General features: G+C 41.0%; 37 protein-coding genes and 2 tRNA genes (2 of these 39 only partly in view). 24 read left to right on the top strand and 15 right to left on the bottom strand.

Translation table 11 applies throughout. The features are described from left to right. Both G626_RS14995 and G626_RS0101690 read left to right on the top strand, forming a co-directional pair. Nucleotides 1–92: the 3' end of a peptide ABC transporter substrate-binding protein gene (locus G626_RS14995; protein WP_033421516.1), read on the top strand. 1,564 nt of this gene lie to the left of the window's left edge; 92 of the gene's 1,656 nt are visible here — the last part of the coding sequence; the start codon falls outside the window, past its left edge; it ends in the stop codon at nucleotides 90–92. A 21-nt stretch (nucleotides 93–113) separates the two neighbouring features. Beyond that, nucleotides 114–2,210, top strand: coding sequence for a methyl-accepting chemotaxis protein (locus tag G626_RS0101690; RefSeq protein ID WP_022931061.1), 2,097 nt, complete (start codon nucleotides 114–116; stop codon nucleotides 2,208–2,210). A 56-nt stretch (nucleotides 2,211–2,266) separates the two neighbouring features. Here the strand turns inward: G626_RS0101690 and rpsU are convergent, their stop codons facing one another. Beyond that, nucleotides 2,267–2,473 carry a 30S ribosomal protein S21 gene (gene rpsU, locus G626_RS0101685; RefSeq protein ID WP_022931060.1) on the bottom strand — a complete coding sequence of 69 codons (207 nt, stop codon included), beginning with the start codon at nucleotides 2,471–2,473 and terminating at the stop codon, nucleotides 2,267–2,269. Nucleotides 2,474–2,647: 174 nt separating this feature from the next. Beyond that, the gene (locus tag G626_RS0101680; protein ID WP_022931059.1) at nucleotides 2,648–3,181 is read right to left on the bottom strand and encodes a hypothetical protein; all 534 of its coding nucleotides are present in this window, start codon (nucleotides 3,179–3,181) and stop codon (nucleotides 2,648–2,650) included. A 61-nt stretch (nucleotides 3,182–3,242) separates the two neighbouring features. Between G626_RS0101680 and G626_RS17115 the strand changes: the two genes are divergently transcribed. After that, nucleotides 3,243–4,490 carry an HD-GYP domain-containing protein gene (locus G626_RS17115; protein ID WP_022931058.1) on the top strand — a complete coding sequence of 416 codons (1,248 nt, stop codon included), beginning with the start codon at nucleotides 3,243–3,245 and terminating at the stop codon, nucleotides 4,488–4,490. Between the two features lie 3 nt (nucleotides 4,491–4,493). On the opposite strand, the gene G626_RS0101670 is transcribed toward G626_RS17115, so the two are convergent. The 3 genes from G626_RS0101670 to G626_RS0101660 form a co-directional block, all read right to left on the bottom strand. Then, nucleotides 4,494–4,566 (bottom strand) — tRNA-Pro (locus tag G626_RS0101670). A gap of 54 nt (nucleotides 4,567–4,620) precedes the next feature. Then, a tRNA-Asp gene (locus G626_RS0101665) sits at nucleotides 4,621–4,694 on the bottom strand. Nucleotides 4,695–4,802: 108 nt separating this feature from the next. Further along, the gene (locus G626_RS0101660) at nucleotides 4,803–5,477 is read right to left on the bottom strand and encodes a GntR family transcriptional regulator (RefSeq protein WP_022931057.1); all 675 of its coding nucleotides are present in this window, start codon (nucleotides 5,475–5,477) and stop codon (nucleotides 4,803–4,805) included. A gap of 181 nt (nucleotides 5,478–5,658) precedes the next feature. Here G626_RS0101660 and G626_RS0101655 point away from each other — a divergent pair, with 181 nt between their 5' ends. The 3 genes from G626_RS0101655 to G626_RS0101645 are packed head-to-tail and all read left to right on the top strand — an operon-like array spanning nucleotide 5,659 to nucleotide 9,280. Next, a complete protein-coding gene (locus tag G626_RS0101655) occupies nucleotides 5,659–6,621 on the top strand; it encodes an ABC transporter permease (RefSeq protein WP_022931056.1) in 963 nt (320 codons plus the stop codon). 14 nt (nucleotides 6,622–6,635) lie between these two features. Further along, nucleotides 6,636–7,529: a carbohydrate ABC transporter permease gene (locus G626_RS0101650; protein WP_022931055.1), complete on the top strand. Its 894-nt coding sequence runs from the start codon at nucleotides 6,636–6,638 to the stop codon at nucleotides 7,527–7,529. A 50-nt stretch (nucleotides 7,530–7,579) separates the two neighbouring features. After that, nucleotides 7,580–9,280, top strand: a complete 1,701-nt coding sequence (locus tag G626_RS0101645; RefSeq protein WP_022931054.1) for an extracellular solute-binding protein — start codon at nucleotides 7,580–7,582, stop codon at nucleotides 9,278–9,280. 161 nt (nucleotides 9,281–9,441) lie between these two features. Here G626_RS0101645 and G626_RS0101640 read toward each other — a convergent pair whose 3' ends face one another. After that, complete coding sequence (locus G626_RS0101640; RefSeq protein WP_022931053.1) at nucleotides 9,442–10,314, bottom strand: AraC family transcriptional regulator; 873 nt, start codon at nucleotides 10,312–10,314, stop codon at nucleotides 9,442–9,444. A gap of 129 nt (nucleotides 10,315–10,443) precedes the next feature. Between G626_RS0101640 and G626_RS0101635 the strand changes: the two genes are divergently transcribed. The 11 genes from G626_RS0101635 to G626_RS0101585 all read left to right on the top strand — a co-directional run bounded on the left by G626_RS0101635 (nucleotide 10,444) and on the right by G626_RS0101585 (nucleotide 39,165). Beyond that, a complete protein-coding gene (locus G626_RS0101635; RefSeq protein ID WP_022931052.1) occupies nucleotides 10,444–12,210 on the top strand; it encodes an ABC transporter ATP-binding protein in 1,767 nt (588 codons plus the stop codon). 95 nt (nucleotides 12,211–12,305) lie between these two features. Further along, nucleotides 12,306–14,072, top strand: a complete 1,767-nt coding sequence (locus G626_RS0101630; protein WP_022931051.1) for an ABC transporter ATP-binding protein — start codon at nucleotides 12,306–12,308, stop codon at nucleotides 14,070–14,072. Between the two features lie 48 nt (nucleotides 14,073–14,120). Further along, on the top strand, nucleotides 14,121–16,595 hold the full coding sequence (locus tag G626_RS0101625; protein ID WP_231365058.1) for an adenylate/guanylate cyclase domain-containing protein: 2,475 nt from the start codon (nucleotides 14,121–14,123) through the stop codon (nucleotides 16,593–16,595). After that, the gene (locus G626_RS0101620; RefSeq protein ID WP_022931050.1) at nucleotides 16,558–19,425 is read left to right on the top strand and encodes a FecR domain-containing protein; all 2,868 of its coding nucleotides are present in this window, start codon (nucleotides 16,558–16,560) and stop codon (nucleotides 19,423–19,425) included. The genes G626_RS0101625 and G626_RS0101620 overlap by 38 nt, the downstream gene beginning before the upstream one ends. Then, on the top strand, nucleotides 19,415–20,992 hold the full coding sequence (locus tag G626_RS0101615; RefSeq protein ID WP_156003134.1) for a hypothetical protein: 1,578 nt from the start codon (nucleotides 19,415–19,417) through the stop codon (nucleotides 20,990–20,992). Before G626_RS0101620 ends, G626_RS0101615 begins: the two co-directional genes overlap by 11 nt. Continuing rightward, complete coding sequence (locus tag G626_RS0101610) at nucleotides 20,992–22,176, top strand: InlB B-repeat-containing protein (RefSeq protein WP_022931048.1); 1,185 nt, start codon at nucleotides 20,992–20,994, stop codon at nucleotides 22,174–22,176. The genes G626_RS0101615 and G626_RS0101610 overlap by 1 nt, the downstream gene beginning before the upstream one ends. A gap of 13 nt (nucleotides 22,177–22,189) precedes the next feature. Next, nucleotides 22,190–26,473, top strand: a complete 4,284-nt coding sequence (locus tag G626_RS17110; RefSeq protein WP_022931047.1) for an SUMF1/EgtB/PvdO family nonheme iron enzyme — start codon at nucleotides 22,190–22,192, stop codon at nucleotides 26,471–26,473. Nucleotides 26,474–26,544: 71 nt separating this feature from the next. Next, nucleotides 26,545–27,243, top strand: a complete 699-nt coding sequence (locus G626_RS0101600; protein WP_022931046.1) for a hypothetical protein — start codon at nucleotides 26,545–26,547, stop codon at nucleotides 27,241–27,243. Between the two features lie 334 nt (nucleotides 27,244–27,577). Then, a complete protein-coding gene (locus tag G626_RS0101595; RefSeq protein WP_022931045.1) occupies nucleotides 27,578–31,054 on the top strand; it encodes a DUF1566 domain-containing protein in 3,477 nt (1,158 codons plus the stop codon). A gap of 43 nt (nucleotides 31,055–31,097) precedes the next feature. Beyond that, complete coding sequence (locus G626_RS0101590) at nucleotides 31,098–36,080, top strand: DUF6273 domain-containing protein (RefSeq protein WP_022931044.1); 4,983 nt, start codon at nucleotides 31,098–31,100, stop codon at nucleotides 36,078–36,080. A gap of 19 nt (nucleotides 36,081–36,099) precedes the next feature. Next, a complete protein-coding gene (locus tag G626_RS0101585) occupies nucleotides 36,100–39,165 on the top strand; it encodes an autotransporter outer membrane beta-barrel domain-containing protein (RefSeq protein WP_196800449.1) in 3,066 nt (1,021 codons plus the stop codon). A gap of 38 nt (nucleotides 39,166–39,203) precedes the next feature. Here the strand turns inward: G626_RS0101585 and G626_RS0101580 are convergent, their stop codons facing one another. Next, the gene (locus tag G626_RS0101580; protein ID WP_022931042.1) at nucleotides 39,204–40,217 is read right to left on the bottom strand and encodes an ORF6N domain-containing protein; all 1,014 of its coding nucleotides are present in this window, start codon (nucleotides 40,215–40,217) and stop codon (nucleotides 39,204–39,206) included. Between the two features lie 132 nt (nucleotides 40,218–40,349). On the opposite strand from G626_RS0101580, the gene G626_RS0101575 reads away from it, so the two are divergent. The 5 genes from G626_RS0101575 (at nucleotide 40,350) to G626_RS0101555 (ending at nucleotide 46,478) form a co-directional block, all read left to right on the top strand. Further along, entirely contained in the window at nucleotides 40,350–40,571 is a 222-nt protein-coding gene (locus tag G626_RS0101575; protein ID WP_022931041.1) for a hypothetical protein, read from the top strand. 9 nt (nucleotides 40,572–40,580) lie between these two features. Beyond that, nucleotides 40,581–41,786: a flagellar motor switch protein FliG gene (locus G626_RS0101570; RefSeq protein ID WP_022931040.1), complete on the top strand. Its 1,206-nt coding sequence runs from the start codon at nucleotides 40,581–40,583 to the stop codon at nucleotides 41,784–41,786. Then, complete coding sequence (locus G626_RS0101565) at nucleotides 41,779–44,841, top strand: insulinase family protein (protein ID WP_022931039.1); 3,063 nt, start codon at nucleotides 41,779–41,781, stop codon at nucleotides 44,839–44,841. Before G626_RS0101570 ends, G626_RS0101565 begins: the two co-directional genes overlap by 8 nt. Nucleotides 44,842–44,877: 36 nt before the next feature. Continuing rightward, nucleotides 44,878–45,096: a hypothetical protein gene (locus G626_RS0101560; RefSeq protein ID WP_022931038.1), complete on the top strand. Its 219-nt coding sequence runs from the start codon at nucleotides 44,878–44,880 to the stop codon at nucleotides 45,094–45,096. 206 nt (nucleotides 45,097–45,302) lie between these two features. Next, nucleotides 45,303–46,478, top strand: coding sequence for a hypothetical protein (locus G626_RS0101555; protein WP_022931037.1), 1,176 nt, complete (start codon nucleotides 45,303–45,305; stop codon nucleotides 46,476–46,478). A gap of 91 nt (nucleotides 46,479–46,569) precedes the next feature. Here the strand turns inward: G626_RS0101555 and clpB are convergent, their stop codons facing one another. After that, nucleotides 46,570–49,155: an ATP-dependent chaperone ClpB gene (gene clpB / locus G626_RS0101550; RefSeq protein ID WP_022931036.1), complete on the bottom strand. Its 2,586-nt coding sequence runs from the start codon at nucleotides 49,153–49,155 to the stop codon at nucleotides 46,570–46,572. Nucleotides 49,156–49,306: 151 nt separating this feature from the next. Here clpB and G626_RS14980 point away from each other — a divergent pair, with 151 nt between their 5' ends. Next, the gene (locus G626_RS14980; RefSeq protein ID WP_022931035.1) at nucleotides 49,307–50,173 is read left to right on the top strand and encodes a 23S rRNA (adenine(2030)-N(6))-methyltransferase RlmJ; all 867 of its coding nucleotides are present in this window, start codon (nucleotides 49,307–49,309) and stop codon (nucleotides 50,171–50,173) included. Here the strand turns inward: G626_RS14980 and G626_RS0101540 are convergent. The 6 genes from G626_RS0101540 to G626_RS0101515 form a co-directional block, all read right to left on the bottom strand. Continuing rightward, entirely contained in the window at nucleotides 50,157–50,672 is a 516-nt protein-coding gene (locus G626_RS0101540; RefSeq protein ID WP_022931034.1) for a hypothetical protein, read from the bottom strand. The two genes, G626_RS14980 and G626_RS0101540, sit on opposite strands and share 17 nt — an antisense overlap. 17 nt (nucleotides 50,673–50,689) lie before the next feature. Continuing rightward, on the bottom strand, nucleotides 50,690–51,088 hold the full coding sequence (locus G626_RS0101535; protein ID WP_022931033.1) for a ParB N-terminal domain-containing protein: 399 nt from the start codon (nucleotides 51,086–51,088) through the stop codon (nucleotides 50,690–50,692). A 9-nt stretch (nucleotides 51,089–51,097) separates the two neighbouring features. Further along, nucleotides 51,098–53,638 (bottom strand): penicillin-binding protein 1A, encoded by a 2,541-nt coding sequence (locus G626_RS14975; RefSeq protein WP_022931032.1) that lies wholly within the window; start codon nucleotides 53,636–53,638, stop codon nucleotides 51,098–51,100. Nucleotides 53,639–54,074: 436 nt separating this feature from the next. Beyond that, nucleotides 54,075–55,070, bottom strand: a complete 996-nt coding sequence (locus G626_RS0101525) for a hypothetical protein (RefSeq protein ID WP_022931031.1) — start codon at nucleotides 55,068–55,070, stop codon at nucleotides 54,075–54,077. Beyond that, entirely contained in the window at nucleotides 55,070–56,107 is a 1,038-nt protein-coding gene (locus tag G626_RS14970) for a M23 family metallopeptidase (RefSeq protein WP_196800448.1), read from the bottom strand. The genes G626_RS0101525 and G626_RS14970 overlap by 1 nt, the downstream gene beginning before the upstream one ends. After that, nucleotides 56,094–56,264, bottom strand: coding sequence for a DUF362 domain-containing protein (locus G626_RS0101515; protein WP_022931029.1), 171 nt, complete (start codon nucleotides 56,262–56,264; stop codon nucleotides 56,094–56,096). The genes G626_RS14970 and G626_RS0101515 overlap by 14 nt, the downstream gene beginning before the upstream one ends. Nucleotides 56,265–56,368: 104 nt before the next feature. Between G626_RS0101515 and deoC the strand changes: the two genes are divergently transcribed. Then, nucleotides 56,369–57,106, top strand: a complete 738-nt coding sequence (gene deoC / locus G626_RS0101510; RefSeq protein ID WP_022931028.1) for a deoxyribose-phosphate aldolase — start codon at nucleotides 56,369–56,371, stop codon at nucleotides 57,104–57,106. Between the two features lie 100 nt (nucleotides 57,107–57,206). Here deoC and G626_RS0101505 read toward each other — a convergent pair whose 3' ends face one another. Then, nucleotides 57,207–57,671 carry the 3' end of an MBL fold metallo-hydrolase gene (locus tag G626_RS0101505; RefSeq protein ID WP_022931027.1) on the bottom strand. Its footprint extends 516 nt past the window's final position, so the window shows 465 of its 981 coding nt (coding positions 517–981); its start codon lies off the right edge, out of view — the gene reads right to left on this strand; it ends in the stop codon at nucleotides 57,207–57,209.

Here is a 57,671-nt window from a genome sequence, read left to right as displayed (position 1 = left end):
AATGTAATGCAAATCTTATTAAGAGCAATGTTAAGGGCGTTGCCTTCCATGCTGTAGCTATCAATAAGATATACAAAAACACAACAAAATAAAGCGAAAGAGAGGAATTATTTATGGAAGAAACTAAGAAAAGAAAATATGCTCATCTGGCTATGCAGTTCTCGCTTTATATTCTTGCGATTCTGGTTGTGTCATTTGTGCTTCAGAATATCTTTATTGTAAAGAGTGTAAAAGCCTATTCTCAGAGAGATTATTCAGACTTCAGTGAGAAGGTAATTACCGAGGATGCAGGAAAAATTCAGAACTGGAATGAGGTTCTTGTAAATGATCTTCGTATCTATTCTGATAATGATGTTACGAAGGCAGGTAATGCAGACCGTATTATTGCATGGCTTTTATCACATGAAAATATCAGAAATCCTTTGTTTAATTATGTTATGTTCTGTACTCCGGATGGGGTTGGTTATGCAAGTGACGGAAGAATTCTGACTGTAATTTCCAAGCCTTTTTTCCGTTCTATCATGAATGATAAAAAAGAGCTTTATGTTTCGGATATTGATTTTCAGGTCGATGGAAGTGTCTGCTATTACATTGCAAGACCAGCCTATAATGCGGCAGGTAGTCTGATTGGTGTTTTTGCCGGCGCGGTTAAGCTTAATGAAATTGATAAGATGGTCAGTGAGCTTTCTATGGGGCAGGAAGGAAAGGCGATTCTTGTCGGTTCTAACGGAGTTCTTATTTCTCATATCCGTGGTATGAGTAAATATATGGACCTTTCTTACAGTGATAAGGCGGGCTTTTCCGGGCTTGATACAATTGCAGTAAAAGCCTGTGCCGGAGAGTCGGGAGAAGGTTATTACAGGGATCCGAATGGTGTACTTACCTTTGCTTCTTATGCCCCGGTTCAGGGAACACCTTGGTCTGCAATTCTGACAATTCCTCAAAAGCAGATTGAAGCGGTTGGTAATAAAATGAGAACCATCATTCTCATTATCAGTATTCTTGTAGGAATAATAGTTTCTGTCGCATGTTCATTGATGATGATTGCTGCAGTAAAACCTCTTAAGATAGTGCAGGAATCTATTCATGATATTGCTTCGGGAGAGGCTGACCTTACACAACAGATTGTTGTAAAAAGCAATAATGAAATTGGTGCTCTTGGGGACGGCTTTAATGCCTTTATGGAAAAACTTCGTACAATTATCGGCGGGGTTAAGGATTCAAAGGAAATCCTTGGAGACGTAAACTTAGGACTTCAGCAGCGTATTGGAGAAAATGGTCAGTCTATAGAGGCAATCATTGGAGACTTGAATGATATTGGATCTCAGGTTGAAAATCAGGCAAACAGCGTATCTCAGACAGTAAGTGCTGTAGAAGAGATTGCCCAGAACATTCAGTCTCTTGAGAATATGATTGAAACTCAGTCGAGTGGTGTAGTAGAAGCAAGTGCTGCCGTAGAAGAGATGATTGGAAATATCAGCAGTGTAAACAATTCTGTCGGATATATGGCCCAGTCTTTTGATGCTCTTATTCAGAATACAGAAGCCGGTATTCAGCGCCAGAATGATGTAAACCAGCGAATCCGTAATATTGAAGAACAGTCTAAAGCCCTGCAGACTGCCAATAAGACAATCAGTGATATTGCCGGCCAGACAAACCTTCTTGCTATGAACGCAGCTATTGAGGCGGCTCATGCGGGTGAGGCCGGAAAGGGCTTCTCTGTTGTTGCCGATGAAATTCGTAAGCTTTCTGAAACTTCAAGTGCTCAGTCTAAGACAATCCGCGAGGAGCTTTTGAAGATTGAAGGTTCTATTAATGATGTAGTAAGTGCTTCTCAGGCTTCTACAGATATGTTCGTGGAAGTAAGTAATTCCATTACCCAGACCCAGCAGCTGGTGCTTCAGATTAAGGGTGCTATGGAAGAACAGCAGGAAGGTTCCAAGCAGATTGGTGATGCACTTAAGCTTATGAATGACAATACAAGTGAGGTTAGGGCTGCTTCTCACGAAATGGCCGAAGGTAATAAATCTATTCTTGTTGAAATTGATCAGCTGCGAAATACTACCGGAGTAATCCGGGATAGTATGGATAAGATTTCTTCGAGTGCCGGTGATATTAAGGAAACAAGTAATGCGCTTTCTGAAATTGCAAACAGTGTTGAGGCTGCGGTTGGTCAGATTGGCGGTCAGATAGATTTGTTTAAGGTATAGGATGGTTAAATGATAAAGCCCGGTGTTAAGCCGGGCTTTGTTATTAGAGAACTAAACTAGTAGTCCTTCTTCTCTGTCTTACGTCTCTTGTTAAGAAGCTTTCTCTCGAGAGTAGTCTTCTTCTGGTGGAGGGTAGCAGAAGGTTTTTCGAAGTATTCGCGCTTTTTGTATTCGCGGATAATGCCTTCTTTTTCAACCATGCGCTTAAAGCGTTTGATTGCTTTTTCAAGGTTTTCTGAATCATCAACCATGATTGTTGCCATACTGTATTCACCTCCTTTTTCCGGTGGTTCCGTCGTTAAAAAAATAATGTGAGAGATAATATAATATAAAAAGAAAAATTAATCAATATAAGAAGTGTGCTGATATAAAATTAATCACCACACGGATTTGATTTTGCTAACGCAAAATCTTATATAATTTAATATGGAATTACGTTAGTAATTCCCAATCAGTGTGGTAATCTCTTTCTCTAGACTGTTTGGAGTCCAAAGTTCTTTGTCTGTAAATTCAAGGTAAAAGAGTCCGTTTTCGTCTCGTATAAACTCCGGTACAACATTTGCATCCGGATTTGTCTGCAAAAACCAGAGTCTCAAAAATGCCATATTCTCGCTGAGAGTGTAATCATCACGTTTGCAGAGGGGGCTTTCAATTTTAAGGGAGTGAAGTCGTGCAGTGGACTTTTCTTGTTTAGTGGCCTCACATAGGTCCTGGAGTTTGCAGAAAAGCTGGTAAGCCTGTAAAAGATTTTCCTCGTCCTGTTCAATGTCCTGAGTGCGAGGCTCCATAAAATCAGAAAAACGACGACGCAAGCTCTCTTCTCTTTCTGCTTCACGGAGCTTTATTTCTTCCTGGAGAATTTTGTCTTTAGATAGGGGAGTCTGTTGCAGCTCTTTATCTTCATCATTAAGCTTTGAAAACTTTTTTGTAAATGCAGCTACAGATTGTGCAAGATTTCTTTTTTCCGACATAAAAATAAATATATCGTTATTGTTTGAATTGTCAAGTTTTATCGTTTATAATTAAATCAATATGCCAGATACTAAAGAGATTTCTACAACAGACGAATTAAAAAAAAAATTTTTATCTGATGACAAAATGACACTGCTGCTTGCTAAGGTTGTTTCGGCTACTATGTTTGTGCTGGGCGTTATTATGGCCATAACCACTCATATTGAGGGCAATCATGCAATGGTTATTGTCAGTCTGACTTATGGCCCTCTTTTTCTTATTTCTTTTATTGTAACTCTGATAAGCAAAAAGCCTCACTTCTTTCTTGTATTAGGATACATTCTTAGTATTGTAATGGAAATTGTTTTTCTGCTTACCGGTGGGCAGGAAGGTTTTGGTATTTTCTGGATGTGTATAATTTCACTTTTTACTTTTTTTGCTAATCAAAAAAGGGTGTTTTATATAGTAAACTCTGTTTATATTCTTCTGGTAATATTAGGCTTCTGGACACCCCTTTATCATTTCTGTTATCAGTTTTCAGATACAATGCGGGTTCGTTTTCCTCTGCTTTATATGATTGAGTTTATTTTCGCGATAATCATAAAGCTTCGCCTGTCAAAGGTTGAAAGCAATAGAAATATACTTTTTAATAATCTGATTGAATTACAGAACAGTCTGCAGCAGCAAGTAGAAGAGCGGACAAAGGAACTGAAGGAAGAAAAAAATAATTCTGAAAAACTGCTTATTGAACTTACCCAGGCCCTTGCTACAACTATTGATGCTAAAGATAAATATACAAGCGGACATTCCAGAAGGGTAGCGGAGTATTCAAAAATGCTGGCAGCTGCTCTTGGAAAGGATGAGAAAGAACAGCAGAAAATTTATCTTTTTGCCCTGCTTCATGATATTGGTAAGATTGGTATTCCAGACTGGATTATCAATAAACAGGATAAACTGACTGATGAAGAATATGCAGAAATTAAAAAGCATCCCCAGATTGGATATGAGATTTTGAAAAGTATTTCGATTCTTCCCAATCTTAAAAACGGTGTCCGCTGGCATCATGAACGGATTGACGGCACAGGATATCCGGATGGACTTACTGCCGCAGCTATTCCCGAATATGCAAAAATTATCAGCGTAGCAGATGCCTACGATGCAATGACCTCAAACCGAAGTTACCGAAGTTCTTTGCCACAGGCTCAGGTTCGTGCAGAAATTAAAAATCAGAAGGGAAGTCAATTCGACCCGGCAGTAGCAGACAAGATGCTGGAAATCATTGATGCAGATGTGGATTATCTGCTGAGAGAAAAAACAGAAGAAGAATAATAATCGGGTATACTGGATTCGAACCAGCGACCTCAACGTCCCGAACGTCGCGCGCTACCAGCTGCGCTAATACCCGAAAAAAAATACAAAAGATGATAAAAAAAAGCCTTCCGATGAATGGAAGGCTTAGCGCGAGCGGCGGGGCTCGAACCCGCGATCTCCGGCGTGACAGGCCAGCGCGATAACCAGCTTCGCTACGCCCGCGTGATGTTTGTTATATTACACGAATCGAGGATTTGTGTCAATAATCTGAGATAGAAAAAATAAAAAAAATCCCGATTTTTTTCGGGATTTTTCATGTTTCTAAATCTTTTATGCAAAGTACTGAGGGTACTTTTTCTTAATTTCATCTTCCTGAATATGCTTTCGTGAAAGATGTTTATCCAAAGCTTTTCTTGCAGCTGCAGCATCCTTAGCTTTGAAAGCTTCCAGAATTTCTTCGTGTTCCTTGATAATCCTTTCAGCATTAAAAGAGTGAAGTGTGAGTTCTCGGATTCTGTCATAGTGAATACTCATAAGTCTTACCATATAATGACACTGCATTTTATTGGTAATCCTATACATCTTTTCGTGGAAGGCATTATCCAGTTCCATAATCTTGTCCAGATTATTCTTTTCGTAATAGAACTGCTGAAGAGTTACATTTTCTTCCAGCTCCTGAATATCCTTTTCATTTGCCTGCTGACATGCCATTTCTGTAATTGCAGATTCAATTGTTGCACGAACGAAAACGGCTTCATCAACATGAGCCATATCAATAAGGCTTACATGGCTGCCTCTCTGAGGGAGAATTTCAATAATTTTAGTAGAAGAAAGCTCCTGCATTGCTTCGTGCACAGGTGTTCGTGAAAGGTTCAGTTCGTTTGCAATATCCTGCTCACTAATCATGCTGCCCGGAGCAAGTTCAAGGTTAATGATGTTTGCCCTTATAACACGGAGGGCATATTCACGGTTTGTTTCTTTTTCAAGTTTTTCTGTGTTTTTCATAACAATCCTAATATTTTATTCAGTCTTATCCATATCGTCAATAATGCTTTTTTCTTATCGAAGAACACTTTTTTCTTGACTTTTTTGTATTATGCTTTATCATACTAATTATACAAGCGTACTAGTATGCAAGTTGCGCTTGTTTAGATTATAACACATATTCTGAAAAACGGGTAATAAAATGTTTAAGAAAAAAGAAAAGCTTGCAGGTACTGAATTAACTGCTGCCGCTAAAAAAGGCGAGTTCAAAAAGTACATGCGCAAATACTGGCAGTTCTATGCACTGCTTTTGATTCCGGTTCTCTACTACATCATCTTCCGCTATATTCCTATGGCCGGAAACGTTATTGCTTTCCGCCGTTACCGTGCAGGAGGAAGCCTCTTTGGTCAGAAGTGGAGTGGACTTAAATACTTTAAGCAGTTCATTGGTGATAAGACCTTCTGGCGTGCATTCCGAAACACTCTTGTACTTAATGTTTCGTATCTGGCTGTGCGCTTCCCTCTGACTTTGATTTTTGCTCTTCTTTTGAACGAAATTAAAGCGCTCTGGTGGAAAAAGTTTGTTCAGACTGTTTCTTATCTTCCACACTTTATTTCTATGGTAATCGTTACCGGTATGATTCGCGAGCTTGTTTCTACAAGTGGACCTCTTAATCAGCTGGTTGCACATTTTGGCGGTGAAAAGATTTCTTTCATTGCCTTCCCTCAGTATTTTAATCCGATATTTGTAATTTCCGGTGTATGGCAGGCTTTGGGATGGGGTACAATTTTGTATCTTGCGGCTATTGCGGGAATCAATCCTTCTCTTTATGAAGCAGCAGAGGTTGATGGTGCTAATCACTTCCAGCGTGTATGGCACGTAACAATTCCTTGTATCCTTCCTACAATTACTACCTTGCTTATTCTTGATATCGGAGGCCTTGTTGGTTCGGGTGGTGCCTTTGAAAAGGTATTCCTTTTGTATAACCCTATGACTTATGAGACGGCAGATATTATTTCTACCTTCGTATTCCGAATGGGTCTTGGTTCTGGTAACTACAGTTACGCTACTGCTGTAGGTTTGTTTGAAGCTTTGTTGAATCTTACCCTGCTTACAATAGCTAACAAGATTTCTAAGAAAGTATCAGGATCGGGATTGTGGTAAGGAGGAATTGAAAAATGTCTGAAAAAACTGGTGTAAAAGTAAAGGAATCTTCAGGATACATCGTATTCAAATGGTTCAATACAATTATAATGATTCTGGTGTGTGCTGCAACTCTTTATCCATTTTTGTATCTTGTGGCACAGTCTTTTTCTTCGGAAGAAGCTATTACACTTGGAAAAGTAAATCTGATTCCAATTGGATTTAATATTGAAACTTATAAATCGGTTCTTGCAAAGGGTGAGTTCATGCATTCTTATAAGAACACTCTGGTTTATTCTGTTTTAGGAACAATCCTTTCTCTTGTCTTCAGCTGTTGTATGGCTTATCCGCTTTCTAAGAAAGAACTCAAGGGGTATAAGGTACTTACAAAGTTTGTAATCTTTACAATGTACTTTGGTGGTGGTTTGATTCCTAACTACGTTTTGATGATGAAGCTGCATCTTATCAATCATACTGCAGGCTTTATTATTCCATCGCTTTTGAGTACCTATTATATCATTTTGATGAAGTCTTTCTTTGCAGATTGCCCTCACGAGCTCGAGGAAGCCGGAGAACTGGACGGACTTAGTCCTATTGGAATTTTTGTACGTATTGTTCTTCCTCTTTCTATGCCTATTATTGCAACAATGATTTTGTTCAATGCTGTTGGTTACTGGAACAACTGGTATAACGCCTTCCTTTACCTTGATAAAAAGGAAATGTGGCCGGTTGCTTATTATCTTAAGACTGTTATTTCCGGTGCTTCTACTTCTGCTGATCCTGGAGAGGCTACTGCAGAAAAGATGCAGATTGCCGCAAATATCAAGTCTTGTTCTATGGTTCTCATGGCTCTGCCGATTATCTGTGTTTACCCATTCATCTCGAAGTACTACGTAGAGGGTATGATGCTCGGTGGTGTTAAGGAATAAGCCACAATGGCTCATAAATAAAAGTTTTTATCAAATAGGAGGATAAAACTATGAAAAGAGTTGTGACAACTGTTGTTGCAATTATGTGTGTTGCTGCAATGTTTGCTGCTCCTTGGTCAAAGAAAGCAAAGGGCAAGAATGCTGCAGCTTCGGGTTATACTTTCGGTGAGGAAGTTACATTCCACTCTGAAAAGCCGGTAACTTACTCAATTTCTTTCAGTGATGCTTCATGGTATGCTATGCAGGATACCTGGAAAACTGAAGGTATATTCAAGGATATCGAAAATGTAACAAATGTTCACCTTGACATTACATCTTATGATAGCGGCGATTATGGTCAGAAGGTAAACCTCGCAATCAACTCTGGTAAACCTACTTACATCATTCCAAAGATTTACGATGAAAACCAGTATGTTTCTGGAGGCGGTGTAGTTGCTGTTTCTGATTATGTTCAGTACATGCCTAACTTCCTCGCTTTCGTAAAGAACTATAAGATGGAGCCGGATCTGGCTACTATTACACAGAGTGACGGAAAATTCTACCGCTTGCCAGGTATGCACCAGGCTGCTCTTCAGGACTACACAATCATGGTTCGTGATGATATTTTCACAGCTGCCGGTTACAATGTTCGTGAACTCGAAAAGAACTGGACTTGGGAAAGCCTCCACGATGTACTTGTTGGTGTAAAGAAGTACATGGTTTCAAAAGGAATGTGTAAGGAATCTGACTACATCTGGTCTGATCTCTGGTGTGGTGAATCTGGAAAAGGACAGGGTGGTAACCTTCTTAAATTGATGGGTGCTTCTTACAATGTTCTTTCTGGATGGGCTATTGAAGGTTCAAACGGTGGTATTAAATATGATTACAAGAAGAAGGAATTCTATTCTTCTTCAATCAGCGAAGATTACAAGAAGTTCATTTCTGTTGCTAACAGCTTCGTAAAAGATGGTCTTCTTGATCCAGAAACATTTACACAGTCAGATGATGTAGCTCATAACAAGTTCTACAGCGGAAAGACAGTAATCATGTCTACAAACCGCTCACAGATGGCTAACGATATTGCAGGTGTAAAGAAGATTCTTGGTGACAAGGCTACATGTTATGTAACAGCTTATCCTTCAGGAACAAATAAGAACCTCGCAGAAACTTCACGTCTTGAATGTGGTGTTATGATTTCTCAGAGAGCTCTTGATGAACTTGGAGAAAAAGAATTCATTAAACTTATGCGTTTCGTAGACTGGATGTTCTATTCTAAGGAAGCTTATACACTCTGTAAGTGGGGTCCAGAAGGAAAGACATGGGAGTGGGCTACTGCAGCTAATGGTGCAAAGATTAAGAAGCTTAAGGCTGGCTTTAAGTGTGGTGGTCTTGGTCTTCCGGGAGCAGACAGCGATGTTGATATCCGTCTTAAGTGGGGATATGCTGGTGGTAACTACTTCTATGGTCACTCAACAGCTGAATCAACAGATGCATTCACTCCAGAAGTTCAGGATCTTTATGCACGCTATGCTAAGTACAAGACAGTTGCTGTAGTTGATCCAAAAGCTAAACCAACTGAGGATGAACGCGAGCAGTTGACTCTCTGGTCTGTTCCACTTACAGATAACATCAACGCATGGACTCTTAAGTTCGTAACAGGACAGAAGGATATCAATAAAGACTGGAATGAGTACCTTGCAAGCTGTAAGAACCTTAATGTAGAAAAGATTGTAAAACTTACAAACGATATCTACAAAAGACAGAGCAAGTAGTTTTCCTGCAGACACGCTTCGCGTGCTGTAGAAAACAATTAATCGTGTGACAGGCAATGTCTTGCCTGCACACGAAATATAATTCCAAGCCGACATGCTTCGCATGCGGTTGAACGGTGGTTGAGTGTCCGCGAAGCGGATTTATCGAAACCACCGTTTTTTTATATCTGAGAGTTTCTGCGCTGCTTAGGCGTAATACCACGGATTTTTTTGTAGGTGCGGATAAAGTGGCTGGCATCTGTAAAGCCTGTTTCCTGGCTGATGTAGTCCAGGGTTTTGTCGGTATAGAGAAGGAGAGTGTCTGCCTTACAGATTCTTATGAATTCAATATATTCCTTACAGGTTTTTCCAAACTGAGTTTTAAACTGCTTTGCAAAATTTGAATAGCACATGCCGCATTTGCTTGCTAAATCTTCTATGCTGATATTTTCTGCAGAGTGTTTGTCGATATATTCGAGGACAGAAAAATCTTTTGTAGAAAACTGGTCGAAGGTTGTTTTAGTAGAAAACTGAAAACCATGACGCAGCCATATTCTTATTACCTCTGTGATTATAAGGCTGATCATGGAAGCAACCTTAATATCATAGCCGAACTGGCGGTTCTTTGTTTCCCACATACAGTATTCAAAATACATTTTTACAGGATTAAAGCGCAGGTCGCGGGCTGTAAGGAGATTTGTTGCTTCTGTATCTGAATTGGCCTTGTCGAGCAATTTGGGAAGCTTTGGAGAACCAGGAGTTGTGTTTGAAAGAATCATATCATCAAATTTAATGACATAAAAAAGAGGTTTTTCTGGATATTCTTCTTTAACAGGGTAGTCGAGGAAGGAATGAATCTGCTTTGGATGAAAGATTATCATGTCGCCCGGATTCATGGTAAACTGTTTGCCGTCTACTTCGGCATAAAGGACGCCGCTTACAAGGTAAACCATCTCTGTAAAATAATGCCAGTGAGGCTTTACATATTTCCAGTCACCCGAAAAGGCCTGAAATGGAGCATTGAGGCTGTCGCTTTCTTCAAAAAGATCGTCCATATTTCCTCCGGAACTTGTAGAGATTCGTACAATAATATTCCTCTTTTTTTATAGCATGGAATTGCCTCTAATGCTAGAGTAAAATCACATAATAAAGAAATGTTTTTATTATGCATTTCGAGGATTTTTATGAAAGAGAAGAGCGCTTTTTCCTGGGTCTGGTCTTATGTACGTAAGTACCGTTTTGGTATGGCAGCAGGCCTTTGTCTCAGTGTTGTTGTTGCAGCAATGAATATGGTAAACCCTCTTGTTACCGGAAATATTGTTGACAGGGTAATTAAGGGCGGTCAGCACCAGCTTTTATTTAAATTGATTGCAATTATGCTCTGTGTTGTTGTGGGAAAGTCTATATTCCGTTACAGCTATCAGGTTATTTTTGAGCACTGTTCTCAGAACGTAATTTTGAAGATGCGAGAAGATCTCTATGCTCATATACAGAAGCTGGATTTTTCCTGGTATGATAATGCTCCAAGCGGCAATGTTATGACTTTGCTTACTTCGGATCTTGATAAGGTGCGCCACTTTGTTGCCTGGGTTTTGTATCAGATTCTGGAAAACTCTCTTATATATATTTTTTCAATTATTACTCTGGCTTCAATTAATTGGAAGCTTACGCTTGCCTTTATGGTAATTGCGCCTCCGGTGCTTCTGCTTGTACGTAAGTTTAAAATTCATATCCGCCCGGCTCATATGAAGGTTCGTGACCAGTTTGCAGTTTTAAATACCCGCGTTGGCGAAAATATTGAGGGTAACCGTGTTGTAAAGGCCTTTGTTCGCGAGGGCTATGAAACAGAACGTTTTGAAAAAGAGAACGAAGCCTACAAAGAGGTTTCGGTTGCCAATGCCGATATGCGAGTAAAGTTTTTACCATGGATTGATGCCCTTTGTCAGATTCTTCCGGTAATTCTTATTATGTTTGGTGGTTATCTTGTAATTCAAAAGGAAATGACAATTGGTCAGCTGGTAACCTTTAACGGCCTTATGTGGGCTTTTATTCAGCCAATTAATATGTTTGGTATGCTGGTTGATAACACACAGAACTTTGCAGCTTCAGCAGACAGACTCTATGAGCTCTGGAAGGTGGACAGCAAAATTAAGAATCCTGAAAACTCTGAGGGCTCTGCAAGTGATACTTCTGCTGCAGCCGACGCTTCTGCAGCACCTCAAATTGCCGGCAGGGTAGAGTTCCGAAATGTTAATTTTTCATATAACGAAACTCCGGTTATTAAAGACATGAGCTTTGTGATTGAACCCGGAACAACAGTTGGAATTCTTGGTCCTACAGGAAGCGGTAAATCTACAATCGCAAATCTTATGTGCCGCTACTACGATGCAGATTCCGGAGAGGTTCTGATCGACGGTAAAAACGTAAAGGATTACAACCTGCAGGAGCTGCGCCGCAATGTGGGCATTACAATGCAGGAAGCCTTTCTCTTTAGTGATACTGTTGAAGGCAATATTGCTTTTGCTAAGCCGGAGGCTACTTTTGAAGAGGTTGAGGCAGCAGCAGAGCTTGCAAGGGTAAAGGAATTTATCGGCGACCTTACAGATGGTTACGATACTATCGTTGGTGAGCGTGGAGTAGGCTTAAGCGGCGGGCAGAAGCAGAGAATTGCGCTGGCAAGACTTTTCCTTGCAGATCCTAAAGTTATGATTCTGGATGACACTACAAGTGCTGTAGATAATGATACGGAATATAAAATCCGCCAGTCTATTAAGAGCCGAAGCCAGGGACACACTGCCTTTATTATCAGCCACAGAGTTTCTTCTTTTGAAAACTGTGATGTGATTCTTGTTGTTCAGGACGGCAAGATTGTAGATAAGGGAAGTCACGAGGAGCTTATTTCCCGCGATGGTTATTATAAAGAGGTTTGGACTGAACAGACCGGTAAATAAATTCATGTTCGGGCAGGCAATTAAGTGTCATGTTCGGGCTTGACCCGGACATCTAGATTGCCGGATCAAGTCCGGCAATGACAGAGAGGTTAATTATGGCAAGAAATAAATTTGATGCAGATGAAGAAATAGAACAGAAGTTTAATCCTCATATTCTGCTGAGACTTTCAAAGTGGATTAAGCCTTATACAAAGTGGATGGTACTTTCCTGCATAATCATGCTGGTATCATCCGCAATCTCTCTTTGCAGTCCTTATCTTACCCGCATGGCAATCGATAAGGCAATTCCTACGGCTAACTATCGTTTGTTAGTTATTATTTCTGCGGTTCTGCTTTTTTCAACTTTCTTTGTAAGAATTTTGCTTGCAGAAAAGCTTAAGATTATGACCCGTGTTGCTCAGAAGATTATTGTAAATATCCGTCATGATGTTTTTACAAAGCTTCAGTCGCTGCCCTTCAGTTACTTTGACAGCCGTCCGCACGGAAAAATTCTTATCCGCGTTGTAAACTATGTAAACTCACTTTCGGATCTGCTTTCTAACGGAATCATTCAGCTGATTTCGGATCTCTTTACACTGCTTGTAATTATAGGCTTTATGATTGCAATTGATGTAAAGCTTACTCTTGTTTGTATGGCTGTTCTTCCGGTGCTTTTTATAATCCTTTTTTCTATGAAGAAAAAGCAGCATGAAGCATGGAAGCAGGAAAGCTACAAGCGCTCAAACCTTACAGCTTATCTTTCTGAAAGTCTTAACGGTATGAAGGTAACTCAGAGCTTTGCACGTGAAGAAGTAAATCAGGGAATCTTTGATGAGCTTTGCCGCAAGTGTAAAAAGGTCTGGATTCATGCCGTAAACATCAACAATATTATCTGGCCTTCTGTAGATATTCTTTCAACTTTGGGAGTTACACTTGTTTACCTTGCCGGAATCAACTGGCTGGGTGAGACTGTTACAATTGGTACTCTGGTTGCCTTTGCCGGCTACATCTGGCGTTTCTGGCAGCCAATTCAGAACCTTGGAAACTTCTACAATTCCATGGTAACAACCGGTGCCTATATCGAACGTATTTTTGAGCTTCTTGATGAAGATGATGATATTACAGATAAGCCTGGCGCCCGTGAGCTTCCTCCTATCCGCGGACATGTTCAGTTTGACCATGTTGATTTCAGCTACGAGCCTGGTAACCCGATTCTCAAGGATGTGGACTTTACGATTACTCCTGGTATGACAGTGGCAATTGTAGGACCTACTGGTGCCGGTAAAACTACTATCGTAAATCTTTTGAGCCGCTTCTATAATGCGGAGAAGGGCCGTATTTTAATCGACGGAATTGATATTCAGGAGCTCTTGATAAAATCTATCCGTAAACAGGTTGGTGTAATGCTTCAGGATTCCTTCCTTTTCAGCGGAACAATCATGGAAAATATCCGCTATGGAAGACTTGATGCTACAGACGAGGAATGTATGGCTGCAGCCAAGGCTGTACAGGCTCACGAGTTTATTTCTGCTTTCCCGGAGGGCTATAATAAGGTTTTGTCTGCCAACGGAGGCGGTTTAAGCCAGGGACAGAAGCAGCTTATAAGCTTTGCACGCGTACTTTTGAGCGATCCACGCATTCTTATTCTGGACGAAGCAACTTCTTCTGTAGATACTCACACAGAAAAGGCTTTGCAGCAGGGACTTGGAGAGCTTTTAAAAGGTCGCACAAGCTTTATTATTGCTCACCGTCTTTCTACAATCCGCAATGCAGACGTAATTTTCTTTGTTGATCATGGCGAAATTGTTGAAAGGGGAAATCATAACGAGCTTATTGCACTTGGCGGCCACTATGCCAAGATGGTGAGTGGAGTCTTTGCCTGATTTATATTGTTATTTGTATAAACATCTATAATATAGTATAATTTATACGTGCGCACCAGGAATAATATTGAACTAGATGAATACGGATGCTTTGTAAAAAACGACCCGTCAAAAAAAACTGATTTAGATGAAAATTTAGATTCATTGCAGGCTCCAGAAGATGATTTAAGTGCTTTTGGAGCTTTTGTTAAACCTCAGAAAGAAGGACTTCTTCGCCGTGCAGAGGCAATTCGCCATACAAAAGCGGATGAAACTCTGCAGCCTGAAACTGAAGTTGCAGCTGAAGTTGAAACAGAAACAGGCCTTGCATCTGAAATTGAAACTCCTCAGACTGAAGAAACTGTAAGTCAGACTCCGCAGATTAATGAAATTAGAACTCTGCCGGATAAAGAAAATCTGCAGGCAGCCGGGTCAGCCGATGCAGCTTCTGAAGATGAAGTGGCTCTTTCAAAAGTAAAACGTCCTATCGGTGTAAAACTTATTCTCATTATTTCCCTGCTTGTGCTCTTTTCAATGGGAATTATCACAGTTCTCGTTTCATACTTTATTTCAAAAGATACCCGCATCAACGCGGAAGATAATAACCTTACAATCAACAGCCGTACCGCTTCCGACTGCCAGAGCCGTTTGAACTCGGTAATTTCTTCGGCCGGTATTCTTTATGATATTCTGATTTCCGACTCAGAGGAAGAAAGCCGGGAACGTGTTGTAAACTCTTTCTATGAACGTAATAAGTTTATTGCAGCTATAAGCTATAAAGATCTCGACTCAATCAGTTATAACCGCCAGTTCTTTGCTTCAAACGAAATTGAACAGAGCCTCTTTGAAGCCTATGTTGTGCAGGAAAGCGAAGCCGTTGCAGAAAGCCGTCAGGGTAGTGTAAAACTGCTTAACGCTTCTCCATTCTTTGGAGCCCAGACAATTGCAATCTTTACGCCTGTTTATTCTGGAACTCAGTCTGATTCAGCGGTAATTCTTTTTGCCTGCGACGAGCTGTCCGAAAGCTTTGCAAACTCTTCAATCAATTCATCAACTCTTGTAAACGATGAAGGTATTGTTCTTGTTGATCCGGATATTCAGCAGATTCTTAGTGCAGCCGATATGAGTAAAAATCAGCTTGTTGCAGCAATGCTTTCCAGCAAAAATAATAACGAGCAGTTTGTATATACTGATGATGAAGGTACGGAATATATTGCGGCCTTCCGTAAGCTGGGGCTTGGCGGATGTGGTGTAGTAACTGAAGTTAGAAGTGAAATTGTTCTTGAAGCTGTAAATGCAACTACACGTCGTAATCTCTACCTGACAGTTTCAATTCTTTCTCTTGCAATCATTCTGATATGGTTCTTCTCAAAATCTCTGAGTTCTCCTCTTAAAGCTCTTACCGAGGTTGCAAATGAAATCAACCGGGGTAATTTTAATACAGAAAAGTTCGAAGAACTAAGTGGTAACCGCAAGGACGAAATCGGAGTTCTTATTCAGAGTACAAAGAACGAACGCGAAATCTTAAACACAGTAACCTCCCTCACAAACCGTGGTGTAACCCAGGCAATTGTAAGAAAGGAAATTGATTTTGAACCACACCTTAAAGACATCACAATCTTCTTCAGCGATATCCGCGGCTTTACTGCAATTTCAGACGGCTTTAATAAACGCTTTGGTGAAAAGTCTGCTGCAGAAATCATCAGCTTTTTAAATGACTATATGGGCCGCATGGTAAACTGTATCAACATTACCGGTGGAAACGTAGATAAGTTTGAAGGCGATGCAATTATGGCCTGCTGGGGAGTTCTGCGGGATGACGATCTTTCTTTTGAAAATCTTCCTGATGGAGATCCTGAAAAAGAAGAACACAGAAGCCTTCACGAAGAGCATGTTCAGGCAGATGCCCTCAGCGCAATCCGGGCAACTGTTGCAATGCGCTATGCCCTTATGGAATACAACAAGCAGGCAGAAATATTTACCAAGGCCCATGCAGACGAGCCTTACGCAAAATATAAACCGCATATCAGAATCGGTTCGGGCTTAAACAGCGGCCGTGCAACTGTAGGCTTTATGGGTTCTTATCACAAAATGGAATTTACTTCTATTGGTGATGCTGTAAACCTTGCTTCGCGAACTGAAAGCTCTAACAAGCCTTGTGGTACAGATATTCTTATTACTCAGGATACCTATGATATTCTCAAATATAATTTTATAAGATGTCCTGAAAATAATTATACAATCAGCCCGGAGCATCTTGCTAATGAAGTTATTGTAGAAATGATTCCTGTTGCCTTTGAAGTAAAAGGAAAGGGTAAGCAGCATTTCTACGGTGTAGTAAATATGCCTGGCTTTGATATTGAAGGATTCTTCAGACAGTCTGAGCCGGACTTTGAGGTAGACCCGGATTGTATTGGAGCCGTTGGGCCTTACGGACCAAAGAATCTTCATGAGGTAAGAGAATTACTTGGAATCCCAGAACCAAACTTTGATGAGGTAGATCTTGATGCAGCAGAAGAAAAGACAAAAGCTTCGGGTAAGTGATTTTCTGCTTGTGCTTGTCTGCCTTTCGGTTTGTGCAGTAAGCCTCTGGTTTTTCTGGAAAGATTTGAACTCAAGCAGCACCCGAACTGACGTAGACTCAATTGCCACAATTCATTTTAAGCGAAAGGTTTCTCAGAGAAAGTTTGACGACCGTGTCGTATGGGAGCGTCTGCAGCAGGATTCTGCTCTCTATGATAAAGATACTATCCGTACATCTGATGGTGCCGAAGCGGTAATTCTTTTCAGCGACGGTACAAAAGTTGATTTGACCGAAAACACAATGATTCAGATTGGGCTCGAGAAAGACGGAAGTGTAAATCTTTCTGTGGGTGGCGGTAATGTTGAAGTTGATACAACAGCCTCAACTTCTGAATCAGTTAAGCTTTCTATGGGCGACGGTTCTTCTGTGAGTCTGGAAAAGGGCAGCCGCATTACTGCTGCCAGTGGCGGAGATTCGGGCTCTGGAGCGGCTACAAGCTTTACCGTAAAAGACGGAAATGCCGTAGTTTCAAATGCGGCAGGAGAGACGCAAAAGCTTTCGAATGGGGAAGCAATTAGTGTAGAGAAAAATGGCGAGCTTAGTCGTCAGAATATTACTGTAACTTCAATTTCAAAAAATCTCCGTGTTTACAAAACCGAAGAGAAGGTTGAACCAGTAAAGCTTAGCTGGAAGGCTCTTTCAGACAGCAAAAAGCCGGCCGATGTAAAAGTAAAAGTAGAAGTTTCTACTGATAAAGACTTTACAAATATTATTGAGCAGTATAGTGCCCAGGGCTCTTCTTCTTTAGATGTGGTTCCTGATGCAGAAAATGAAAAACTGTTCTGGCGGGTTTATCAGGAAGATGAAGAAGAAAAGTCTGTAGAGGGTGTAATTACAGTTGTTGAACTTTCGCAGATGCAGCTTAATTCTCCTCTGGACAATTCCGTCTTCAGTTATCGTAAGGAGCTTCCAAGCCTTCGTTTTAACTGGAAGAATGATGATTATGCCGAATCCTATAAAATGGAAGTTTCGCGCACTCAGGATTTTGTTTCTCCTCTTATAACAGAAAGTTTGAAATCAACTTCTTATACTACAGCAAGTCTGGATAAGGGAAAGTATTACTGGCGGGTAACTCCTTATTATACAGTAAACTCAATTGGTTATGCGGAAGCTTCTCCCGTTTACAGTTTTGAAATTGAAGAGAGAGAAGCCCTTACAGAGCCTGCTCTTTCTTTGCCTGCCGATGCAGCAAAAATTGTGCTTGGCGATGCGGAGCAGAATGTAATTTTCTCCTGGAAGTCTGATGTAAAGACTGCAGATTATTCCATTCAGCTTGCTGATAATCCGGATTTTACAAATATCCGTCAGACAATAAAATCTTCAGCTACAACAATTGGCGAACACTTTACAATCAAAACTCTGCCGGAAGGAACTTATTACTGGCGCGTTCTCCGTAATTCAGAAGAAGACCGTGAGTCTGGAAATGACCATGCTTTGTCTCTTGTCCGCAGCTTTACGGTTTCAAAATACCTTCCTGGAGTAAATAAACTTTCATGGCCGCCGGACGGCTACTCAGTTGAAGCCGGTCAACTGGCCCGTCTGAACTTTACCTGGAAGCTTGCTTCAGAATACAAGTCTGCTGGTTTAGATTCTGTACTGCAGATTTCTAAGACAGATGCTTTTAATAACATATTAGAAAGTCAGATACTTTCTAAAATGGAATATTCAGGTGCTTCACTCGCCAGCGGAAATTACTACTGGCGTGTCGGCGTTATAAAAGACGGAAAAGAAAGTTCTTTTTCTGAACCGAATAAACTCAGGGTTTTGAACCCAATGCAGGCTCCTAAAGTTATTAAGCCGGAAGAAGCGGCTAAGTTAGTTGTAGCTTACTCAGAGCCTGTTTCTTTTGAATGGCAGCCTGTAGCCGGAGCAGATTATTACAGACTTCTTGTTTATGATGCAGAGGGTAATACTGTTAAGAGTGAAAGGGTGAATGAAGCTAAAGTAAAGCTTGAACTTCCGGTTGCGGCTACAAGCCCGGCAGAGTCTGCTTCTCCTATTTATACAAAATATCGAACTGTAGTTCAGGCCTTTGCAAAGGAAACTGAAATTTCTTCTTCTCGCTTTAGTGAGGAAGCTGAAGTTACTTTTGAAGTACGCCGTCCGCTCCCGGTAACTCTGCTTTCTCCTGTAAATAATAAGAGTTATGATGGACTAACAGCTTTACGAACACCAGTACAGCTTACCTGGAAATCTGGCGATGTAACTACGCGAACTGTGCTCACTCTGCAAAAACAGAACTCAAACGGCAGCTGGCGAACAGTACGTACAATGGAAAATCCAAAAACTACGGTAAGCCTCAGCCGTCTCACAGAAGGCCGTTACCGCTGGAATGTTTCTGCTTCCGGAGAAAGAGGAATTGCACTCGATTCTTCAAGCGAAACTTTCGTAATAAGACCGGTGCCTCTGCTGGAAGGGGCTGTCCTTAGTGAGCCTTCAAATAATCTTAAAATGGATGCAGCTTATCTTAAGAGCCACAGAAATATCAGTTTTAAATGGAAGAAGGTTACAGGTGCTACAGATTACGACTTTGCTATCTATCAGCTGCTTGCTAACGGAACTTACAAGAGAATATATTCTCAGACAAAGGTTCGTGGCACAGAGCTTCGCATAAAAGATCTTTCTATATTTGATGTTGGAACATTTGAATGGCGTGTAACTGCATACAGTCATGCTAAAGACGGTTATGAAGAGCAGAAGAGCAATGCTGCTACGGCAAGATTTAAGATAGATTTCGGCCTGCCGGCAAAGGTAAAAACCGAAGATCCTGGAACAATGTATGGAGAATGATGAGGTGAAGAAAATGTCGCTTTGCGGCCATTTAATTTGCCGCATCAGAAAAATACAGATTCTTCTCTTTTTTATGATTCTGGCCGGAGCAGGGCAGTTCAGACTTTCTGCCCAGGAAGCAGCATCAAGTAAGTTTAAGCAGAGACTTGAATGGAGTGCAGATAAAAATGCTTTTGAATATAAAGTAGAAATCAGAAGCGGCGGAAAAACTGTAAATACCTTTACTACCTCTGAAAATTTTGTAAACCTCAACCTTCCGGCAGGATCTTACGATTACCGCGTTACAGTATACGATTTTCTGGGACGCGAACAGGATGTAAGTGCCTGGCAGAAGTTTGAGATTTCTAAGGCAAATGCGCCGGCCTTTAGTAATGTAGAAGAAAACTTTGAAGTAGATATTTCTTCTTCTGGAAAAATTGTTCTTCCTGTAGAGGTTGATAATGTAGCCGAAGGAGCAAGCGTTGCTCTGGTTAATGTGAAAACCGGAGAAAAAATAAAAGGTGAACTTGTGCTTTCAGCTGTTGCAGGTGCAGCAGTCGGCGGAAAATCAGAAATTGAAAAGGCAAGTGCAGAGTTTCCGAAAATTGCGGCCGGTGAATGGAAGTTAGTTGTAACAAACCCGAGTGGTCTTTCTTCAGAGTCTCAGGCAATTGCAGTAAAAACTGTAGATAAAGAAAAAGAAAGAAGAGAAGCAGAGAAGGCTGCAAAAGAAGCGGCTGAACTTGCGGCAAAAGAAGAGCGTGAACGCTTAGCCCGTGAAGAAGCGGAACGTAAAACTGCAGAGAAGGAAGCACAAAAAGAAGCCGAACGACTTGCTAAAGAGCAGAAAGAAAAAGAAAAGATTGCCGCAAAAGAACTTCAGACAAACAGTATGTATATTCTGGCAGAGGATGACGAAGAGGATGAAGATTTTGAAGAATCAGAGACGGAAATAGAAATTGCAGAAGCTCCTGAGCCTGAAGAGGAAGAGGAGGAAAAGCCAAAACGTCCTCCTCGTAAGGTGCTTGGTATAGAAGTAAAGGTCGGTGCCAGTGCCGCTATAAATCTTTTTGAATCAGATCTCCTGGGGCTTAAGAACTACGATACCCTTACACAAGGGGCTATGCCGGAAAATATCACCCTAGCACCTCTTGTTTCAATTTCTTATGTTCCTAACCTTAGCTGGCGTTTTAAGCCGGGCCTGGAAATTTCTGCAGGCGGCTTTGTTTACGAAAATCGTTCTGCCGCCTTTGGAGAAGATGAGTGGGAGTTTAATCAGAAGTTCTGTTATAACAATGTACAGGCAGCCCTGGTTGGACAACTGAGCCTTTTGCCGCAGAGAATCTTTTTGAATGTAAAAGCCGGCGGCGGCCTTACAGAAATTCTTCTTACAACAGAATATGTCCGCGACCGTGATGCAACAATCAAGGCCTTTACTTATCCGACCTTAAATGCCGGACTTTCTTTCGAGTTCATACCATTCAGACATCTTGTTATTGAACTAGGTGCAGATTATAATAGAATATTAAGCAGTAAGATTAATTTTTCTTATCTTAAGCCATATCTTGAAGTGGGGGTAAGATTCTGATGAAACTTTTTAAGCCTAGTCATCTATATAAATCAATTTTACTCTCACTTTGTGCACTGTCAATTTTTGCAGCCTGCAAGACAGAAGCTGAATTTGACGGTGACATTCTTGAATCAATAAATGCAGATACTTCATCTACAATCAGTTTTAAAAAAGATAAAGATTCACCGGTAGCTTTTGAAAAGACTTACTTTATTGGTGCAGATTACACTATGCAGGATCTTCCTGGTAACGACGATGAAAAGGTAGATCAGTTGAATCCGGGGTTTGATTTGATAGGCTGGAAGGTAGAAGGGCTTGACGGCGACATGCAGAAGTCCTTTACTTTTGATGAAAACGGCTGCATAAGCTCTTTCCATATGGGCCCTCGTTCCATTACTCTTTACGGCGGCGGCTATACTGCTTCAACAGATACACCTTATAAGATAATTTATAAAACTCAGAACATAACGATGGACGGTTACGATTATTATGATGAGCAGGCAATGACCGGAACAACATCCACTCCGGATGTTCCGTCTTACACTGATGCCACAAATAATCTCATTGATATTCCAGGCTTTACCGCTCAGACCGCAGCAATTGTTGAACAGGAAATTGCCGCAGACGGAAGCGCAATTGTGGAAGTTTATTACGACAGAAATACTTATACTCTTACATTCCATGCAAATGACGGTTCGGGAACTTCTGAGTCTATAGATACTCAGACCTTCTACTATGAAGTTTCTGCTCCACTTAAAGCCAACAGCTTTGTAAGAAGCGGTTACAGCTTTGCCGGCTGGTCAGGAAGCAGAACAGGTTCAGTTGCCTATGCAAATGGAACAAATTATACTATAGGTGTTGGTGATGCAGATTTGTATGCAATCTGGTCTCTGCCAAACATCTCGATTACAATTTCAATGCCGGTAGCAGATGAAGTAGGAGTTACTTTCGCAGTAGATTCAACAGACCCGAATAAAGTAACTATTTCAGCAATAATTCCAGATGGTCATACTGCTTCGGAATATACCTTTAAGTGGTACAATTCAAATACTGTTCCTGTAACTCTAATATCAGGAGCCACTTCTTCGTCATACATTATTGATACAACAGGCTGGTCTGCCGGCTATTATCAGTATACACTTATAGCAAAACTTTCAGGTACTCCTGCCGGTGGCGGAACTGTACAGATTCAGGTCGAGTAAGGAGGTAAGGAAAATGAAAAAGAAACTTTTGCAAAAAATAATTTTCTCATTTTTAGCAGTTTTCTTATTTGCCTTCTTCTCCTGTGAAAACGGACTTGGGCCGGAAGATAAATTTATAGAAGAAACTGAAACAACTGAACAGGAAATTCCTGAGAGTCAGAAAGCCTATATTGTTTTTAATCTTGTTGAATCTCAGAGAAGCCTTGCCAGTCGAGCTGTTACTTCAGCCATCACATCTTCTCTTTTTTCTGATATTACCTTTTCAGGTCATACTTCTGATAATAGTAATTCAGTTTCAAAAACTGCTGCAAGTTTTTCAGAACTGGCCGGTCAGACAATCGAGGTTGTAGCCGGCAGTTGGTCATTCACTCTCGAAGCTTATCTTGGAAAAACTTCATCCACCCCGGGTGAAAAATATACGGCAAGTAAAGATATGACTGTTTATCCAGGTTCCAATGAAGTTAAGATGAGCCTTGCTCCGGACTCTGCTTCAACATCGTCTTCTGCTGCAGCTGCTCATCCTGGCAGTTGGAATGTAACAATTACCTTTCCTAACAACGCAGACTCTTCAATAGATAAGGTAGAAATAAATCTTTACGAGTTTTCAGATTTTACAAGTGCAAGTCCAACTTCTCTTTATACAAAACGCTACGTTTCAGGAACAGACTTTTCTGCAACTGGTTTACAGACTCTCACTGTTGGAGAAACAAGTCGCGCGAATGGAACTTATATTATTTCTCTGTCATTTCTAAAAAACAGTCTCTCACAGGGAGGTGTAGGCGGTGAATCTGCCACAATCGCCGGAACTGAAATATTAAATACATGGAATGAATTTATGCGTATAAATCCTGGTGCAAATTCATCAGGAACAATTTCTCTTACTGGCCTCGATAAGTCCTATTCAATAACTTATGATATAGGCAGCGCCAGCTGGAATACAACTTCAACAGAAAATATTCCAATATCTTATACAAAAAACAGTGGTGCTTCCGGCGTAATTACTCTGCCGGGAACTGTAATCGGTTCCGATGTTTTTGTAGACCGCGGATCTCTTTATTACTTTGAAGGCTGGTATACATCAAAAGATAAAGATCCTTCAGATCCAAATAAGTATATTTATAGTGGTCCTGTAACAACTTTTAATGTTACAGACGCAGAAAATAAAACCTTCTACGCAAAATGGCATGAGCCGGTTTATGATATCTATGTTGAAGCTGGAGCCGACGACTCAGTTGCGGACGGAACAAAAACTCATCCATTCTCTTCCGTTACTCTTGCTACTTATCAGGCTTTTGATGATATTACGGGAGTAGTCAGAGATGAAAATGATAATATCATTGCATATAAGAGTACAATCCACATCCTTTCTGATTATACAGGTACAAATAAAATCACGGTACCTTGGGGTAATAACGATACATCACTGGACGGAATGTGTGTAAATCTTGTTGGAGAGAATAAGGAAGGAGAAAATCCAGATGTAGAACTCGATGTCTGTGTAGGTTCAGGTAATTCATTTATTTATCTTGATCATTCCCAGCAGATGAAATTGAGCCATATCAATATTACTTCAAGTGCAAATCATACAAATCCAAATGGTTTTGGCTGTATTTCTGTAAAGGGAGGATCTTGGCTTAGTTTTGAAGATTCAACAATCAAAGGCTATACAGGAGAAGGTTGTTCTGCAATCAATATTGAAGGTGTAGTCCATCTAAAGAATTGTGAAATTTCAGGTAACAAGGCAATTGATAGAGATACAAGCTCGAGCGTATGGGCCAATGCGGTTAATTACGGAAATGGTTCGCTTCATCTTGAAGGAAATGTAGTTATCAAAAGTAATAAAATATTAAAGGATGATGGTTCTGGTAATGAAGAAAGCGAAGCTTATAATCTTTATGTTGGAAGTTATACTGGTTCATTACTCAATTTTATGCCTATATTCATTAACGGAAATAGTCTTACCGGCAGCGAAATCTGGGTAAAACTTGCTCAGGAGCCTCATGTATTTACTACAGGTTATGGTACACAGTCAGGAGAGCCTTCAGACTATTTCCACAGCGACTCTGGACTTGTAGTAGATCTTGATTCTTCTGGCGAAGCACAGCTTGTTCGAAGAGTTTCTTATTATGTAAGTTCAACGAGTTCAAGCCCGGCTGGTAGCGATACAGCTGGTGATGGAAGTATTGAGCATCCTTATGCAAGTATTGAAAAGGCAATAGAAAAAATAACGCTTAATGATGACGATACTCTTGCTCCTGTAATTTATGTAAGCGGCGAAATTCCTTGTAATATAATAATTGATGATGGATCTGTCGGATCAAGACTTGTGGCTCAAAGTCTTACAATTCAGGGAAGTAGCACAGCGACTCAAACAATTCTAAATGGTGATATTAATGGTGATGGTGCTGGTGATGATTCTATCATTCTTATGAGTGCACAGGTTCCTCTTACCCTTAAAAATCTTACATTGAAGAATGGAAATTCAACTTCCAGTGGTGGTGCACTTTGTTATGATGGAAGGCAACTTGTTACTATTGATTCATGTATTATTGATAATAATGAAGCCGCTGTTTATGGAGGAGCACTTTATTTCTCTAATTCAGATGCTGCTATTTCTAATACATCGTTTATTAATAATAGCGTAACTGGAACAGTAAGTGATTATGGGCAGGGTGGAGCTATTTACATAAGAGGTGGAAATGTAAGCGTGAGTGGTTCTTCAAGCTTTACATCAAATTCTGCATACCGCTACGGAGGAGCAATTGCCCTTAGTTCAAGTTCTTCTTCTGTTCTTACTCTTGGTAAGGCTGGTGTAGAAAGTACAATTGTTATAAATGAAAACACTGCTGGCAGTCCTGCTCAAACTGATAATATCCATCTTAATGATGGTCAGACAATCACCGTGGCAGGTGCCCTTTCTACAGATAGTGAAATTGGTGTTACAAGAACCTACTCAACAGATCCGTTTACAACAGGCTATGCCGGCACAAACAGCGGAACTGCACCGGATGAAATCTTTACTTCAGATGCGGATTATGCAGTTATTGCGGGTACAGGCGGAGAGACTGCCTTCTATATGACAACTGCAGGTGGAACAGTTTATATGCCGGGCGACTATCACTTTACTCTTGCCGCAAGCATAAGTACTGTAACTGTAGGCAGAGCCGCAACCGTAACCGTAACCCCGGATATTACCCGTACCGAGCCGGTTGGTTCTCCAACACCGCTCTTCTATAACCTGGCAGACCACAAGCTCTACTTAGACTCAGTCTTCACTCAGCCGGAAGGCAGCAACACCGAAGTAACCTGGACCGCATCCCTCTGGTGCCACGGCTCCCCAGAATACGAAAGCCTGACCGCTGTCACCGGCACCGCCAACGCCAACAAGTTCACCATCCCAGCTCTGACCTTCGAAGATACCTACACCCTCAACGTAACTGCAACTTACCAGGGCTATACACACAATGCCGACTTTGCAATTCAGTGCCAGGCAGCAGGCAGTGGAACAATACCGGAAGGCTTTGTAGCAGTTACTGGTGCTACTGTGACAGGATCAGTAAGCGGGTCGTCTGTGTTCAAAACAAACCGCACTGTAACAATTCCGAACCTATACGTATGTGACCATGAGGTAACACAGGCTGAATTTACAGAAATTATGGGAACTAACCCAAGTAATTTCACTAGCAATCCGGCTACTGGCGAAGATCAAGAGAACCGCCCTGTAGAAAATATAAACTGGTACGCCGCAATTGCCTATTGTAACAAAAAGAGCCTTGTCGAGGCTCTTACCCCTTGCTATACCGTAAGCGGAATAACAGACTGGACTAATCTTGAGTATAGCAGTATACCAACATCATCTGATTCAACCTGGAATGCGGTAACTTGCGACTTTACTGCCAACGGCTACCGCCTGCCGACAGAAGCAGAGTGGGAGTACATAGCAAGAGGTGGAGACGGTGGCATCCCAGCAGAACAGACATTATACAGCGGAAGCAATACCATAGGTGATGTAGCCTGGTATACAGATAATAGTAGTAGTATGTCCCACGAAGTTAAGAAAAAGAATGCAAACTCGCTTTGCATATACGATATGAGTGGTAATGTATTTGAATGGTGCTGGGACTGGTATGGTAACAATACAACGAGCTATCCAGTGACCGGTCCTGCTTCCGGTTCTAAACGCGTCGCCCGGGGTGGCTCTTGGAACGTGAACTATTCCATTGGAACACGGATCGACTACTCCCCGAATTCACGTAACAACAAACTTGGATTTCGGGTTGTGCGAACTACTGAATAAAAATCATATATGAAAAAAACTCGCTTTATTTTTATAATGAGATATAATAAATAATTAGAGGAGATGACACAATGAATCAAATTCAGAAAGAACATAAAAGTGCAAAGGAAAAATATTCATTTATCATGCTGGAAAAAAATAAAAAGCTTGTAAAACCCTGCTTTGAAAATGTTGTTTTAGTTGAAGCAATGATAGATTATAATTCTGATTATAATAAGCAGGGGAATTCCAAAATTCCTGGTTCGCTTGCAAATTTAATGATACAATTTAGAGAAACAGATCCAAAAGACAAGAAAAAGCTCTTAGGTATAATTCAAGAAGCCGTAAAAACTGTTAATAAAACAAATCATACTCGTATGAGTGAAAAGGATCAGAAGGTTATAGCAAAACGAATTTGTGACTTTGGAAAAGAAAATGTAGAACAATCTTTGAAAAATTCTGATTTAGATTTATACAATGAAATTGCAAGAAGAACAGAAAAACCAGAAGGCAGTGGAAAGCGTAATACTGTTTTTGCGAGCAAATTCTGTCATTATGCCTGTTTATGGTTCTTTGAAGGCAAAAAAGAAGCCGACAACTATTCAATTATGGATAGCGTAGTAAAAGGAATCTTACCAGAATACGCCAAAGCATATAAAATAGATTGTGATGAAAAAAAATTAGACGACTATAAATACTACAGAACTAAAGTTGACCAAATCATAAGCGCCTCCGGCTCCACAATCAGCCGCAACGGCTTCGACCATCTTCTGTGGTACTGCAATAAATAATTACTTGCCTTTTTTAAAGGTATGCTATATATTAAAAAAAAGGCACCGCGTGACAAGCGTCTTGCCCCACAGTTAGGTTGCCTAATTACTTAGGCGTTTGCCCATCCTGCTTGTTTGGACCAGACAGGGTGGGCTATTTTTTTACTTTTGCTTCTTCTGCCGTCTACGGTGAAGGGAGCTAAGTATGTCATAGATAAACTTGACGGCACGGAATGCCAGATCAAGAATTTCATATACAAAATCGAATCCGAGTGGCAATCTTCTGCAGGCTGTAAAATTACATCTTCTTCTATTACATAGCACTTTTTTTGTTAAAGCGTTATAATGAATTGTTATGACTTTGCGGAAAAAGTTTATTTCAAAAAAATCTATTTTTTCTTCATTCATGCTGATTTTGATGCTGGGGGCGGCGCTGCTTTTTGCTTCCTGCGATAATCTTTTTGAAAACGAAGTACCGGAAGAAAATCAGAATGAATATCTGGCAGGGGCGGGGGAGACTGAGCTTGAGCCGGAGCCAATTGAAATTTCTGGTCAGTTGATTTTTAACGGAGCTGTACCGCAGGAACTGATTTCTAACGAAGAAAACAATGATTCTTCCCGAGCCGCAATTCCAAACTTTACATCATCTGAAGTAGACTACTTTGCCGTTGCCACATCTGGTACCGGCGCAAACGCAAAAACAATGAATGGTACCTTTGGTACTGCGGGCTCGGCAAACGCAAGTACTTTTTCAATTCTGCTGATTCCCGGCCGAACCTGGACAATCACCTGCGGAATCAAAGTTAAAAACTCTACGGATGCAAGCGACCGGCTTCTTACCGCCGTTTTACCAAATGTTAATCCGTCAGAAATTGCTTCTGGTACAACTCTCAAGTTTTTCCCGGTACCGGATACTACAGATACATCAGCTACAGGCCAGATTGCTCTTTCTATGTCCATAGATGCTTCTATTACATCTGTTTCGCTGTCGCCAAATAACGAATATTCTACCGGCTGGCCTTCATCATTAAACAGCGCCACAATTACTCCGGGCTCTACAACCGCCACTATTAACGCAAGCGTACCAGTCGGCACTTACGAAATCTTAATGTCATTTTTTGATACAGATAATAATCTGCTTTACGCAAGTGTTCAAAATATAACCGTATGCAAGGGCCTTACAACCCGAACCTGGATTTCTTCGGGCGGAGATTCTCCAATCAATTCCAGCGGAGTCTTTAGTGTTACCGCTGCAAAAATCCAGGCCTATACTTCTACAAATTTTTATGTAGGTGATACAGGAGCAGCAAATGCAGTGCCCGCAAGCAACGACAACAGCGGCTCCCACAAGGCACCTTTCCTTACTTTTGATAAGGCGCTCTCTGTTGTTCAAAGTCTTGCTGGTGCCAGCGGCGCCGATACAACAAGAGAATACACAATTCACATCTGCGGAACTGTAGACAATTCTGAAACGACAACAGTTCCCGAAATTGGCAGCGGCCTTAACGGCAATATGGCAAAGCTCATAATAAAGGGCAGGGCCAATACAACAAATCCGCCGGTGCTCCAAAACCCGAATACTACCGGCCGCGTACTCAATATTGAAACTACAGTCCCTGTAGAAATTACAGGTCTTGCAATTACAAGCGGAAAGGCTGAAGGTTCAACAGGCCCGGATGGTTATGGCGGCGGACTTTATTTGAGCGGCACAGATACTGATGTTACATTAAACAATAGCGTGATTGAAGAAAACATTGCTTCATTACAGGGTGGGGGTGTTTACATTGCAAGTGGCGCAAAACTTACAATGAAGGGAAGTTCTTCTTCAATAAAAAATAATGAACTGACAGTATTTGCACAAGGAGCAAATGTATTACCGGATGGTAAATCTTGTGGTGCAGGTGTTTTTATTGCTGAGGGTGGAACTTTCCAGATGGATAATGGAACTATTAGAGATAATGCTTCTTCAGATTCAGGGGGCGGTCTTTATATAAGGGGCGATTTTACTCTGAATGGAGGTATAATTACATCTAATTTTAGAAATAACCTTATTAATAATAGTTATGGTAATGTAGATAGAACAACAAATGTAGAAATAGGAATTCCAGGTCACTTTATAATGAATGGTGGAACTATTACCAGTACTCTTGAGAACGGCTGGAATGGTGCTGCTGTTAATATGTATCTTTATACAAAGGACCCGAATGGAACTGCAACTTTTGATATGAATGGCGGCACTATAACTGGACATTATGCTCGAAGTGGTGCGGTAAAACTGAGCGGCTTTGATGAAGATAGAACTGTTGTATTTAATATGAATGGTGGTTATATAAAAGGAAACCATGCAACCGATGTTTATAATACCTCAGACGGATATGGCGGAGCTGTTTATGTCGGTAAGTATAGTACTTTTAATATGACCGGTGGTGAAATCAGCGGTAACGAAGCAATAAAGCAAGGTGGCGGTGTATATCTGGATAGTATTTCAGGTTCTGGAGCTCCTGTCTTCAATCTCGGAAAATCCGGCTTTACCAGCACTGTCAAAATCAAAAATAATACTGCAGGCACTTCTAATGCCACTAATAATATATATCTGCCGTCTGGTAAGTCTATTGCAGTAGCCGGCATCCTCTCAACAACAAGCGAAGTAGGCGTTACCCGAGAAGGTTCTTTCTCTTCAACTCCATTTACAAGCGGCTTTGCTGACACAAACAGTGGCATTCAGCCAAGTGCAATTTTTAAATCTGATGAAGGATACAATATCATTGCAGGCACAGGCGGCGAGGCAGCCTTTGGTTCAACCAGCGGCGGCGTATATATGCCGGCCGATTACATCTTTACTCTTACTGCAAACAAAGACTCTGTAACGCTTGGTCGCAGTGCTCAGGTTACAATAACACCGGATGTAAAGCGCAAAGAATCAGATGGTTCAGAAATTCAGCTTTATTATAATCCGGCAAATCAGAAGCTTTATCTTGATTCAACCTTTACTCAGCCGGCCGGTGGCACCAATACTGTAACTTGGGAAGCAGCTTTGTGGTGCGGCTTAGACGAAGAACAGCCGGACCTCGCCGCAGGCAGTGGCAGCAATGCAAATAAGTTCACTATCGCTGCACTCGACTATCCGGATACATACACTCTCCGCGTTCGGGCTACCTACATGGGCTACCCTCACGATGCAAGCTTTACAGTGGAAGGTGTGGCTGGTAGTGGTTCATATATTGGAAGCAAAGCTCCTGGTGAGACTCTCACAGTTGGTGATATTATATTTAGTGACGGAAGTTCAGAGCCTTATAGCGCCAGCATGGAATTGAGTAATGATCAGAAGACGGCCGCAGTTGCAGTTATTTTTGATGCAACGGCTAGAAAAGGCGTTGGTTTAAAGAAAGGAAGTAATCTTAAATGGGCGCCAAGCGGTACGACTGGCTACAGTAAAAAATTCTATACAAGTACAAGTGATGGAAGCAGCAATTGGAATGTAATACAAGCAGGTGATTCGGCTGGAGCAGCAAATGCGGCTACTAACTATCCAGCATTTGATTTTTGTGTCAACTATGGAGTAGAAGTAGATGGAGATTCGGATGGCTGGTATCTTCCTGCCTATCAAGAGTTTTCTACGCTATACAGTGTAAAAACAAAGGTAGATAATGCTATAGGAAAAATTGGTGAGAGTGGAGACGATGTTGCCAAATTGGGCTCAAGTACTTACTGGTCTTCATCACAGTCAAATTCTTACAATACCCAAGCGTATTATACAATGATCATTAGTGGATATTCCGACTATTGTGAAAAATCAAACGCAAACAGTGTTCGCGCAGTCCGGGTATTCTAGCTTATATGGTAAAATTAATAATTGGAGGATATAATAAAAAATTATGAGTCCGCATAAAAAGACAAAGAACAGAACGTCATTTTTCTTCTCTTTTTCACTTTTGATTTTTTATGCGGTAATTTCATGTGCTCTGATTTTTTCTTCCTGTAAGAATTTTTTTGAAAACGAAGTTACCGAGATTTATGAGGAAAAAATTGCTTCCGCAGACAATCAGGGTGGGGCTGCTGAAGTAGCCAGTGCTGCAACTGCTGCAACACAAGCTGAAGATCAGGAAACAGAGCCAATAATTGTTACCGGCCATGTGCAGATAAACGGGGCCGTTCCAGAAGAAATAGCTGATGCGGGAGAAAATCAGCCTGAACAAACTGAAGAACTTTCGCGTGCTGCTGTTTCTACTTATGAAGCTTCTGAAGTTGAATATTTTGTAACAGCGGTTTCTGGTAGTAAAACTGCAAAAGGAACTTTTACAAGCGGTACTTCTAATTTTTCTATTCTATTAATACCAGGGCTTTCCTGGGACATCACCTGTGGCTTAAAAAAACGAGACTCTGGCAGCGTAACGGGCGATACCTTGTTCAGTCAGACAAAAACCGCTGTTAATCCGGCAAGTATCACTACTGCAAATCCTCTGCAGTTTTTCCCGACTCCGGATGTTTCCGGTGGTGCTACAAGCACAGGCGAAATAGAACTTTCCATGACGATAGATTATACAATTACTTCTGTCAGACTTACCTGTTATGGAGCCAACAAGGATTACTGGCCTTTTACCGAGGCTACAGTTTCTGATACAACTGCAACAATTCAGACAGACTCTGCTGTTGCCGGCAAGGAAAGCGTTCGCAGTGGAGCCTATGAAGTAGTTTTTGCATTTTACAAAGCAGATGGTTCTCTGGCGTATTCAAGCATTCAGACAATAAATGTTTGTAAAGGACTTAAAACAAAAAAGTGGGTTTCTTCCGGCGGCCAGTCTCCAATTGATTCCAGCGGGTTATTTAATGTTACTGCCGCAAAAATTGCAGAGTTTGCTACCACTAACTTCTATGTTGGCCCAACAGGAGCAAGTAATGCCGCAGCTCCTTCCGACACAAACAGCGGAAGTCACAAGGCTCCTTATGCAACTCTTGGCCGGGCCTTAACACAAATTGCAAATAATGGCATTTCTACAAATGATTATACAATTCATATAAGCGGCGAACAGAAGGTTGCGGCAGATGCAACAGAGGGTTTTGTCGTTAACGGTCTCGATAGTAAAATGAATTCCCTGATTATTACAGGTCTTAATAATAACACAACTGATATTCTTGATGGCGACGGTAGATTCTGTACATTAAAAATTGATTCATCAAAAAATGTTACGGTACAAAATCTTACAATTACACACGGATACATGATGGTAACTGCAGAAAATGGTGGATATGGCGGTGGAGTTCAGAAATACGGAAACGGCCATCTTACTTTAGATAACTGTACTATAACACATAATACTGCTGTAAAGGGTGGAGCCGGTTTCTGTTCTTTTGAGAATGCTGGAGACTGTACAATAAAAAACTGCACCATTGAATCAAATACTGCAACAGAAAGTAATGGTGGCGGAATATATTCCAGAGCAAAAACCGATATTATAAATACGACGATTATAAAAAACTCTTCCGGAGCCTCTGGTGGCGGTATATTTTTAAGAGACAAAGCCGTAACTATTACAGGTTCACAAACCCTTATTAGTGAGAATACTGCTGTCAATTATGGTGGTGGAATCAACGTTTATTCTAACGGTAGTCTTTCTTTTAGTGATGGAATCATTTCAAAAAATACAGCCCAGCTTCGTGGTGGTGGTATAAATTCTGATGGTTCGGTAACTATGACATCAGGAACTATTACTGGTAATAAATCTGTAGGAACAGCAGAAGATAACACCTGTGGTGGAGGTGGGGTTAGTATAAAAAGCACTTTTGAAATGAAAGGTGGCCTTATTAAGGATAATTCTGCAAATGTTTTTGGCGGAGGCGTTTTCCTTTTTGACAGTGCTGCTAAACTGTTTATTTCGGGAAATGCTGTTATTGGAGATATTTCACAAGACAGCCCTGCAGAAAGTGATAACGACAAACATTCAAATAGTGCAGGAAAAGGTGGAGGAATATTTAATAGAGGAAAACTTTATGCTGGTTATATAGATGAATCAACACCAGATCCTTCTTTTACTGGAGGTATAGGATATAATTACGCTTCTATACATGGAGGCGGAATTTATTCAGTAGGTAACGGCACTGCCGAAGTTTATATTTATAAAACAAAGATAAGAGAAAATGCTTCTGAAACTTTTGGTGGCGGTATAGATATTTATAACGGCACTATTGAAATTAATAATAGCATTATTGAAAAAAATAAAGGCGGAAAAGGTGGAGGTATAAACTTAGGTCGTTCCGATGGAAGTCCTGTAAGTGTAATAAAGAATACTAATATAATAAACAATATTTCTACTTCCAGAGGTGGAGGTGTATTTCTTCTTGCTGGAAGTCTTACTCTGGCTGATGTACAAATTACAGATAATCATTCTGATGGAATAGGTGGGGGAGTATTTTTAAATTCAGACGGTATAAAAGTATTAACCCTTGGCACCAGCACTGCAGAAAGTATAATCACAATTAAAAACAACACAGAAGGCGCATCTACTCCATACACAAAAAGTAATGTATATTTAAATCTAACAACTGATAATATTATCATTGCCGGCGCTCTCAGCACAGAAAGTGAAGTTGGAATTACAAGATCGGGTATTCCTAAAACAGATCCTTTTACATCAGGCTTTAAACTAAGAAATCCTTCAATTACTCCAGACCAGATATTTACTTCAGATGATAATTCTTATGAGGTTGGGGCGGTTCTTCTTACCGGAGAAGCAAAACTTCGTTTATCAGGAGCCGCTGGTCCTGTTCTTACCTGGTTCTATGCAGTTGGAGATGCCTGTATGGCACTTTCAAGTGAGGAAATGGAAAGAATAGGAGTTCCGGAGTATCATGATGCTTCAAACGGAACAACCTTTACTCTTAACAGAACAGGTACAGGTCCATTTACCGATCCGGAAAATAATAATACTTCTATATTTACCGGTAATGTTTACATGGAAAATCCTGCCAGCGGAGTACAGGTAACAGCCGGAACAGAAACAACGGATGGAATTCCTTATACAATTGCTGCTGGTGAAATAAGCGATGACATGAATATGTACATCTTACTTGATTTTGCTGCAGTCTACCTTGATCCGGATTCTGGTGATGATGATAACGGCGGCTGGAACAAAGACATTCCTGTAAAAACCGTAGCACAGGCAAAACAAATCCTTATAAGGAATACAAAAGCAAATCCTGCTATTATGGTTATGAACACTATAAGCAGTTCTGCAGACCTTAATGCTTTGGCCGATATCACTACTGCAACTTACAACAATGCAGTAATAAAACCTCATTCAACATTTGCAGACCCTTATATTATTTCTGTGGGCTCTGCTGCAAGTGCAAGTCTTAGTAATGTAACTATAGAAGAGGGAACTGTATATACAAAGGGCAGCCTTACATTAAGTGGAAGCCAGTACTTTACAGATGATCTTTGCTTCTATATTGATAATAGCAGCGAAGCTCATCCTCTTATTCTTGGCAGTGGATTTACAAACTCTACTTCTGATAAAGCAAAAATCAAACTTGCAAAGACCTTTGCTGCTTCTTCCGGACAAAAGGTTCTGGATATTGCATCTGGTTCATCAGTTGATTTGTCAATTGTAAAAGCCTTCTTTGAACTTTCCGGTACAGACTCAGACCTTTACGAAATAACAAACGATGGAAAAATCTCTCCTCTTCCAAGCGGCGGAAATATTTATACCGCAATGGATTATACCTTTACACTTGCGGCAGATAAGTCTCAGGTTACAAAGGGTGAAGATTCTGTAATTACAATTACGCCGACAGTAAAGCGCAGGGAAGCAAATGGAAGTCAGACAAGGCTCTATTTTAATCCTGACAATCAGAAGCTTTATACTGATTCCGTCTTTGAAACTCAAACTCTGGCCGGAGGCGACAACGCTGTGACCTGGTCTGCTACACTCATGTGCGGTTCGTATACAGAATATTCAAGCCTTGCAGCCGGAACTACGGCAAATCAGTTTACAATTCCGGCTCTTGCTTGGGAAGATAATTATACCCTCAATGTTACAGCAACTTACATGGGCGTGACTTGCGATGCCAGCTTTGCAGTGGAATGTGTTGAACATGCCTTTAATGCCACTGCCTATACTGATAATGGAGACGGAACTGTTTACTTTGGAGACTGGCCGCAGAGCGCCAAGGCTTCCGGCGTTACTGTAAACGAAGCTGTAAGTCTAGAAATAGGCGCCCTTACATATTACCTTGGAAGCGACAATGCCTGGTACGCAAAACTTGATACAGATTACTTTAAGGTAGAGCCGGTGAAGTGGAAGATTCTTACAAGCGATTATAATGGCACTGGATATAAACTTTTGTTTGCAACAAAAATCCTTGAAGGCAGACCTTATGATGCATCCAGCACAAAATATGATACCTCTGCCATAAGAGCATATTTAAATGGTGATTTTAAGAATACTGTATTCTCTACGGCAGCTCTGCAGTCTATTATCCAGACTGTTGAAGTAGATAACAGTGCAAGAAGTACAAACCCGAATACAAATCCAACTTATTTTAATAGCGGCACAAATCCTTATGCTTGTGATAATACTAATGATCAAATCTTCTTGCTAAGTTTACAGGAAATAACTACAGCAGCTTATGGATTTAATACCGATCCTACTGCAATTGACGGAAACCGAAATTATTCCCCTACAGGCTATGCCCTGAAAACTGGGGCATACAGTGGCGGCTGGTGGATGACCCGTTCGCCTGATACAGGTTCAGGTTATCTTCGTTATTCTAATCAAGATGGTCGAGCAAACGGTGGTTCAAATCAGTGGAAAACTAATTCTGTTGGAATGATTCCTGCATTATGTGTAACGGGAAATTAATGGAGTGTCTATGGTGAAAATGAGTTTTTCTAAAGTTAGATTTTTCACTTTGATTTCTGTTTGCCTTGCCTTCATTTCCTGCGGCAATCTTTTTGAAAACCAGCTTTCTTCAGAAGATACAAAGAAGTTTGCTGCAGAGAATCCTCTTACAACTCCAGCTGCAACCTCGGAAAATCAGAACTTCGTTTTGACCGGAAGTATGGTGATAGATGGCGCAATGCCTGACTTTAATTTCAATAATGATGCTGCAGATTCACGTTCGGCGCTTCCGGAATTTGCTGCTGGCACAGTTGAATATTTTGTTTATGCCACAGATGGAGATGGTAATACAGTAGATGGAAGTTTTGGAGAAGGCAGCAACTCAAAGACCTTCAGTATTCCGCTTGTTTTTGGAAAGACCTGGACAATCACCTGCGGAATGCGAAATAAAAACGGCAGCCAGGAAGAGTTTCTTACAGCATCTTCAACTCCAAAAACGTACACATCATCAAATTACACAGATCCCCTTGTTTTGTATCCGGTACCCGCAACAACTGGAAAGGGAGAACTTGAGCTTTCAATGTCTATTCCGTCATCAATTCAAGGTATAGATATTTCCTGCATAAGTTCAAATAGTGCAGACTGGGCATATATTTCTACTGAAATAACTCCCGGTTCAGGCGATATAAACGGAAGTGTTTTAATTAGAACAGGGGCTTCCGAAGTATTCAAACTAAATAGCGGCGTTTACAAAATCAGACTGAACTTTTATAAAGACTCTGCCAAAACAGATCTCATTTTTCAAACATTTCAGTCTATAAATGTTTTCTACGGCCTAAAAACAACAAAATGGAAAGATGCTGCCGCAAGCAGCTCGGCTTCACCAATTCTGAGCGACGGCACTTTTGTTCTTACAGAAAATAATATAAAACAATTTCTTGCAACTAACTTTTATGTTGGTCCAAGCGGGGCAACTGGTGCTGCAACTCCAGCCGATACAAACGACGGATCTCACAATGCTCCTTTTGCAACTTTAGAAAGGGCTCTTACTCAAATAGAAAATTACGGGCTGCCCGAAAACGATTATAAAATCCATATAAGTGATTTGGTTTTTCCGGATGCAGCTGCTACTGCCGGCTATACAATATCTTCTTCTTTCGATAACAAAATGAACTCTCTGACTTTGATGGGGCTTACAGCTGTAAATGCAGATGGAATCAGTGGTAACGACCGGTTCAGAGCCCTGACAATTTCTACTTCAAAAAAAGTAACGATAAAAAATCTTACAATTTCCGATGGTAAAGCAGAGGATGGTGCCGGACTTTATTACAACGGAACTGGAAAGCTCATAATTGATAATTGTATTATTAAAGATAATGAAGCTACACGTAACGGTGGTGCTATTTATTCTTCAGGAAATGTACAAATAATATCTACAAATATAACAATAAATGTAATCTCTGGAGATACTGCAGGGACCGGAGAAGGCCTTTATATTTTCAGTGGTAGCGTTACAATGACCGGAGGGGGAATAAGTCAAAACATTTCGCAACTCGCAGATTCAGGCGCAATTTTTGTAAGAAAAGGTGCTGAATTCAATTTCAATGATGGCCTTATAAGCGATAATGGAAGCCGTGCTATTTATAATAATGGAACTGTAAATATGACTGAAGGTACTATTTCTGGCCATACAGCGATACGCGGGGGTGCAATTTATAATAACGGCAGCCTTAATATTAATGGCGGAAGTATTACCGGAAACTCCGCAATAAAAAATCCAGAAGGAGACGGCGGAAACGGGGGGGCAATTTATGTTAATGGTGCAGATACCTCTGTAACACCTAATGTAATTCCTTCTCTCGAAATAACCGGTGGTACTATAACAGGTAATACTGCGGAATGTTTTGGCGGAGGCATTTATAACGCTTCTAAACTGACTGTTTCTGGTGGTGAAATAAGCGGAAACTATATAACAGGAACAGAAAATTGTGGCGGTGGTGCAATTGCAAGCTTCAAAGATTTCACTCTTGGAAAAGATGCTTATATCCCAGCCGGAACAGATGAAAAAAATGATATATATCTTTACGATAGTGGAGACGGTGTAACTAAGTTTCATATCAAACTTAGTTCACCGCTTGTATATCATGATTCAACAGATAAAATAAAACTCACTCCTGCCGCCTATACAAACAATCGTCCAATGATTGCCCTTGCAACAGGCTCAACCGCAGACCTTTCCGTTGAATATGAAAAATTTACAACAGGACCTGATGAAGCCGGTCATAATTATTTAATTTCAAACACAGGCTTACTTAAAGCGGCCATAATTGGAAATAAAGCTCCATCAGAAGCAAAAGCTGTTGGTGATATTATCTTTAATGATGGTTCTGCAATGGCTTATTCAGACTTTGCTGCTCTTGATGATGATGGTAAAGCTGCATTGAAAACATCTGCTATTGCCCTGATTTTCTATAAGGGAACTGAGTGTAGTAATGATAATGTTACAGAGCGTACTCTTGGAGTAGGGCTTATACAATCGGAAAATTTGGTATGGTGTGTTGAAACAGCAAATGCACATGATGAAAATATAGATACAATCCAATGTCAGCCAGAGCAAACTGAATATCCTTATACATTTGATATATTTGAAACTTCTTTGGATAAAAATGGTAGTGATAATTTATTACAGATAGCAAATAAATTGGAAGAAATTTCATATGATGATACAGGCTTAGTAGGAACTTTAGTAACTGTAAGACAAGGTTTAGAGAATTATCCTCTAATTTCAGCGTTAAATACTTATTCAGCAGTGAGATTACCTGGAGAATCAACTAGTCGTATACCTGATTCTTCTCCATTTAAAACTGGATGGTATCTTCCAAGTTTTGCAGAATTGATTCAAATACGCGAAGCTGCAGATATCTTCGCTATGAATACAGCAATTGAAAGTCTAGGTGGTATGAAATTTGGAAATTATGCATATTGGTCCTCATCACAGTGTAGTGATGCGGCTTCTTGTGCATTAGCAATGACGTTTAATCAAAAAAGACTGATGAAATTAAGTAAAGAAACTGCTAATCACGCTTGTATTATTCGCGAGTTCTAATATAGAGAGAACATTATCTTTTTAGAATCCGTGTATAATTACAAAACCAATGCTGGATTTTTTAATAAGTCCGCAGCAATTTTCTGATAAACTGCAGTGTCTTCAACCTGAGAAATGGACATAATTCTGCTTCCTCCATCTTTTGAAGAGCCACCACAGTGATAAATCTTTTCGGTTTTAGTTCCGTAATCTACAAAAATATATCTGTCGTGATAAATACCATTAGTAATTCTTAAAGCAATATGAATATTTTGATACTCTTTCTGGAAGTCTGAAAACTCTGTTTTATGCAGAGTTTTACCTACATTATCACTAAAAATTATTACATGAACATGCGATTTTACAGATTTAAGTAAAACAAGAGTTTTCAAACTAATATAATTATCAACTACATAAACAGATTTTTTTGCGGAAGAATAAATTGTCGAATAAGCAATATCGGCTTCTACAGTCTCACCGTTAAAAAAGAGGTAATCACGCTTTATTTTTGGATCCGTAAAATCTTTCATTACTCTCGATAAATCATCTTTAGTTACCATTTTTTCAGATAGAGTCCTTTTGATACCTTGTATTTCTTTTGTGTTTTCTGTTGTCTGTAAAGAAAGTTTTACAAGTTCAGGACTGGAAAGAATATTCTGACTTTGAACAATAATGTCTTTCATTTGTTTGAAGATGCGAATCAGAGCTTTACTTTGTTGTATAGCAAGTTCTCCTCGTAAAACTGTCATTAACATATAAATACCTTGCTCGGTAAATGCATAAGGTAAATATCTTTTTCCGCCCCAGCCTTGAGAATCTTGATTTCTTTTTTCAGAACTTGAGGTGCAAAAATTGCACCTCAAGTTTATCCCATCGAATTCTTCCTGAGTTAATTGAAAGCGGAAATCATTATCAAACCGTTCAATATTATTTTTCACCTGGCGGTTAAACATTTTGGTTTCATATCCATAAATTTCTGCCAGATCAAAATCCAGCATAACCTTTACTCCTCGAATCGTATAAATCTTTGAACGCAAGTCATTTTCATTGTTAATCATTATTTCATTTGCCATAATATCTCCTTATATATAATATTGCCTTGATATGCAATTTTAGGAAGTTTTTCTGAAAAAAAAGTGAAAAAAGTTGATTTTTCTTGCAAAGTATTGCTTTTTTGATTATGCTTTAAAATAGGAGTAAAAAATATGGTTTCAATAATTCTTGGTTTAGTTTTTATTGCTTTTACTGTTTTTGCAGTTTTGCCTATGGGACCGCTGGCCTGGGGCGCTGAGGTAATTGCATTTTTGAAGGGAGGGGCTCCTGTTCTTGCGGCTTTAATCGGCTTAATCTGCCTTTTCATTGGTGCTGCAGACATCAAAGATAAAAAAGAAGCTAAAAAAGAAGACGCTGCTAAAAACGAGCAGTAAAATCATAATATGAATATAAATGATTTTCGCGCCAAAGCTTACGGAGCAGGCAGCAAGTCTGAAAATAAGACAAATGCTTCTGCTCCCGCAAGTTCTTCTGAAGATATAAAAGCTAAAGATAAAACAGAAAATACACCTTCATCTTCTCAGGAACTGGAAAACTCTGTTTCCTTTTTAAAAACAGGCGGCCTTCTCAAAGTTCCTGTCGAAAAGACTGCTTCCGACGGCAGCGATTCCGTTTACCGTCGTGTTGCAAAATTTCTTCTGCTCATTGGTGAAGATGAAGCGGCTAAGATTCTACCTCATCTTTCTGAAACTCAGATAGAAAAAATAATTCCAGAAATTGCTTCAATCCGGACTGTAAGTAAGGAAGAAGCGGCTGTAATTCTTGAGGAATTTAACGGCCTTTTAAACAAGGCCCGCGAGCAGGGCGGTGTAGAAACTGCCCGCGAAATGCTTGAAAAGGCCTACGGAAAAAAGCGTGCCGACGAGCTTCTTAAAAAGGCCATGCCGCTGGAAGGCAAGGTACCATTCAATTATCTTAAAGATGCAGACAACGAGCGTGTATATCTTCTTATAAAAGATGAAAATCCCGGTGTGCAGAGCATGGTGCTTTCTCATCTGGACCCAAAAAAGGCTGCCAAAATAATCAATTTAATGACTCCAGAAGAAAAAAAGGAAGTCGTAATGAGACTTGCAAAAATGGAGCCTATAAGCCCGGATGTTCTGCGCCGTGTTGATCAGGCTATGCACGAAAAGTCTCTTAATCAGACTGTTGAAAAGGCTGAAAATATTGACGGCCGTAACGCTCTTGCCCAGATTCTTAAGAAGATGGATGTGGGTGCAGAGAACGATATCCTTACATATCTTTCAGAAGATGATCCTGATTTAGGTCAGGACCTGCGCAGCCGCCTTTTTACAATGGACGATGTTGTAAAGTCGGACGACCGTTTTGTTCAGGAAAAGCTTCGTGAAATGTCAGAGACAGACATTGCCTACCTGATTGCCGCAAAGCCGGATGACTTCCGCGAGAAAATCTTAAGTAACATTTCTGCGGGCCGCCGTGCCGAGGTTCGAGCCCAGGAAGATATATTAAAACCAATGCGCCGCTCAGACTGCGAACGCATAACGTCGGAGTTTTTCAGCAAGCTTCGTCGTGCCTTCGAAGAGGGCCACTTAATTATACAAGACAGGAACGACGACGTTTATGTTTAATTTTACAGACTCAACAAATATCGGAAAGTCATACAAGGACTTTGTTCTTATTTCAATAGACGACCTACCGGACTACAAGGCTACAGGCGTTTACCTCCGCCATAAAATCACCGGCCTTGAGGTTTATCATATAATCAAGGATGACAAGGAAAACCTTTTTGCCTACGCCTTCCGAACTCTGGACAAAACTTCGCGTGGTGTGGCTCACATTATGGAGCACTCGGTTCTCTGCGGAAGCGAAAAGTATCCGCTGAAAGAACCTTTTATCACTCTGGCTTCTACAAGCCTTAATACTTTTTTGAATGCTCTTACATATCCTGATAAAACCGTTTACCCGGGCGCTTCTGTGGTCAAAGCAGACTACTTTAATATGATGGATGTCTACGGCGACGCTGTTTTCTTTCCAAAACTTGACCACGCAACCTTCATTCAGGAAGGCCACCGGCTTGAGATGGACGAAAAGGGAAAGCTCAGCATTCAGGGTGTTGTTTATAACGAGATGAAGGGAAACTATTCTTCCTTTCAGCCGATTGCCTTTAGTGACCTCATAAGCGCCATGTACCCGGACAGCTATCCTGCCTTTGATTCGGGTGGAGATCCTCTTCATATTCCGGAACTTACTTATGAAGAGTTTTGTGATTTCCATCAGAAGTTTTACAGCCCTGATAACTGTATTTTATTTTTGTATGGTGATATTCCGACAGATCAGCAGCTTGATTTTATTGACCAGCGATTTATCGGTCGTCTTATAAAAAAATATGACTGCAGGGAAGGTGGCGTAATCTGTAATATTGATGTCACTTCAAAAAATCCTGTTATGAAAGCAGAAATCCGGGACTTACAGAAACTCAACTTCTTAAAAGAGTCAACATCAATAAAAACTTATGCACCTGAAACAGGCTCTACCGGAAGCCTTGTTACCCTCAACTGGTACTCTGGCCTTGCCAATATGGAAAAATACTTTTTAAGCGAAGCACTTTGCGGTAATGATTCTTCGCCGCTTGCCCGTGCCCTCAAAGACTCAAAGCTTGGAGACGACGTTCAGTTCCAGAGCTTCGGTCAGTTTAAAGAAGAGTTTTATACAGCGGGCCTCTGGGGCGTAAAAAAGGGTGATGAGGAAAAAGTTTTCAGCCTGGTAGAAAAAACTCTGCAGGACATCTATGAAAAAGGAGTGTCGCAAGACGATATAGATTCGGCCGTAATGGGCATAGATTTTGCGCTCAGAGAAGTGAACCGCTACTGGGGACCTTTCTCCATTCAGATTATGGAAAAGGCTCTTAAGGGCTGGTCTAACGGGGATCCTTGTTCGTCTCAACTAACGCCAATATCTTCTTTTGAAAAGGTAAAGGCAGCTTTGAAGGCAGATCCGGATTATACAAAGAAACTTATCAAAAAATATTTTCTGGATCCTGAAGCAGTTAAGGTACGTTTTGTTTCTGAACCTTCTGATAAATATTTTAAGGAACGAGAAGAAGCTGAAACTGCCCTTGTTGCAAAGCTGGAAAAAAATCTGGACCGCGGGCTGCTTAAAAAAGACCTGGATGAGCTTCACACTTACCAGCAGCATATTGAGACGGCCGAAGAAACTGCCTGTATCCCGACTACAAAAATCAGCGAGTTAGACCGTCACATAGACCTGCCAAAGACTGACTTGGAATTTGTAAAGGGTGCAGATGGCAGCGACATACCTCTTTTTGTCAGCAAAGAAGAAACAAACGGTATTTTTTATATTGATGTATTATTCCCATTTGACCATTTGCAGCCACAGTACCTGCAATATGTGCCTTTCCTGGCTGATGTAATAACAAACCTTGGCTGGAGCGGAAAGGGCTGGGATAAGTGTACGGCTGAATCATCCTGTATAATGGGCGACATCTGGGGAAGAACCTTGTGCGGTTCTGTTCCTTCAGTTCCTCAATGCCAGGCAGAGGCCGATAAATACCGTGAATATAATTTCTGCGGCCGTAACTGGATTGGCCTTATTTGTAAGGCGCTTAGCGAGAAGGCGGAAGAAGCTCTCGACATGCTTGCAGAAATTATTACCAAAATGGACTTTGAAGACCATAAACACCTTGAGACCTTAATCGGCGAACTTAAAGCAGAAAAGAAAAACGGCTTGATTTCTAACGGCCGCGAGTATGCACAAAAGCGTGCCCGTGCTGCCTGGAGCCCGAATCTTGCCCTGAATGAGATAATGTGGGGTGTGAGCCAGCTTAATACTGTTGCAAATTTCAAAAAGCACGATTCTAAAAAACTGCTGGAAACCTTTGCATATATGTACAGGGAATGCTTAAAGGCCGGCGGAATCATTCATATAACTGCAGATGAAGAGTCTCTTAAAAAGCTTCATCCTCTTCTTGAAGGCTTTGCAAAAAAAGCAGGGCTTACAAAACTTCTTCCTGTTCACAATTATACAATGGAAGAACTTAAGCCATACATCAGTCAGTATGATGAGGCTGCATCAGATAAACTTCAGTTCCTGAAAGTTTCAGGTCAGACTGGTTACGCCGCCGCAATTACTCCTGCTTCTGATTATCTTACAAAAGAAGCGGCTGCAGAAAATATTTTTGCTTCCTGGGTTTCGAGTCATACCTTGTGGGATAAAATCAGAACAACAGGTGGTGCTTATGGTGCCAGCTGCTGGATAGATAGTATTGAAAAGTCTGCAGTTATGACAACTTACCGGGACCCGACTCCGGAAAAATCGCTTCAGGTTTATCTTGATTCCCTTAAAGAACTTTGTTCAACTCCAATTCCTAAGGAAGAAGTTGAAAAGACCATTGTTTCTTCTTACGGTAATGCTATAGTTCCTGCCTGTCCTAAAGACCGTGGTGCCCGCAGTTTTGAAGGAATGCTCTATGGTAATCCACAGTCCTTTAAGCAGAAGAGGGTAGATAACATTCTTGAAGTTACAGAAGAGGATGTAGAAAAGGCTGCAGACAGACTGTATGAGGCTGCCGTAAAAAAATGTTCAAAAGCTGTATTCTGCAGTAAAGCAGATATAACAGAAAAATCAGAAAAAAATGGTGGAAATATTATCAAAATTCCGTTATAATTTTTCTATTGATATCCGTATAATGGAGAATAATTTATGGATAAAAAGACTAAACAGTGCATTAAGATGCTTAGAGACCTTGTTTCTGACGTTCAGGGTGCCCCTTTTCCTGGCGGAGAACTTAAAAACGAACTGTATGAAATCTGGTATGAGCATGCACAGCGCGCAGCAGTAGAGTGTTTTGAGTATTTGAACGACAACTTTCCAGAGGAACAGAAAGAACTCGACAAGACTATCGATAAACTCTTTAAGTAAGTCTGCAAAATCGTTTTAAGAAAAAAGTATTTTATTTTATAGGAAATGCCGTTTTGAGCCTTTAGGGCTGCAGACGGCTTTTTTTATTGTTTGTGCATTAAGTTTTTTTCCTAAATTCCGACAATATAAGTATAAACATGTCATTATCGGGTGGTTCCTGAGCTTGTCGAAGGGCTTGACCCGATAATCTAAAAGGTTTTGTTAGCATGAAGTCGAATACAAAGATATCAAATGATTATAAATTCGGATTAAACGGGGCTAAAAAAAAGGTCGGGATTAACAACTGGCGTTTTGTTTTTAACGGAATTAATACATCCACTGGTGCAGAACAGATGTTCTATATTGAGTTTGAAATGCTCAATCCATGGGCATCAAACGATCTTGTCCAGCTTGGTTTTAAGCCTCGCGTAAAGATTTCTGCAGAAGACCTTCAGTATGCACTGGCCGGTACAGATTCTGCAAAAAGTATTTCAACTGAAGCAATTGTTCAGCCTTCTTATTGTGCTGTGCGTGTCGGTACTTTCGGTGTTGAAGGAAAACAGCTTTGTTCTTACTATCCTGTCAAACTTGTTAAATTCAGTAATAAACCTTTCGAAATCATAGTCGACAATAAATATTTCAACGAAAACAAAATAGGCGGTTTTATAAATGTACCGGAAGAAGAAAAGGCCGCTCATCCGGAGCTGCTTTGCGATGCCGGTTATGCAAAATGGGAAATCAACTATACTGTTCAGAGAGACTATAAAAACGGTTATAAATCTGATTTACTCAGATGGTTCCCTTTTGGTCTTCAGACAGTCTTTTCTGGTACCATTCATTTTGACGGTACTGAGTATGCAATTGATCCAAAGCGCTGCTGCGGCTATTCTGAACGTTTCTGGGGAAAGGGTGTTCCAGAACCTTACTTCCATCTTTCTTCTGCAAATCTTACAAGTGTAATTTCAGGTAAAACTCTTTTTGAATCATCATTTGCGGTAAACGGTATTTTTGATGAAAGAGTTTCCTTTATTGGTAAATTCGAAGATATTGATATTGAACTTTGTGCAGACGGTTCAAAACGACAGTTCTCTGTTGTATGGGACTGTGCCCAGATGCCGGAAAATGAAAATCCGGAAGAAAACCTTTTGCACTGGAGCACCAGCCTTAACAGTAAGGAATGGGTAATTGATATTGATGTCTTCTGCAAAATCCGTGAGTTAAATAACCGTACCATTGAGCTTCCGGAAGGCCAGAGAAAGGTTCTGAACCTTCTGGAAGGCGGAAGTGGTACGGGCGAAATTAAGCTCTACAAGCACATTGGCAACACCCTCGAACAGATCGAACACGCAACCCTTGCAAAGGTTTTCTGCGAGTTCGGTCATATCGAAGAAGGCGAGTTTTAATTCTCCGTGACCGGTGGTTTCGATACACTTCGCTTCGCGAAGCACTCAACCACCGGTGGTTGAGTAGTCACGAAGTGACGTATCGAAACCACTATTTCGTGAAAATCAATTTTCCATTTTCAGAGCGAACTTTTATAGTTTCTCCATCCAATACTGTTCCCGCAAGTAATTCCCTTGCCAGAGTATTCTCCACATAATTCTGAATAGCTCTCTTTACAGGACGTGCACCCATTGTCGGGTCGTAGCCTTTGTCGCAGAGGAAGTCCATAGCAGACTGGTCAAAGTCCAGTGTGATTTTGCGGTCTGCAAGGCGGGCCTGTACACGTTCAAGTTGCAGTTTGATAATGGAAGCAATATGTTCTTTTCCAAGCTGCTGGAACATTACTATTTCATCAATACGGTTCAAGAACTCAGGGCGGAAGGTCTGGCGCAGCAAGCCATTGAGCTGATCATGCAGGGCTGCCTGCTTTTCAGCAGTATCTGCTTCCAGAATCAAATCGCTTCCTAGGTTACTTGTCATTATGATGATGGTGTTCTTAAAGTCTACTACGCGGCCCTGTCCGTCTGTAAGGCGGCCGTCATCGAGCACCTGCAGCAGAACATTGAAAACATCCGGGTGAGCCTTTTCAACCTCATCAAAAAGAATAACGCTGTAAGGGCGGCGGCGAACTGCCTCTGTAAGCTGGCCTCCTTCGTCGTAACCAACGTATCCCGGAGGCGCTCCAATAAGACGGGTCACGCTGAACTTTTCCATGTACTCCGACATATCAATTCGGGTGAGGGCCTTTTCGTCGTTGAAGAGGAAGTCTGCAAGAGTTTTTGCAAGTTCAGTTTTACCAACACCTGTAGGTCCAATAAACATAAAACTACCAAGCGGACGGTTAGGGTCGTTAAGGCCGCTGCGGTTACGTCTGATTGCATCGCTTACAACATTTACCGCCTCGTCCTGGCCTACAACTCTTTTATGCAAAACCTTTTCCAGTTCCAGATATTTCTGTTTTTCACCTGTCATCATTTTTGCAACCGGAATACCGGTCCAGGCAGAAACAACCTTTGCAATATCTTCTTCGGTTACAGACTGACGGAGCAGGGAATCACGGCCTCCTTCTGCTCTTTCCTTTTCTGCGGCCAGGGCTGCGTCCAGTTCTTTCTGCAGGGCTGGAATTGTGCTGTATTTGATTTCGGCCGCCTTTTCCAGATTGCCCTCGCGGGTAAACTTTTCTTCTTCGAAGCGGGCCTGTTCCAGCTGCTCTTTGATTTTGCGGGACTTATCTATACTTTCCTTTTCGTTCTGCCACTGAAGCTTCATAGCATCGCGCTTGCTTGTGATTTCTGCCAGCTCTTTTTCCAGCTTTTCAAGACGTTCCTTGCTTGCTTCATCATCTTCCTTACTGAGTGACTGCTTTTCAATCTGCAGCTGCAGCATCTTTCGCTCAACCTGATCCAGTTCGGTCGGCTGGCTTTCAATTTCCATTTTAAGGCGGCTTGCGGCTTCGTCTACAAGGTCTATGGCCTTATCCGGCATAAAGCGGGAAGTGATATATCTGTTAGAAAGGGTAGCGGCTGCAACAAGAGCTTCATCTTCAATTCTAACTCCATGATGAATCTCGTATTTTTCACGCAGGCCTCGAAGAATTGCAATTGTGTCTTCTACGCTTGGCTCAGCACAGTATACCTGCTGGAAGCGGCGTTCAAGGGCGGCATCCTTTTCAATATACTTACGGTACTCATCAAGTGTTGTTGCACCAATGGCACGGAGTTCTCCTCGAGCCAGAGCAGGCTTCAAAAGGTTAGAAGCGTCCATGCTGCCTTCACTTGCACCGGCTCCCACAAGGGTATGAAGTTCATCAATAAAGAGGATAATCTGGCCTTCGCTCTTTGTTACTTCTGTAATGAGGGCCTTAAGTCTCTCTTCAAATTCTCCGCGGAACTTTGCACCGGCAACAAGACTTCCCAAATCCAGGGCGAGAAGCCTCTTGTTTTTAAGGCTTTCCGGAACATCTCCGCTTGCTATACGGCGGGCAAGCCCTTCTACAATGGCTGTTTTACCAACACCCGGTTCACCGATAATTACCGGATTATTTTTTGTACGGCGGCAGAGTACCTGCATTACACGGCGGATTTCTTCATCACGGCCGATTACAGGGTCAATCTTATCCTGGCGGGCAGCGGCTGTGAGGTCGCGGCAGTATTTTTCAAGACTGCGGGTTTTAGCCTCAGGGTCGTTGCTATCAACTGTCTGGTTTCCGCGAACAGATTTTAAGGCTTCAAAAACTGAGTTATGATTAATTCCATATTTGCGGAGAAGGTCTCCGGTTCGGTCATCGCATTCTGTCATTGCAAGAAGAATATGCTCTGTTGAGAGATACTGGTCGTGAAGGGCAGTCATTTCGTTTTCTGCCTTGGCAAGCACCTTCTGCATTACCGGAGAAAAGTATACCTGTGCAGCGCCGGAAACCTTTGGATTAGAAGCTACAAGCTCGCGGACCTTTTTCGTAAGTTCTATTGCAGAAACGCCTACACGTTCAATTACAGGGGCAATAAGTCCGTCCTGCTGTTCGAGCAGGGCCTGAAGAACATGTTCGGTTCCTATTTCTGAGTTATCGTTTTTGTTGGCAATTGAAGAAGCCTCCTGAATGGCTTCCTGTGTTTTAATAGTAAAGTTTTCGTAATTCATACGCATCACCTTCTTTTAAAAAATAATAATGATTTTCAATAAGGGCAAGAAAATTATGTATGGATTGCCACGTCGCTGCGCTCCTCGCAATGACGCAGGCTATGTTATTGCGAGCGTAGCGAAGCAATCCATTTTATGATAATATACTCCTATGCTTTCATATCAGCACATTTTTCACGCAGGAAATCATGCAGACTTATTAAAACATTCTGTCTTAATTCAGGTACTCGAAGCTCTGAATAAAAAAGAAAAACCTTATACTTTTTTTGATACACACGCTGCCAGCGGCCTTTATGACCTTAAAGATAACCGCAGTCTCAAAACTGGAGAGGCCACAAAAGGAATTGTGCAGTTTGCAGATAAAGCTGATATGCCCCAGGCTTTTGCCGACTATGTTACTTTTGTTCAGAAATATTTGAAAGATTCTTTATACCCTGGTTCACCAGAGATTGAACGAAGCTTTATGCGAAAGCAGGATACTCTTATTCTTTCGGAGCTTCATCCCCAGGAGATTGAAAATCTACGCCATAATATGAAAAAGAGCGAAGACGGGCAGCCGGAAATTCAGATTCATAATCGTAACAGCTGGGAAATGCTCAAGGCCCTTACTCCGCCTGCAACAAAGAGGGGAGCGGCTTTAATTGACCCGAGTTACGAAGAGGCCAGTGATTATACAATAGCAGCCGATACAATCTGTGCAGTTCATAAAAAATGGAGTAACGGAATTATAATGCTCTGGTATCCTCTGCTTGCTCACCGCCAAAGTGAAATTGGGGGTATGATCAATCAGATTACAAATGAAGCTCGTTCCCAGAACGCTAATATTGAAATTGCAGATTTACGCCTTCAGGTATTTGATAAAAATGAACATAAGGAAGTTTCTCTGGAAGAATTCCGGGCAAGCGAAGGAAAAAATCCGCCCCGTCTCTACGGCAGCGGAATGCTGGTTTTAAACGCTCCCTGGATGCTTAAAGAAAATACTCAGGAAACAATTGATTATATTAAAAATGCATTCTGATGCCGGCTTCTAAAGGCAGGCTGAGAAAGAAAGCTTCCTTTGAAAAAGACGGCACAATATTCTGCTGGGCAAAAAGTTCCAGATAATTATCATAAAAAGTACGGTTGGCACCAAAGAAAAATCTTGGCCCCGCAATAAAAGTCCAGTCTGAAAAATCCGAAGTAAGAATGCTTGCCTGGGCTCCAAAACCAGAGAAGAAACTCCAGGTGTTTTTAAGCTGAATGTCTATTGCATAATAATCAGCAAAACCAGTAAGGCCGTAAGAAAAAACTGAAAAATAAGAGCCTGCTTCGAAACCAAAACCAAAGGCTAGGGGCAGGCGGTTAAGCCGCATAGTTCCGGTGATTGTTGCAGAAAAATTTTCCAGCTTTGCAGAATCCTCATTTATAAATATACCCGGATTTCCACCAATTTGAATTCCGGCTCCGGTTGCAGAAAGGCCTGAAACAAGCATTATAAAAACTGCTGTAATTGCTGTGATTTTTTTTATATACGACATTTGGGTTTTCCTGAGAATTATCTGTTACGGAAGAAGTCGGCAATCTTTTCAAAAAGATGCTTGAAGAAGAGGTAGATCCGGTAGAAGATGTTTGGATTACGGAGTCGCTGAAGTCTCTTGTAGCCTTCCATAAGTTCGGCGTCTGTAAATTCCTTGCGCTGGTTGTTTTCTTCAATTTCCATTTCCAGCTGTTCTACTTCGGTAAGGTTATCAATTATATTAGCATTAATACTTGTCCAGCCCAGCTGAATTGCAGACTGTAAACGGCGTTCACCCGCAATCAGCTCATACTTACTGTTGAGGGTAATCGGATTCATAAGTCCGTAGATTTTCATACTGTCTTTCAAGTCTTCAAGATTACCCAGGTCTTTACGAACCCGCTTTTTAATCTTGATGTCTTTGATTTGTACTAACACAGTTTTAGTCTACTCCATAAGTGCATTGTAGTCAAACTTAGATGCTGAATTATCTATAAATTCCTCATCTTCTTCATCGTCTTCGTCGCTGAAGCTGCCTGTAAGAGGAGCATTAAGGTCAAAGCTAAGCGGTGTAGTATCAAAATCAAAAGACATTCTCTGGCCTGATTTATACATTTCTTTTTCAAGACGAATGATAGAAATTACAGAGTTCGAAGTACTTGAGTGAATAGGACAGATTTCTGTAGGTTGAGTTCCTTCCAGATACCACTGGGTAGTTGAGTGCTCGCAGGACTCTGTAAGAATCATACCACTGTCTGCACAAACAGTACATTCAATTACACCCTCCAGAGGTTTAATCCAGTTTTTATATGGAAGATCTGCGTGAACCTTATCAAAATATTCACCCCAGGCAAAACCTGCAAGAGTTGCACCAGTAATATTAAGACCAAGCGACTGGCCAGGCTTATCAAATCCAAACCAGAAGGCAGCAGCGTAGTAAGGTGTAATACCACAGGTCCAGGCATCGGCCCAGTTCTGGGTAGTACCGGTTTTACCTCCGGCAGGCATTGTATAACGTTTGCCGTTTGCATCACGATAATCAAAGTGCCACTTCTGGGCACCCAGGGTACCGCCGTTATTTACAGTCTGCTCAAGCAGCTTAATCATTACAAATGAAGTCTGAGGAGAAATAACCTGAATCTTTTCACCCTTGGCAGCCTGAGCCTTTCTGATATCAAGTTCAGGATTCAAAATTACGTTTCCGTTTTTATCTTCTACAGTGCGGATTGCCATTGGTGTAATTTCTTTACCACCGTTTGCAAAAATTGCATAAGCACGGGCCATTTCAATAGGACGTACAGAACAAACACCAAGACCAAGCGGATATACAGGCAGGAAGCTGCGGCTTTCGAGCTCATCCTGAGGAATTCCAAGAAGCTTGGATGCACGGTCAATAGCAGCCTCAAAACCAATACCGTCGAGAATCTTAAGAGAAGGTACGTTCATAGAGCGGGTAAGGGCATACCATACAGAAACATTACCTTCCCATTCACCACGGAAGTTAAGCGGAATATAAGGCTTACCATCTGCAGTATGGAATACAACCATGGAGTCGGAAATCTGAGTCGTAGGAGTAAACTTACGTGAGTCGATTGCAGCAGAGTAGTAAAGCGGCTTAAAAGTAGAACCCGGCTGAACCTTTGCCTGAGTAGCTCTTATAAACTGATTGTCAGAATCAAACTTACTTCCGCCTACAAGGGCATCGATATAACCGTTTGAATGGTCGAGGGCAACCATTGTACCTTCGATGGTTGTTTTTTCTTCATTCTGTTTTGCAAGTGCAGTTGCACGGTTTACGATATTTACCTTGAGTTTTTCTGTTCCTGTCATAAGAGAAATTGCATCAAGAACAGGATTGATTTTATTAATGTAAGTATTGTTTGCAACAATTTCAGTTCTCTGCTCACTTACCTTTAATTCCGGAATATCAAAAAGAAGAGCCAGCATTTCTGTCATAGGAACAAAGACATTTGTTGCAACACCTGTTTTAGAAGAGTGCTCACGCTTGTAGCGTTTGTTTGCATCTTCAATATATTTAATCATTACATCCTGGGCAATCTGCTGGTGAGCAAGGTTGAGGGTTGTGTTTACAGTAAAGCCAGAAGTATAAATATCATCAGAACCGTAAATCATGCTTGAAAGCTCGCGGCGTACAAACTCACTGAACCAGGGAGCCTTATCATCGCGCATCATGTAAGCTGATGTTGAAGTTCGTGTGTAGTCAAAGTTTGCCCAGTAATTTTCAAAAGATTCATCTGCTTCTTCCTGTGTAAGGAAGCCGGCGTCAACCATGGAAGCAAGAACATACTTCTGGCGATCCATTGCCCGGTTAGGATGATCAAAAGGATTGTAGAAAGCCGGGTTAGAAAGCTGAATTACAAGAATTGCAGCCTCTGCAGGGGTGATTTCTGTAGCATCATGGCCAAAGTAATATTTTGAAGCAGCGTTTACACCGTAGGTACCGCCACCAAAATAGATTTTATTAAGATAGAGCTCAAGTATTTCGTTTTTAGAATAACGGCGTTCCATCTGAATGGCCCACCACAATTCCTTAAGCTTTCGTAAAACAGATTTATCTGTACGGTCGCAGTAGAGTGTTCCGGCAATCTGCTGTGTGAGTGTAGAACCGCCACCAAGTGAACGGCGGGTAATAACACCAACAACGCCTCGCATAATAGCCTTAAGATTAAAGCCTGCATGAGAAAAGAATACGTTATCCTCTCGGGTAATAAGGGCATCAATCATCTGCTGTGGAAGATTGTTGTAGGCAATGATTTCGCGCTTTTCATCAGAAGCGAATTCAGTAATTATTTCACCATTAATATCAAGAAGTTTGGTAGGAAGCGCAGTATCAAAATCAGTTATATATTCAGAATTAATTATGTTGCGGGTTTCAGAAACAGACCATCCCAAAAGAGCACCAAGAAGAAGAGAGCCCAAAAAAAACAGCGAGATGATCACAATTCCAGATTTTTTAATCTTTGTCATATTCTGCATATTATAGTAGAAATCATCAAAAAAGTGAATAGTTCCGTTTTCTTAGTAGCAACGGTGGTTTCGATACGGTCTTCGACCTACTCAACCACCGTGTAAAGAGAGTCCGAGCCTTTTTTACAAAACACTTGACCAGCACCCCAGTGAAAAAGAGTCCCAGACAACATCACCCCGTTGGCTGGGACTCTTTTTCACTGGGGGGGCGGGATAATGATTTAAAATAAAAAAGGCTCGGAATAGATCCGAGCCATGCCCATCAGGCATATCGGGAACATGGGTGGGAGGGGAAAATGTTCCCGATATATTTATTATCGACCCCAGTACCCGAAATCTTTAATCTAAATGAAAAAATAATTGAGATTTTTTTGTGGATTGCTTCGTCGCTTCGCTCCTCGCAATGACGATGTTCGTTCGCTGCGCTGCAGAGACCTTAGTTTTCAGTAATGTCGAGGTCGAGGGAGAAGTTTGCGGTGTAGGTTTTGCCCTTGTTGGCGGTAATAGAACGCACAATTTCATAATCACCAATGTGGAACTTGATTTTGTGTTCACCTTCGGAAATTACAAATTCCTTGCCAAAACTTGTGCATTTTACATCATCCAGGGTAACTTCAGTACCTTCCGGTGCAGTAATAAGCAGGGTAGGCTCAAGACTCTTCATTTCTACAAAGAGCTCTGTTGTTTTTGCACGGTCAATGCGGACAGTACGTACTTCGTTGCGGTAAGCTTCAGAAATAATCGAAATATTATGAATGCCTGTATCCAGCAGTACCTTCTGATTGTCTGAATCAGAAAGCATCTGGTCATCTACAAAAATAGTACATGGCTCAAGTTTTTTTTCCGGAGGAAGAAGCTTAAAGACAAGCTGGCCTTTGTTCATAAGAATCGGCTTTACTGTAATTGGAATAATTGCATTGAGTGTTTCTTCCGGAACGCCTTTCATAACCGGCTGCAAACGTACAAAAATTACATTTTTAGACGGGCTTATTACAGTATCTACTTTTGTTGTATAGTTATTTGATTTTATGGAATTGTCTTTCTTAAGTGGAATCTGCAGAACCCAGGAAAGTTTACCAGGTAAGGTTTTTACATAGGCTCTGGTACCGCTATAGTCAATCTGCGAAGCCTTTGGTGTAGGGCTGATGTTTGCATATACAGAACAGGCTACAGAATCCATCCAGGAAGCAACTGCCTCGGGAATATCAAATTTAAGTTCAAGTCCTTCTATAAAGGTCTGGTCTGCGGGGAGGGTAATGGCAAGGGCTTCGTTTATACCAAGCTTTGCAGTGTCTTCAGATTCAGCTGTCTGGGTAACAGAAATCTCATGAACTTTGCTTACGCGAAAGCTTTCTGCAACCAGAGAATTAAGGCTCCAGCAGGCAGTAAGGAGAGAAATCAGAATTGTTTTAGTGCAAGTCAGCTTTTTCATTACTCTTTAATATTCAGTCTGTTTCTTGGGTCTTCGGCCTTTCCGCCCTGTCTTATTTCAAAATGAAGATGAGGACCGGTCGCCTTTCCCGTCTGGCCTACAAGGCCTATTACATCACCTTTTTTTACGTATTGATATCTGTCTACAAATATCTTAGAAAGGTGAGCATATACACTTGTCATTTTACCCTGGTCGTGACTCAGAATTAAGTAATTTCCGAACTCGACATCCTTTTCGATTGCCGCATAAACAGCGCCGTCTTTTATGGCGTAGACCGGAGTACCTTCTTCTGCTGCTAAATCAATTCCATTGTGGTTTTTCATTTCTCCGGAAAAAGGATTTTTTCTCTTTCCAAATTCCGAAGAAACCCAATAGGAATCATTGTCCAGCGGAAGTCTCAGGGCAGAGTCGAGAAAATATGCTCTTTCTGTGGGGGTAAAGCGTTTGCTGCGTAAGAAGATATAATCTCTCCCTTCAATATTATAATATATGACATTTTTTGTTAAGGTTTGATGGCTGTAATTTTCCTGCAAAAGTACTTCAATTGAGTTGATTCCGCGGTCCATGGCAATAAAAAGTCCGTCTACAACCGGCAGAATGAATGTTTTTTCCTTTACATCATCCTGAGCATTTTCTATCTGATTTAATGTTGCCAGGGTTTCCTGATTCATTGTAGAACGTGCAGCTACTCCCTGGAAGGTAAAACGTTCTGTGTTTTTATATTGAAAGAACATTATTTCCGGTTCACGGCCGGCGCTTAGGGCTTTTCTGTTTGATTCCACAATACTGTTATAATCGCGGAAAACTGTATTGGCGCGGGAAGGGGAAATGCTGTCTATAATCGGCAGTTTATCTTTTTCAATTATGATTCTGTTGATTTTATCTTCTGATTCATCTGCATAAAGTAAACCCGCAGAACCTTTCTCCGGGGAGAAAATCAGAAAAAAGAGGCTAAATAAAAAAATGTTAAAAAAACGGGGCTGTCTTTTAGAAAGCCCCGTTACGTAGTTAAAAGAAATCAATCTATTCTTCAACAATTGCTTCTGCTGGACAAGAAGCTGCGCATGAACCACAGCTGATGCACTTTTCAGCATCGATAGCGCGAGCGCCATCTTTTTCTGCAATTGCTCCTACCGGGCAGTCCGGTTCGCAAGCTCCACAGTTTACGCACTGGTCTGTAATTTTAAATGCCATATTTGCTCCTATAAAATTTAAAATCTAGTTAAAATAATACATCAACAGGGGAAAAATCGCAACTGATATTTGAATAAATCTTAGTTGTAAAGTATAATCTGCTTATGACTAAAGACGTACTCGCTAAATATATTGATCATACTCTGCTGGCTCCACAGGCTGGAATCAGAGAAATTGTTTTGTTGTGTCAGGAAGCCCGCCGTTACGGTTTTGCTTCCGTTTGTGTAAACCCTGTTTATGTTTCTGCTGCAGCAAATGAACTGGAAGGTTCTGGTGTAAAGGTTTGTACTGTAGTAGGCTTTCCACTTGGTGCAACAACTACAAAAGATAAGGTAAATGAATCTGAAAATGCAATTGCCAATGGTGCAGATGAAATTGATATGGTAATCAATATTGGTGCTGCTAAGGATGGACGCTTTTCAGAAGTAGAAACTGATATTCTTGATGTTGTTACTGCCTGTAAAGAAGCCGGAAAAAAACTCGGTAAAAATATCATAGTAAAGACAATTCTTGAAACCTGTCTTCTCGATGATGCTGCAATTGTAAACTGCTGTCTTTGTGCAAAAAAGGCCGGTGCTGATTTTGTTAAGACTTCTACAGGCTTTGCAAATCCAAAGGGAATCGATGGAAATCCTCTTCCTAACGGAGCAAGCGAGCATCATGTAAAGCTTATGCGTGAGACTGTTGGTCCTGATATGGGAGTAAAGGCTTCGGGCGGAATCAGAAGTGCCAGAACCCTTATTACCATGCTTGAAGCAGGTGCCAGCAGAATCGGAACTTCAAGCGGTTCGAAAATCATTGAGAACTGGGACGAGAGCAAAGAGGTAAATAATAAATACTAAGAGTAGGAAAGGTGGTTTCGATACACCGCTTCGCGGCACTCAACCACCGGTGGTTGGAGTAGTACGGTGCTGACGCACCTATCGTATCGAAACCACTTTTTTATTTCTGCACTGGAAGTGAGAAGTACAATTTATTGTCGCTCACTTCCATTTTTATTTCGCGGGCATCATGCATAACCGCAATATAAGATTTTACAGTTGAGTAAACCAGGGCGTACTGGCTGAAGGTCATCTGCAGATCATTTTTATCTGCAACATATTTTACAATATCTTCTACAGTCATTCGTTTTTTTGTTTTTAAGGAATCCAGAATGCAGGTTCTTGTAGAAATAATTGCAATTTTGTTAAGCTCTGCTGCTTCATTAATATTACGTTTTAAGAAGTCTCCGTGGCTTGGAATACACCATTCAACTTTTTCAATTGCGCAGAGTTTATCCAGAGACTCCATGTACTGAACCGGATTCAAAATTAAAGGAATCCAGTGATTTATTATTTCGTTACGCGGGAAAATATTGTCGCCAGGGAAAATTACTTTTTTATCATTTTTATCAGAAATAATGGCACA

The organism is Treponema bryantii NK4A124 (genome assembly GCF_000421345.1).
In the GTDB taxonomy this organism is placed as follows: domain Bacteria; phylum Spirochaetota; class Spirochaetia; order Treponematales; family Treponemataceae; genus Treponema_D; species Treponema_D bryantii_B.
This window is presented reverse-complemented; position numbering and strand designations above follow the sequence as displayed.

Bases quoted from the DNA above. Each gene is read 5' to 3' on its own strand.
- G626_RS0101610 (WP_022931048.1), top strand. From the start codon at position 20,992: ATGAAACTTTTTAAGCCTAGTCATCTATATAAATCAATTTTACTCTCA.
- G626_RS0101585 (WP_196800449.1), top strand. From the start codon at position 36,100: ATGAGTTTTTCTAAAGTTAGATTTTTCACTTTGATTTCTGTTTGCCTT.
- deoC (WP_022931028.1), top strand. From the start codon at position 56,369: ATGACTAAAGACGTACTCGCTAAATATATTGATCATACTCTGCTGGCT.
- G626_RS0101620 (WP_022931050.1), top strand. From the start codon at position 16,558: ATGCAGCAGAAGAAAAGACAAAAGCTTCGGGTAAGTGATTTTCTGCTT.
- G626_RS0101615 (WP_156003134.1), top strand. From the start codon at position 19,415: ATGGAGAATGATGAGGTGAAGAAAATGTCGCTTTGCGGCCATTTAATT.
- G626_RS0101560 (WP_022931038.1), top strand. From the start codon at position 44,878: ATGGATAAAAAGACTAAACAGTGCATTAAGATGCTTAGAGACCTTGTT.
- G626_RS0101515 (WP_022931029.1), bottom strand. From the start codon at position 56,264: ATGGCATTTAAAATTACAGACCAGTGCGTAAACTGTGGAGCTTGCGAA.
- G626_RS17110 (WP_022931047.1), top strand. From the start codon at position 22,190: ATGAAAAAGAAACTTTTGCAAAAAATAATTTTCTCATTTTTAGCAGTT.
- G626_RS17115 (WP_022931058.1), top strand. From the start codon at position 3,243: ATGCCAGATACTAAAGAGATTTCTACAACAGACGAATTAAAAAAAAAA.
- G626_RS0101590 (WP_022931044.1), top strand. From the start codon at position 31,098: ATGAGTCCGCATAAAAAGACAAAGAACAGAACGTCATTTTTCTTCTCT.
- G626_RS14980 (WP_022931035.1), top strand. From the start codon at position 49,307: ATGCTTTCATATCAGCACATTTTTCACGCAGGAAATCATGCAGACTTA.
- G626_RS0101595 (WP_022931045.1), top strand. From the start codon at position 27,578: ATGACTTTGCGGAAAAAGTTTATTTCAAAAAAATCTATTTTTTCTTCA.
- G626_RS0101630 (WP_022931051.1), top strand. From the start codon at position 12,306: ATGGCAAGAAATAAATTTGATGCAGATGAAGAAATAGAACAGAAGTTT.
- G626_RS0101540 (WP_022931034.1), bottom strand. From the start codon at position 50,672: ATGTCGTATATAAAAAAAATCACAGCAATTACAGCAGTTTTTATAATG.
- G626_RS0101555 (WP_022931037.1), top strand. From the start codon at position 45,303: ATGAAGTCGAATACAAAGATATCAAATGATTATAAATTCGGATTAAAC.
- G626_RS0101580 (WP_022931042.1), bottom strand. From the start codon at position 40,217: ATGGCAAATGAAATAATGATTAACAATGAAAATGACTTGCGTTCAAAG.
- G626_RS0101640 (WP_022931053.1), bottom strand. From the start codon at position 10,314: ATGGACGATCTTTTTGAAGAAAGCGACAGCCTCAATGCTCCATTTCAG.
- G626_RS0101690 (WP_022931061.1), top strand. From the start codon at position 114: ATGGAAGAAACTAAGAAAAGAAAATATGCTCATCTGGCTATGCAGTTC.
- G626_RS0101635 (WP_022931052.1), top strand. From the start codon at position 10,444: ATGAAAGAGAAGAGCGCTTTTTCCTGGGTCTGGTCTTATGTACGTAAG.
- rpsU (WP_022931060.1), bottom strand. From the start codon at position 2,473: ATGGCAACAATCATGGTTGATGATTCAGAAAACCTTGAAAAAGCAATC.
- G626_RS0101575 (WP_022931041.1), top strand. From the start codon at position 40,350: ATGGTTTCAATAATTCTTGGTTTAGTTTTTATTGCTTTTACTGTTTTT.
- G626_RS0101660 (WP_022931057.1), bottom strand. From the start codon at position 5,477: ATGAAAAACACAGAAAAACTTGAAAAAGAAACAAACCGTGAATATGCC.
- G626_RS14975 (WP_022931032.1), bottom strand. From the start codon at position 53,638: ATGACAAAGATTAAAAAATCTGGAATTGTGATCATCTCGCTGTTTTTT.
- G626_RS0101680 (WP_022931059.1), bottom strand. From the start codon at position 3,181: ATGTCGGAAAAAAGAAATCTTGCACAATCTGTAGCTGCATTTACAAAA.
- G626_RS0101565 (WP_022931039.1), top strand. From the start codon at position 41,779: ATGTTTAATTTTACAGACTCAACAAATATCGGAAAGTCATACAAGGAC.
- G626_RS0101570 (WP_022931040.1), top strand. From the start codon at position 40,581: ATGAATATAAATGATTTTCGCGCCAAAGCTTACGGAGCAGGCAGCAAG.
- clpB (WP_022931036.1), bottom strand. From the start codon at position 49,155: ATGAATTACGAAAACTTTACTATTAAAACACAGGAAGCCATTCAGGAG.
- G626_RS0101600 (WP_022931046.1), top strand. From the start codon at position 26,545: ATGAATCAAATTCAGAAAGAACATAAAAGTGCAAAGGAAAAATATTCA.
- G626_RS0101525 (WP_022931031.1), bottom strand. From the start codon at position 55,070: ATGAAAAAGCTGACTTGCACTAAAACAATTCTGATTTCTCTCCTTACT.
- G626_RS0101650 (WP_022931055.1), top strand. From the start codon at position 6,636: ATGTCTGAAAAAACTGGTGTAAAAGTAAAGGAATCTTCAGGATACATC.
- G626_RS0101655 (WP_022931056.1), top strand. From the start codon at position 5,659: ATGTTTAAGAAAAAAGAAAAGCTTGCAGGTACTGAATTAACTGCTGCC.
- G626_RS0101645 (WP_022931054.1), top strand. From the start codon at position 7,580: ATGAAAAGAGTTGTGACAACTGTTGTTGCAATTATGTGTGTTGCTGCA.